This is a genomic window from Spirosoma terrae, from assembly GCF_010435915.1.
Lineage (GTDB): Bacteria > Bacteroidota > Bacteroidia > Cytophagales > Spirosomataceae > Spirosoma > Spirosoma terrae.
Genome location: NZ_JAAFZH010000011.1, coordinates 57,672 through 115,342, shown reverse-complemented (window position 1 = coordinate 115,342; position 57,671 = coordinate 57,672). Strand labels below are relative to the sequence as shown.

General features: G+C 47.7%; 45 protein-coding genes. 18 read left to right on the top strand and 27 right to left on the bottom strand.

Translation table 11 applies throughout. The features are described 5' to 3' along the window. Positions 1-26: 26 nt before the first annotated feature. From arsB to GK108_RS21290, 5 genes are all read right to left on the bottom strand, one after another. Positions 27-1,076: an ACR3 family arsenite efflux transporter gene (gene arsB / locus GK108_RS21310; protein ID WP_163952890.1), complete on the bottom strand. Its 1,050-nt coding sequence runs from the start codon at positions 1,074-1,076 to the stop codon at positions 27-29. Further along, positions 1,073-1,522 carry an arsenic resistance N-acetyltransferase ArsN2 gene (arsN2, locus tag GK108_RS21305; RefSeq protein ID WP_163952888.1) on the bottom strand — a complete coding sequence of 150 codons (450 nt, stop codon included), beginning with the start codon at positions 1,520-1,522 and terminating at the stop codon, positions 1,073-1,075. Before arsN2 ends, arsB begins: the two co-directional genes overlap by 4 nt. 2 nt (positions 1,523-1,524) lie before the next feature. Then, positions 1,525-1,965 carry an arsenate reductase ArsC gene (locus GK108_RS21300; protein ID WP_163952886.1) on the bottom strand — a complete coding sequence of 147 codons (441 nt, stop codon included), beginning with the start codon at positions 1,963-1,965 and terminating at the stop codon, positions 1,525-1,527. A 24-nt stretch (positions 1,966-1,989) separates the two neighbouring features. Next, a complete protein-coding gene (locus tag GK108_RS21295) occupies positions 1,990-2,880 on the bottom strand; it encodes an arsenite methyltransferase (RefSeq protein ID WP_163952884.1) in 891 nt (296 codons plus the stop codon). A 61-nt stretch (positions 2,881-2,941) separates the two neighbouring features. Beyond that, the gene (locus tag GK108_RS21290) at positions 2,942-3,271 is read right to left on the bottom strand and encodes an ArsR/SmtB family transcription factor (RefSeq protein WP_163952882.1); all 330 of its coding nucleotides are present in this window, start codon (positions 3,269-3,271) and stop codon (positions 2,942-2,944) included. Positions 3,272-3,503: 232 nt separating this feature from the next. Between GK108_RS21290 and GK108_RS21285 the strand changes: the two genes are divergently transcribed. The 3 genes from GK108_RS21285 to GK108_RS21275 all read left to right on the top strand — a co-directional run bounded on the left by GK108_RS21285 (position 3,504) and on the right by GK108_RS21275 (position 6,871). Beyond that, a complete protein-coding gene (locus GK108_RS21285) occupies positions 3,504-3,977 on the top strand; it encodes a Dps family protein (RefSeq protein WP_163952880.1) in 474 nt (157 codons plus the stop codon). Between the two features lie 45 nt (positions 3,978-4,022). Continuing rightward, positions 4,023-5,753: a thiamine pyrophosphate-dependent enzyme gene (locus GK108_RS21280; RefSeq protein ID WP_163952878.1), complete on the top strand. Its 1,731-nt coding sequence runs from the start codon at positions 4,023-4,025 to the stop codon at positions 5,751-5,753. A gap of 146 nt (positions 5,754-5,899) precedes the next feature. Then, complete coding sequence (locus GK108_RS21275) at positions 5,900-6,871, top strand: quinone oxidoreductase family protein (RefSeq protein ID WP_163952876.1); 972 nt, start codon at positions 5,900-5,902, stop codon at positions 6,869-6,871. Between the two features lie 34 nt (positions 6,872-6,905). Here the strand turns inward: GK108_RS21275 and GK108_RS21270 are convergent, their stop codons facing one another. Then, the gene (locus GK108_RS21270; RefSeq protein ID WP_163952874.1) at positions 6,906-7,091 is read right to left on the bottom strand and encodes a hypothetical protein; all 186 of its coding nucleotides are present in this window, start codon (positions 7,089-7,091) and stop codon (positions 6,906-6,908) included. 55 nt (positions 7,092-7,146) lie between these two features. Here GK108_RS21270 and GK108_RS21265 point away from each other — a divergent pair, with 55 nt between their 5' ends. Further along, a complete protein-coding gene (locus tag GK108_RS21265) occupies positions 7,147-9,438 on the top strand; it encodes a tetratricopeptide repeat-containing sensor histidine kinase (RefSeq protein WP_163952872.1) in 2,292 nt (763 codons plus the stop codon). 22 nt (positions 9,439-9,460) lie between these two features. Here the strand turns inward: GK108_RS21265 and GK108_RS21260 are convergent, their stop codons facing one another. Together GK108_RS21260 and GK108_RS21255 are read right to left on the bottom strand one after the other, a co-directional pair. After that, the gene (locus GK108_RS21260; RefSeq protein ID WP_163952870.1) at positions 9,461-10,210 is read right to left on the bottom strand and encodes a DUF3891 family protein; all 750 of its coding nucleotides are present in this window, start codon (positions 10,208-10,210) and stop codon (positions 9,461-9,463) included. A gap of 30 nt (positions 10,211-10,240) precedes the next feature. After that, positions 10,241-11,995 carry an FAD/NAD(P)-binding protein gene (locus GK108_RS21255; RefSeq protein ID WP_163952868.1) on the bottom strand — a complete coding sequence of 585 codons (1,755 nt, stop codon included), beginning with the start codon at positions 11,993-11,995 and terminating at the stop codon, positions 10,241-10,243. 249 nt (positions 11,996-12,244) lie between these two features. On the opposite strand from GK108_RS21255, the gene GK108_RS21250 reads away from it, so the two are divergent. Further along, on the top strand, positions 12,245-13,612 hold the full coding sequence (locus tag GK108_RS21250; protein WP_246225052.1) for an MFS transporter: 1,368 nt from the start codon (positions 12,245-12,247) through the stop codon (positions 13,610-13,612). A 141-nt stretch (positions 13,613-13,753) separates the two neighbouring features. Here GK108_RS21250 and GK108_RS21245 read toward each other — a convergent pair whose 3' ends face one another. Beyond that, complete coding sequence (locus GK108_RS21245) at positions 13,754-14,188, bottom strand: response regulator (protein ID WP_163952867.1); 435 nt, start codon at positions 14,186-14,188, stop codon at positions 13,754-13,756. Between the two features lie 121 nt (positions 14,189-14,309). On the opposite strand from GK108_RS21245, the gene GK108_RS21240 reads away from it, so the two are divergent. From GK108_RS21240 to GK108_RS21220, 5 genes are all read left to right on the top strand, one after another. Beyond that, complete coding sequence (locus GK108_RS21240; RefSeq protein ID WP_163952865.1) at positions 14,310-14,756, top strand: response regulator; 447 nt, start codon at positions 14,310-14,312, stop codon at positions 14,754-14,756. 78 nt (positions 14,757-14,834) lie between these two features. After that, positions 14,835-17,204, top strand: coding sequence for a TonB-dependent receptor (locus GK108_RS21235; RefSeq protein WP_163952863.1), 2,370 nt, complete (start codon positions 14,835-14,837; stop codon positions 17,202-17,204). A gap of 157 nt (positions 17,205-17,361) precedes the next feature. After that, positions 17,362-18,342, top strand: a complete 981-nt coding sequence (locus tag GK108_RS21230; RefSeq protein ID WP_163952861.1) for a ThuA domain-containing protein — start codon at positions 17,362-17,364, stop codon at positions 18,340-18,342. A gap of 818 nt (positions 18,343-19,160) precedes the next feature. Then, positions 19,161-19,679 carry a hypothetical protein gene (locus GK108_RS21225; RefSeq protein ID WP_163952859.1) on the top strand — a complete coding sequence of 173 codons (519 nt, stop codon included), beginning with the start codon at positions 19,161-19,163 and terminating at the stop codon, positions 19,677-19,679. 98 nt (positions 19,680-19,777) lie between these two features. Continuing rightward, a complete protein-coding gene (locus GK108_RS21220) occupies positions 19,778-20,326 on the top strand; it encodes a DUF4468 domain-containing protein (RefSeq protein ID WP_163952857.1) in 549 nt (182 codons plus the stop codon). 10 nt (positions 20,327-20,336) lie between these two features. On the opposite strand, the gene GK108_RS21215 is transcribed toward GK108_RS21220, so the two are convergent. Both GK108_RS21215 and GK108_RS21210 read right to left on the bottom strand, forming a co-directional pair. Further along, positions 20,337-20,999 (bottom strand): endonuclease III domain-containing protein, encoded by a 663-nt coding sequence (locus GK108_RS21215; protein ID WP_163952855.1) that lies wholly within the window; start codon positions 20,997-20,999, stop codon positions 20,337-20,339. Positions 21,000-21,082: 83 nt separating this feature from the next. Further along, the gene (locus GK108_RS21210; RefSeq protein ID WP_163952853.1) at positions 21,083-22,387 is read right to left on the bottom strand and encodes an OmpA family protein; all 1,305 of its coding nucleotides are present in this window, start codon (positions 22,385-22,387) and stop codon (positions 21,083-21,085) included. A 306-nt stretch (positions 22,388-22,693) separates the two neighbouring features. On the opposite strand from GK108_RS21210, the gene GK108_RS21205 reads away from it, so the two are divergent. Beyond that, positions 22,694-25,789, top strand: coding sequence for a SusC/RagA family TonB-linked outer membrane protein (locus tag GK108_RS21205; protein WP_163952851.1), 3,096 nt, complete (start codon positions 22,694-22,696; stop codon positions 25,787-25,789). Positions 25,790-25,830: 41 nt separating this feature from the next. Then, on the top strand, positions 25,831-27,180 hold the full coding sequence (locus GK108_RS21200; RefSeq protein WP_163952849.1) for a RagB/SusD family nutrient uptake outer membrane protein: 1,350 nt from the start codon (positions 25,831-25,833) through the stop codon (positions 27,178-27,180). A 155-nt stretch (positions 27,181-27,335) separates the two neighbouring features. Here the strand turns inward: GK108_RS21200 and GK108_RS21195 are convergent, their stop codons facing one another. From GK108_RS21195 to GK108_RS21140, 12 genes are all read right to left on the bottom strand, one after another. Further along, on the bottom strand, positions 27,336-29,609 hold the full coding sequence (locus tag GK108_RS21195; RefSeq protein WP_246225050.1) for a M43 family zinc metalloprotease: 2,274 nt from the start codon (positions 29,607-29,609) through the stop codon (positions 27,336-27,338). 100 nt (positions 29,610-29,709) lie between these two features. Then, positions 29,710-30,201: a hypothetical protein gene (locus GK108_RS21190; RefSeq protein WP_163952845.1), complete on the bottom strand. Its 492-nt coding sequence runs from the start codon at positions 30,199-30,201 to the stop codon at positions 29,710-29,712. A 21-nt stretch (positions 30,202-30,222) separates the two neighbouring features. Continuing rightward, positions 30,223-31,104, bottom strand: a complete 882-nt coding sequence (locus tag GK108_RS21185; protein WP_163952843.1) for a DUF4843 domain-containing protein — start codon at positions 31,102-31,104, stop codon at positions 30,223-30,225. A 30-nt stretch (positions 31,105-31,134) separates the two neighbouring features. After that, positions 31,135-32,526 (bottom strand): RagB/SusD family nutrient uptake outer membrane protein, encoded by a 1,392-nt coding sequence (locus GK108_RS21180; RefSeq protein WP_163952840.1) that lies wholly within the window; start codon positions 32,524-32,526, stop codon positions 31,135-31,137. A 35-nt stretch (positions 32,527-32,561) separates the two neighbouring features. After that, the gene (locus tag GK108_RS21175; protein ID WP_163952838.1) at positions 32,562-35,603 is read right to left on the bottom strand and encodes a SusC/RagA family TonB-linked outer membrane protein; all 3,042 of its coding nucleotides are present in this window, start codon (positions 35,601-35,603) and stop codon (positions 32,562-32,564) included. Positions 35,604-35,970: 367 nt separating this feature from the next. Then, positions 35,971-37,653, bottom strand: a complete 1,683-nt coding sequence (locus tag GK108_RS21170; RefSeq protein ID WP_163952836.1) for a RagB/SusD family nutrient uptake outer membrane protein — start codon at positions 37,651-37,653, stop codon at positions 35,971-35,973. A gap of 28 nt (positions 37,654-37,681) precedes the next feature. Next, the gene (locus GK108_RS21165; RefSeq protein WP_163952833.1) at positions 37,682-40,939 is read right to left on the bottom strand and encodes a SusC/RagA family TonB-linked outer membrane protein; all 3,258 of its coding nucleotides are present in this window, start codon (positions 40,937-40,939) and stop codon (positions 37,682-37,684) included. Positions 40,940-41,316: 377 nt separating this feature from the next. Next, positions 41,317-41,856 carry a hypothetical protein gene (locus GK108_RS21160; protein WP_246225048.1) on the bottom strand — a complete coding sequence of 180 codons (540 nt, stop codon included), beginning with the start codon at positions 41,854-41,856 and terminating at the stop codon, positions 41,317-41,319. Positions 41,857-41,932: 76 nt separating this feature from the next. Next, complete coding sequence (locus GK108_RS21155; RefSeq protein ID WP_163952831.1) at positions 41,933-43,579, bottom strand: SusD/RagB family nutrient-binding outer membrane lipoprotein; 1,647 nt, start codon at positions 43,577-43,579, stop codon at positions 41,933-41,935. A gap of 47 nt (positions 43,580-43,626) precedes the next feature. Then, positions 43,627-46,860 (bottom strand): SusC/RagA family TonB-linked outer membrane protein, encoded by a 3,234-nt coding sequence (locus GK108_RS21150; protein ID WP_163952829.1) that lies wholly within the window; start codon positions 46,858-46,860, stop codon positions 43,627-43,629. Positions 46,861-47,167: 307 nt separating this feature from the next. Further along, positions 47,168-47,947, bottom strand: coding sequence for a patatin-like phospholipase family protein (locus tag GK108_RS21145; RefSeq protein WP_163952827.1), 780 nt, complete (start codon positions 47,945-47,947; stop codon positions 47,168-47,170). A 99-nt stretch (positions 47,948-48,046) separates the two neighbouring features. Beyond that, complete coding sequence (locus GK108_RS21140; RefSeq protein ID WP_163952825.1) at positions 48,047-48,883, bottom strand: MBL fold metallo-hydrolase; 837 nt, start codon at positions 48,881-48,883, stop codon at positions 48,047-48,049. A 156-nt stretch (positions 48,884-49,039) separates the two neighbouring features. Here GK108_RS21140 and GK108_RS21135 point away from each other — a divergent pair, with 156 nt between their 5' ends. The 4 genes from GK108_RS21135 (at position 49,040) to GK108_RS21120 (ending at position 52,230) form a co-directional block, all read left to right on the top strand. Further along, positions 49,040-49,900 (top strand): AraC family transcriptional regulator, encoded by an 861-nt coding sequence (locus GK108_RS21135; protein WP_163952823.1) that lies wholly within the window; start codon positions 49,040-49,042, stop codon positions 49,898-49,900. 93 nt (positions 49,901-49,993) lie between these two features. Then, entirely contained in the window at positions 49,994-50,593 is a 600-nt protein-coding gene (locus GK108_RS21130; protein WP_163952821.1) for a peroxiredoxin-like family protein, read from the top strand. A 75-nt stretch (positions 50,594-50,668) separates the two neighbouring features. After that, complete coding sequence (locus GK108_RS21125) at positions 50,669-51,418, top strand: cytochrome b/b6 domain-containing protein (protein WP_163952819.1); 750 nt, start codon at positions 50,669-50,671, stop codon at positions 51,416-51,418. After that, entirely contained in the window at positions 51,415-52,230 is an 816-nt protein-coding gene (locus GK108_RS21120) for a molybdopterin-dependent oxidoreductase (protein ID WP_163952817.1), read from the top strand. Before GK108_RS21125 ends, GK108_RS21120 begins: the two co-directional genes overlap by 4 nt. A gap of 74 nt (positions 52,231-52,304) precedes the next feature. Here GK108_RS21120 and GK108_RS21115 read toward each other — a convergent pair whose 3' ends face one another. Together GK108_RS21115 and GK108_RS21110 are read right to left on the bottom strand one after the other, a co-directional pair. Further along, a complete protein-coding gene (locus GK108_RS21115; protein ID WP_317166556.1) occupies positions 52,305-52,712 on the bottom strand; it encodes a DMT family transporter in 408 nt (135 codons plus the stop codon). 89 nt (positions 52,713-52,801) lie between these two features. Then, positions 52,802-53,161 (bottom strand): hypothetical protein, encoded by a 360-nt coding sequence (locus GK108_RS21110; protein WP_163952815.1) that lies wholly within the window; start codon positions 53,159-53,161, stop codon positions 52,802-52,804. Between the two features lie 324 nt (positions 53,162-53,485). Here GK108_RS21110 and GK108_RS31330 point away from each other — a divergent pair, with 324 nt between their 5' ends. Both GK108_RS31330 and GK108_RS21105 read left to right on the top strand, forming a co-directional pair. Further along, a complete protein-coding gene (locus tag GK108_RS31330; protein WP_246225046.1) occupies positions 53,486-54,340 on the top strand; it encodes a hypothetical protein in 855 nt (284 codons plus the stop codon). Further along, complete coding sequence (locus GK108_RS21105) at positions 54,291-56,234, top strand: vWA domain-containing protein (protein ID WP_246225044.1); 1,944 nt, start codon at positions 54,291-54,293, stop codon at positions 56,232-56,234. Before GK108_RS31330 ends, GK108_RS21105 begins: the two co-directional genes overlap by 50 nt. Before the next feature lie 3 nt (positions 56,235-56,237). Here GK108_RS21105 and GK108_RS21100 read toward each other — a convergent pair whose 3' ends face one another. Together GK108_RS21100 and GK108_RS21095 are read right to left on the bottom strand one after the other, a co-directional pair. Further along, a complete protein-coding gene (locus tag GK108_RS21100; protein ID WP_163952813.1) occupies positions 56,238-57,023 on the bottom strand; it encodes an FkbM family methyltransferase in 786 nt (261 codons plus the stop codon). 172 nt (positions 57,024-57,195) lie between these two features. Next, on the bottom strand, positions 57,196-57,660 hold the full coding sequence (locus tag GK108_RS21095; RefSeq protein ID WP_163952811.1) for a DUF3592 domain-containing protein: 465 nt from the start codon (positions 57,658-57,660) through the stop codon (positions 57,196-57,198). Positions 57,661-57,671 lie beyond the last annotated feature (11 nt).

The window sequence follows — 57,671 nt, the reverse complement described above, 5'->3', positions numbered from 1 at the left end:
CAGATTTCCCATCACAAGAGGTAGACCTACTGCTCGAAATTTCTCTGCTGTTTTCGCGCAAAATTGACCAACAGAATCAGTACTGGCACTTCGATAAGCGGACCGATGACAGCGGCAAAAGCCACCCCTGAGTTGATGCCGAATACGGCAATAGCTACTGCAATACCTAACTCGAAGTTATTACCCGCTGCCGTAAAGGCAAGAGACGTAGCTTTCCCATAGTTAGCCCCGGCTCGCTTCGATAAGTAGAAAGCCGAAAAAAACATGATGGCAAAATAGATCGAAAGCGGAATAGCAATGCGCAGTACATCGAGCGGAATAGAAACAATCAGCTGACCTTTCAGGCTGAACATAACCACAATCGTAAATAGGAGAGCTATAAGCGTAATGGGACTAATAGCCGGTAAAAACTTCTGTTCATACCAGTGGCGACTGATTAAGCGCGTAAGCATTATCTGGGATACAAGACCAGCCAAAAAAGGTATGCCTAAATAAATGAAAACACTTCCAGCCACCTGACCAATGGTAATACTATCCGCTAAATGGCTCTGTTCATAACCAGGCATGCCAAACAATGGTGGTAGTACCGTAATGAATAACCACGCATAGACCGAATAGAACAGTACTTGAAAGATGCTGTTAAAAGCCACTAAGCCAGCAGCATAAAGTCGATCACCACCCGCTAAATCATTCCAGACAATCACCATAGCAATACAGCGGGCAATACCGATCATAATTAAACCCGTCATGTAATCGGGCCTATCGGAAAGAAAAAGCACGGCAAGGCCAAACATCAACAATGGTCCGATAATCCAGTTTTGCAGCAGCGAAAGCACCAATATTTTCGTATTGGCGAATACTTTTGGCAGCTCTTCATACCTTACTTTGGCCAAAGGTGGATACATCATTAGGATCAGGCCAATAGCCAACGGTACGTTGGTAGATCCCGAAGTGAAACGATTGAAGAACGCCTGCGACTGCGGGAAAAAGTAGCCTAAGCCTACACCGATCAGCATAGCCAGGAAAATCCATACAGTCAGAAAGCGATCGAGAAACGATAAACGGGGGGTACTCATGGAACAGGGGTTAAAATACTGCGTTTCATAACAATCGCCGATGATGGGCAAAGGCCGCTAAATTGCGGAGTTAGCCGGATAACTTCGGGCACCGTTTCCCGGCTAACTGAAACGAAACCATATCGGGTAAAATATCCTTCGGCGGTGTTGGTAATCAGATAAACCTCCTGCAGATGCGATGCATCGGCAAGCGCTAATAATTGGTTGATTAGTTGAGCTCCTATTCCCTTATTCCAGTAGGTACGATCAATGGCTACTGAACGTAGTAACCCTACTGACTCAAACGATTCCAGACCAGCAACACCCACGGAAGTCCCCTCATCTCTGGCAATGAGGAAATCAGGCAGGCCCGCTGGCAGATCCTCGACGGGCAACTTGTTTTGCCTTAGCAAAGCCAGCACAGCTTCTATCTCATCTGGCCGGGCTCTTTCGATGTGAATAGCCATGGTTATTTCAAGATAGGCTCACCTATGTGACTGTCAATAAATGACAAGCTATATGCCTTAATCAGGTCGCGCACTTGACGAAACGAAGATAGCGCGTCGATATTGGGGTGATCATCCGGCGAAGCAATGCCCGGATCAGGAAAGCTATGATGAATCTTTTCAGCACTTGACGGAAAAAGCGGGCATTGCTCGCGGGCATTATCACACACCGTAATGACATAATCAAATGGGATGGCGATATACTCATCTACATGATTCGAGGTGTGATGCGAAATATCAATCCCATCTTCGGCCATTACCTGAATGGACAACGGGTTAACACCGTGGGGAGCCACACCGGCGCTAAGAACTTCGGCGCGGTTACCGGCAAATGTCTGCAAATAGCCTTCGGCCATCTGCGAGCGGGCAGAATTACCCGTGCAAAGAACTAGAATTCGTTTCATAGCAATAGAGACTTTATGGATTGACTAATTACCGCCGTAGGTCGTAGCGGCCGGGTTCATATCAGTAAATCGAATAGGTTTGCGAGCGAAGATGGTTACACTGTAGATGCCTCGGTCTGGCTGACGATACGTAGCGATTTCCTCGGCCGACAAGTAATTTTGCAGCACCGAGTCGGGTACGTTGATTTCCCGCTCATTCTGCACCTGAATGTCGGTAAAGCCGTTCTCATTAACGAGCTGTATATAGGCTTCCTTCTGAATCGCACCCGATACGCAGCCCACATACAGTTCAACATTTTGCTGCAAGCCAGCAGGCAAATCTCCCTTCAACACAATATCGGAAATACTAAAATGCCCTCCTGGCTTTAGAATACGAAAGGTTTCAGCAAAGGCTTTTTGCTTGTTGGGTACCAGATTCATCACACAATTACTTACCACAACATCGGCCAAATTTTCCGGCAAGGGCATGTCCTCAATATCGCCATACACAAATTCAACATTGGTAAAGTCCAAAGCTTTGGCATTCCGGCGAGCACGATCGATCATAGCTGGAGTCATATCCAGACCAATAACACGACCCGTTTCACCGGTTTGAGCACGGGCCACAAAACAATCATTACCAGCTCCTGAACCCAGGTCCACCACCGTATCCCCTGTTTTGATCTGCGCAAGTTGAGTAGGCAGTCCACAGCCTAACCCTAAATCAGCCTCGGACACATAACCGTTCAGCTCGTGGTAATCCTGAGCCATCACAATCGGCACATTCTCACCAATCTCGGCTCCCGGCCTGGATTGGTCGCAACAGGAAGTAGGCCCACAGCAACTACTGCTCCCCACTGAATTAACGTCCACTTGTTGAGCAATTGCACCATATTTCAGGCGTACGTTTTCCTTAATCTGTTCGGCAGTTTCCATAAGTACCTCTATTGGTTTAATGTAATATTACGATTAATATAAATAAAAAAAAGCCGCTGATTTAACAACAGGCAGCGGCCTTTACATATATGTCAAACAGCGAGCCAAAGGCCTGGCGGGCTTCTTCCCACACGGGTTCATTGATGCAATAGCAGACGCGGGGCGGATTGATTTCTCCCTGAATAATGCCGATGCGTTTCAGTTCCTTCAAATGCTGGGAAACGGTTGCCTGAGCCAATGGTAACTCGTCTACTAAGTCGCCACAAACGCAGGCTTTCTTCTGTGCCAGCAATTGTAAAATGGCCACACGTGCCGGATGCGCAAAGGCTTTAGCCAAATCAGCGATGCGGTTTTGCTCCTCAGTAAATATTTCGGTCTTCGTTACACCCATGCGGCAAAGGTACTAGAAAAAATCAAATCGCAATATTACGATAATCCTTTTTTATCCTAGTATTCGTTGCTTTTCAGATAGATCCAATAAGAAGCCATACAGATAGTAGCTACCAGCAGGAAAAACGTCAGTTATTACCGCATTTTCCGGGATTTCTACCGCTGTTAAGAAATCATCCCCCGCCAATTTTGTCCAGATATAAGTACATCCCCCGCTAATTAAAACCCATATTATGCAAACTATCATTGGCATCTCACCTGAAAACCGCGAAGTTGTCGCCCACGAATTGTCCAAACTGCTGGCCGACGAATTCGTACTCTACACCAAAACACTGAATGCACACTGGAATCTGGAAGGCATGGATTTTCATTCCGTCCACGTCTATTTTGAGGAACTGTATAACCAATCCGCTGAGATTGTCGATGGCGTCGCCGAACGGATTCGGCAACTGGATCATTACGCTCCGGCAACACTGAAAAATTTTCTCCAGCTCACCCATCTGACTGAGCAAAACGAGGGTGGCAATGATAGTCGTAGCCTGATAAAACAATTATTGAGCGATCACGAAAGCATTATCGAATTTATCCGGGGAACCATTAGCGAATTTCAGGATGCCCACAAAGACGCCGGTACAAGCGACTACGTAACGGGCCTGATGGAAACGCATGAAAAAATAGCCTGGATGCTACGTGCCCACCTAAAGTAAAGAATCCTGACCTTCATCGGTGTAGAACGAAACAAACCTGTTAGTATGAAAGTAGCGGATCAGTTAGTACAAATGCTGGTGCAGAACGGCGTAAAACGAATTTATGCCGTAGCAGGCGATAGCCTCAACGAACTGAACGACGCCATCCGGCGCAATGGTCAGATCCGGTGGATTCATGTACGGCATGAAGAAGTGGGCGCTTATGCCGCAGCAGCCGAGGCCGAACTGGAAGGGCTGGCCGTTTGCGCTGGAAGTTGTGGCCCCGGACACGTCCATTTAATCAATGGGCTCTACGATGCACACCGGTCTGGGGTACCCGTTCTGGCGATTGCGTCAACTATTGATACACCAGAGTTCGGTTCTGACTATTTTCAATCGACTAACACCATCCGGCTGTTCGACGACTGCAGCAGCTACAATCAGATAGCCACAACACCCGTTCAGGCGACTCGTATGATGCAGATGGCGATACAACACGCTATTCATACAAAAGACGTGGCCGTATTGGGGTTGCCGGGTGACGTAGCAGCGATGACAGCCGAAAAAGGTCCGGGAGCTAGCCACAACTACCGCAACACAGTGGTGATGCGTCCCAGCGACCCAGATCTGGAACAGCTAGCCACTCTCCTGAATGCAGGGCAGAAAATTACGATCTACTGCGGAATTGGGGCCACTGAAGCCCACGACGACGTTGTTGAGCTAGCCCAGCGCCTGCAGGCTCCCGTTGGCTATTCATTTAGGGCCAAAATGGGTATCCAATACAACAATCCTAACGAAGTAGGCATGACCGGCCTGCTTGGTTTACCGTCGGCCTATCACAGTATGCATGAAGCCGACGTCGTTCTCTTGTTAGGGACAGATTTCCCCTACACTCCGTTTCTACCTACCAAAAACAAAATTATCCAGATTGACGAAAAGCCGGAACGACTGGGGCGCCGTGCCAAACTGGACTTAGGACTTTGTGGTAAAATCGGTGATACGTTACAAGCTCTGTTACCGCTGATTAAACAAAAAACGGATAGCAGCTTTCTAAACGCCCAGTTAAGTCTGTACGAAACAGTAAAAAAACATTTACATACCTACGTGCAGGACCCTGGTAGTACGGATCGGCTCAGTCCGGAGTTTGTAGCCGCTACCATTGATACGTTAGCCGACCAGGACGCGATTTTTACGGTCGACACGGGGATGTGCTGCGTATGGGGTGCCCGCTATATACAGGCAACGGGCCAGCGCCGGATGCTGGGATCGTTTAATCACGGCTCGATGGCAAATGCTATGCCTATGGCCATTGGCGCTTCGCTCTGCTATCCGAAACGCCAGGTAGTTGCGTTCTGTGGCGATGGTGGTCTTTCTATGCTGTTGGGCGACCTCGCCACCATTCAGCAGTACAAATTGCCCATTAAACTGATTGTATTCAATAACCGGGCTCTAGGTATGGTAAAGTTGGAAATGGACGTACAGGGCCTCCCCGATAACGAAACTGACATGGTAAATCCCGATTTTGCCCTAGTTGCCCAGGCAATGGGCTTCCGGGGTCTGACGGTGCGGGAACCTCACGAACTACAATCAGCGCTTACGGATGCCTTTACTCACGATGGGCCAGTACTGGTCAATGTCTTTACCAATCCAGCCTCTTTAGCCATGCCACCCCGCATAGAATGGAACCAGGTTAAAGGGTACACATTAACCATGAGCAAAATGATTTTGGGAGGACGGATGGACGACGTACTGGAAACCGTGAAAGCTAATTACAAGCATTTATCAGATATACTCTAAACAGCGCCAACAACTAAACTAGAATACCCTTCATTGGTCAACACATTGCCAACATCAGCTGCCTCCTGACCAATGACACCGCTCAACGTTTCCAAAACCTCGCAAATCGTGGTAGTTTCGGGGTATAACTACTAAACAGAATCTGTATGAAAGCTGCCGTCTTACATCAACTGGGGGAAGTACCCCGCTTTGAAGAATTCCCCGATCCAGTTCCACAAGAAGGCCAGCTTCTGATTCATGTAAAGGCTGCAGCGATCAAAAATCTCGACAAAATTCGGGCCAGTGGCCGACACTATGCCAGTCATGAACAACTGCCAACCGTTGTCGGTATCGACGGTGTTGGTCAGTTAGAAGATGGCAGGCGGGTATACACAACAGGTATTACGGGTATGGTGGCCGAAAAAGCACTGGTTTTACCGGCCAATCTCGTACCCATTCCCGACGGTCTGTCCGACGTAACGGCAGCCGCGCTACCCAATGCGGTCATGGGCGCGGCCCTTGCCCTGCTCCACCGTGCCCAGTTGAAAGCTGGAATGGTCGTACTGATTAACGGAGCTACCGGCGTAACGGGCCAACTAGCCGTTCAACTGGCTCGCTATTACGGAGCCAGCCGGATTATTGTTACGGGACGTAATGCAGAGTCGCTGGAAAAGTTGAAAACGCTGGGAGCCGATGCTATTATTTCACTCCGCCAAGACGACGAAACTATTGGTAAACAACTGAAAGCAGTTCACGCATCCACGCCCATCGACGTAGTGATTGATTACCTATGGGGGCACCCCATAGAAATAATACTAAAGGCGCTGATGGGCGGTGGCATTGGCCGGTTTACCCACCCAGTCCGGATTGTGACTGTTGGCAGTATGGCTGGCGAAACCATCAGCCTCTCGTCGGGAAGCCTGCGTAGTTCGGCCATTGAAATACTGGGATCGGGCCTGGGAAGCTTACCAGCAACTGCATATCAGCAGATGAACTCAGATATTCTGCCCGAACTGTTTCGACTGGCGGCAGCGGGATCGCTGAAATTAGAAACCGAAGCTAGACCATTATCGGATGTATCTGCCGCCTGGCAACAGGAAATCGCTCCTGGTAAGCGGCTAGTAATCACGATGTCCTAGCTACTACCCTAGCATTGTAGCAAGCATCCTTATCCTATACCTGAATGCCCGACGTTACGTTCGCTTCAAATTCCAAGAATCGATGAAGCGAACGTAACGTCGGGCATTCCCGCCACAAAGCGATGGGATTCCGTTGATGGTACGATATAAACGTAGTGGTTGACGGACAAACGGTATAAATCGATGATTTTACAGTACGTTGGCCCGTTACTAGCATCAATATGATTTAGCTCTGTTAATTTCAACAGACAAATCGAAACGGTTAAACGTACCTGATGATGCTTACACGCCTTGCTGTACTACTGATCGGTCTGTTTATTATACAGGCGACCGTGCACGGAGAGCCATTATATCCGTTACTCCGTTCAAAATCGGTCGATAGCCTACAGACATCCCTTACGCACACTCAACCCGACAGGAACCGAATCAATACGTTACTCGCCTTAAGTAGTGATTTGATTACGCGTCACGAAGAATTAGACACCGATTTAGGGAAAGCCTACGCCTATTGCAAACAAGCTGAACTGCTGAGCTCTAACCTACATGTCAGAGACGGCCAAATTCGGAGCCAATGTCTGTTGGGCCGCATTGAAGGAATTAAGGGAAACCGAAAGCAGGCAGAAACGCAGCTACGTAACGTATTGGCGTATTACACAGAGCAAAACAATCTGACGGAGCAGGCAGCAATCTGTTATTTTTTGGGCAATCTGTACAAGCAAACACCGGATGAGCTGCCAAAAAAAATCAGCTGCTATCAGCAAGCCATGCGTTTGTTTCAACAAATTGGCCGCGTAGACAAGCAAGCCTACATGCTCAAAGCGGTTGCTGATATGCACGCCCAGCAGGGAAACTGGTCGCTGGCCGAAAAGGAATTGTTTCAGGTTTTAGCCTTGTATCGCTCTATTCACTACCGGCAACTCCAATACACCTACGATCTGCTCAGTTCAATTCACCACGGGCTCGCCAATTACGACCAGGCCCTGAAGTATGAATTAGTAACGCTGGAAATTGCTACGGCGAACCAGGATAGTGTCTATCTGGGTAGTTTTCATTTCAATCTGGGAATCCTCTACGACGAACTAAAGCAGTGGCAGACGGCCATCATTCACTATCAAAAAGCCATTCCCCTGTTTGCTAAAGTCGGAGCCCTCCCAATCGTTCATTTCATCGCAAATAATCTGTGCGGACTTCTAATTACCCATGCCAATCCAGCTAAAGCACTGGCGTTTTATTCGCAGATTTTGCGGCAGTATCCACTACGTACCAATTCTGATCACTTTGCAACCTATGCTACGTTAGCCGAATGTCATCTGGCGCTGAAGCACTATTCAATAGCTGAAACCTACTACAAAAAGTTAGTAGCCCTACAGGCCGGAAAACCCGTAAGTCAGCCGGTAATAGCGACTTATATAAAAATCGGCACCTTTTACGGAATTGTGCAACAATACGATAAGGCCCGTAGCTACCTCAATCAGGCGCTGAGCCTGCTCCAGCAAATTGGCTACAAACGGGGAACTCCCAGCGTTCATTTGCAGCTGTTTAAGATCGATTCCGCTCAACATCGGTATCCGTCAGCCATCGTGCACTATCAAAAATTCAAAGCCTTAAGCGACTCGATCTTTAGCGAGAAAAAGGGCAAACAGATTGCAGCACTGGAAATTCAGTATAACACCCGAAAAAAGGAGCAGGATATTGCGCTCCTGACTCGTCAAAATCAGCTTCAGCAGGCTCGTATCCGGGAGAAAGACTTACAACGAAATGGCAGTATTGCCGGAACAATGCTGCTGGCTGGGCTATTGGGGGTCAGCTATAATCGTTACCGGCTTAAACAACGTAACAACCAATTACTGGAAGCCAAACAACTGGAAATCAATCGAAAAAACGACTCTCTCGTACAAATCCTGGACGAGAAAGAAAATTTGCTGGTAGAAAAAGAATGGATGCTGAAGGAGATTCATCACCGGGTAAAAAACAACCTCCAGATCATTTCCAGCCTGCTCAATGCCCAGTCCGATTTGCTGCAGGACCCCAACGCACTAATGGCCATAAAAGATAGCCAGAACCGCGTGCATGCAATGGCTCTGATTCACCAGAAACTATATCAGTCGGATTCGCTGGCCCGAATCAACATGGCCGAATTTATCGAAGAGATCGTCGATTATCTACTTGAATCCTTTACGCAGCAGACCTCCGTTCGGGCCGCCTACAAACTGGCTCCTGGTCAGCTAGACGTAGCACAGGCAATCCCCATCGGCCTGATTATCAACGAAGCAGTAACCAACTCGTTGAAATATGCCTTTCCGCAACAACGCTCAGGCACAATTACAGTACTGTTCCACCCGATTGACCTCCACACCTACCAGCTAACCATTACCGATGACGGAGTAGGGCTACCCGTTGGATTCGATATTCACCGCAACGATACGCTGGGGATGACCATGATGCGTGGCCTATGCCAGCAGATAGGTGGTCAGCTAACCATCAGTCAGACTATAGGCGTGCAGATCCAGATAGTCTTCCAGCCAATTCTCAATGTGAAGAGATCCATCGAACAGTCCGTCGGTTAACTAGATTCAGGACGGCAGGACCTCATCGGTCGGCTCGCTCTACTGTCCATTGTTTTTGGATAACATCAGCTTGCTGGATCGCATCATACAACGCACGATCGCTTTCGAACGAAAGCTGTCTTACTTCAAAAGCCTCTACGTTCACCGTAAACGAGTCAATCTCGTAGGGCCAGGGGTCAACACGTAACACGCCGTCTGGCTGCTGAAATACGTAATACGATATTTTGTCCGGCCCACGGCTTATTTCCAGTCGGCGGCCATCTGGTGGCACCAGATCCTGACATAAGATTAAGGAAAAGGCATCACACCATTGGATAAAGTCGTAGGCATAGTCGGCCTGTTGCCGCTTCATCTTCAGCATACGTAGCCAATCGCGCTGGTTTTTCTGCTGCTGATCCAGAAATTCAGTCATTTCTTTTTGCTGGTGCCCCACCGGATGGTGCCGCACTGGCTCATACAGAAACGACGCATGCATCGACACCATCAAGGCGTTCCAGCGGCTTTTTTCCAGCGCAATTTCGATCATTCGCCGGGCCTGCGCCACTGAATACGACTGAATGTTAAAGTCCATAGGTGCGCCTGCTTGGGTCAGATGGTGCCGATCCTCCCAGGCATCCTGTCCATCGTCGTGCTCGGTGAGCGCCACCAGGGTTTCAATCCAGTTGACAGGCCGTTTCTCAATCTGCCAGTTTATGCCGAGGTGAAGCGCTAACAGGCCGTGAGCCTGCTGGTGGATCACTTCCCAGCCAAAGTCTTTACTTGTAACAATCATTTTATCGACTAATGTATTCTAAAGGCTCAATCAGAACTGGAGTAGCAGGCCAGCAGCCGTAGGATTATCGCTAAACAATCGTTGACTGATCCGTGCCGAAGCCGTTTCGCAGAAGTCAAGCCCCGAATAATCAGGATTATAGCCTCCCATATGCGGAACGGCCATCATATATAAACGAGGATTACCCTGACCTTCTTCGTTTACCAGTTGAAAATCATCGTTGATGGCGACGCCCGGTACTCGTAAATAATAGTTCCCATCCGATAACTGCTCCACATCGTCATTACCTTGCTCCCTAGCGGCCTGTCCTTCCTGATTAGACTGGTAACGTAATCGGGCGGGGCTAACGGTTTTATCAATACGTAGACTCGTAAATGGGAAATCGTCAAAATCGAGATGAGGCTGACCAATACAATCGACAAAGGCCGGGTAGTAGACCCGATGCGATTGGCCATCCTCGTCGGTATACTCATAAATAGCTCCTCCGCTGGGCTGCGGAATTACCTCACTATCCTGCCCTACCGACTGAATTGTTAGCAGCCCGGCCTGATGTAGCGCCAACAGCTCCCGTGCCGAACTCTGTGGGACAAAGGCAATGACCAGCGAAATCAGAGGCATGAGTACTTTTTTCAGCCGTTCCATATCCTCAGCCGAAAAATATTTAGCCGGGTAGTTAAGAGCAAAACTCAAAACCGCCAGCATCTCTTTCCAGTATATCGACTCGTGCTTTTTTATTGACTCTTCTGCCTGCTTGTATTCGGCTGCGAATAACTGAAACGCGTCCTCCTTTTCTCGCTGACTCATCATTGTCTCCACAAACTCTTCCAGACTCATGGCTTTTATTCGCTCATAGAAAACTGGGGCCTTCCGTCGGATAGCCCGCTTAAAAGCTTGATCAAAAACAAAATCCAGCGATAAAAAACCATCATTTTGAGCCCGATTATCCGCGACCAGGTCGGGACTCAGCAAATCTTCGGCCGAAATCAGGGGCTCTTCGAGGTGGAATCGAATAGCTGGTAACAGGCCCTCCCGGGAATGCATCACGAGCCGGAAGTCGGGACTTTGAGGAGATAACTGAAAGCGAAGGCGACCATCCGGGCCAGTATCAAAATGGCCATTATGCCGGGCTAACGTACGAATAGCATCAATAGCCGTCAACGATGCCCCCCGAATAGCCACGGCATGATTTAGCGTCAACTTTAACTTAGCAGGTGGATAAGGCGACGAAAAATAGAGCGGTATTTTGCCTTCGTGTTTCGTTGGCCATTGGTGTCCAGTACAGATGATGGCTACGTCGAAGGGCATTTTCCCCATCGTGTCCGTCTCAACCCAAACCTGATTCGTCTCAGGGTCATCAACTATATCCAGAATCTGAGAGTTAAGGTGAACATGCGTAATCAACCCCTGGCAGGCGGCCTGCTCGCGTAAAAGATCAAACTGAGCCGCCAGATATTGACCAAACAATATACGAGGTACCACCCGATAGTCACTGACCTGTGTAGCCTCCAGTTGAAATGGCTCGAGTACTTCCGCTGGCTGCTGCTGAATCCACTCGGTGAGTGACGTAACAAGTGGTGGTATCTCATTAGCGGATACGTTCGTTACGTGTTCTCGATTGGCACCGGCGGAGCCATAAGGCATACCAGCCCCGAGCTGGCTGGATCGGTCAAATAAGGACACGTCCCAATCGGACCGCTTAGACTCTACCAGATGTTTGTAAAAAAATAAACCACTGGGACCAGCCCCGAGAATAGCAATTCGTTTTTTTTGTTCGTTAACGACCATCAATTTTGACCTATTGCGATAGGTATAAAAAGGCTAAAAGCTCCAGATAGTAAGAGAATAAAAACCTGTCGCCTGGCGGCAGACCGACCGACCAACCAGACGACAACATACGGATGTATTTCACTGTCTGATCTGGCCCCTGATGTAAGTAGATGAATAAGCAAATTGTTTTCTTGCCCCCAGGAAGTTAAGCCAATGACACAGTTTATTATATGAACGTATTCAGGGTAAAACATTAGTCATAAACAAATGGTCCTACCAACCAATTGTTTGGTGTTACTGGTTCTGGCTATGTCGACTATTCGTTCAGCTTCTGCTTTCCCGTTGATATTATCCCAAAGCCGCCCCTTACGCTACGTCGTTTTCTTTTATTTATACCTGATGCAGGGACTACCGGCGGGCTTTTCACTGACCGCTATAGCCAACTTTTTAACGGCCGAGCACGTAGCACCGTCGAGAGTTGGGTCGTTTGCCGCCGTAGTAGGCTTACCCTGGGCTTTTCAGTTTATCTGGGGGCCTTTCATTGATCGGTATCAGCAATCAGCAATGGGACGCCGAAAACCCTGGGTACTTGGCGCACAACTCCTGGCATTGCTAGCCTCATTCGGTTTGCTCTCTATTCGCAATCCTACCAACGAGGTACATACACTAGGCATCATTTTTATGATCCACAGTATCTTTGCCTCTGTTCAGGATGCCAGCGTCGATGCGATGGCTATTACCGTTATCCCTTCCCACGAACGCGGGCGACTCAATGCGTTTATGCGGGCGGGCTTTTTAGTAGGTACCGGTGTAGGAGCCGCTGCCTTTTCACAGCTTCTTCGCCAGTATAGCTTTCGGGATGCGGCTCTAACTCAAAGCGTTTGTCTACTGACGCTAACACTTATAACATTTTTCATAAAAGAACAGCCCAACGATCGGCTTTTGCCCTTTCTGAAGCGTCAAGCGCCTGTTTTATCATTGCCCACCGACCAAAATCAAGGGTCAGATTATTCATTCAAGTGGCTGTTTGCGGAGCTGATCAGGGGAATTTTCGCCAGAAGAAACATCCTGTTAGTTGCTGCGATTATAGTAGCCTATGTTAGTATCAGCCTGTTTCTGCGATCCTACAATTACCACCTGATTCAGAAGCTCGGCTGGGCCGACACTTCCCTCTCCCTATTAACGGGTACGTTTGGCATGGTGGTCGCCACGGTGGTCGCCCTCATAAGCGGTTATCTGGCCGACCGTATTGGCCCACCCCGCTTATTGATAATCATTTTATTAGTGATGGTCGCGTATCTGGTTGGCTTCAATCTCCTCGAAGCCACCTGGCAGAATCGTACTGTTGCGCAGACGGGCCTGGTAGCGCTGTATTTTATGGACCCAAGTCTTAGTGCCGCAGCCATGCCCTTGCTCATGGCTATCTGCCGACCCGGCGTAGAAGGTTCCCAGTTTACAACCTATATGGCCTTCGTTAATTTATCGGACATTGCTGGATCATACCTGACAGGGCATGCGTTGGCTTACACACAAGCGCCAACCATTGGTTTAGTAGCGGGAGCTTTGGCGGGCCTCTCCCTGATCGTTATCTGGCTGGTACTACGTCGTTATACCGACTTGTCAGCAATCCGATAAATTGATCACATCATTCCATTTACCAGCAAGGCAAACGTAGTTTCATCTCCATTGTTAGCGAAAAGAGAGCAGAAAGAAACAAACATTATCGTCAGGTTCTTTCTGCTCTCCTATCCAGACCGATATCACTATTTCCCCTAATTATTCATCATCCTTAAATCGATTGGGATGTAAGCAATTGACCCAATAATCTACGATAGCCTGTAGCTGCGTTTGCATAGCCGACAAGTTGCTTTTCTTTTCAAAAAAACCCTGAATTGTTAATTCATACGCTTCTTCAACCATCGATTTGTGAATAGGATGCGTCAGAAAAATAAAAGGAATAGCACGTCTTCGCAAAACAGGATCTTTTTCAATTTCCCGTCGAAGTTCCAGCCCGTTAAGCTCCTGCATATATACTTCTGAAATAATCAAAAAAGCACGCTCGTCGCTACTTTTCAGGAAATCTAAGGCTTTCTGTCCGCTCTCGAAGAAAATAATTTCCCGTTGAGGGGTAATTTGCTCCAGAAGCGGCTTAAATAATGCCTGATCGTCGGGATCATCGTCAATAAAGATGATTGGGCCATTGTCTATCATTGTCGTTGAGTAAATAGTAAGCAAATAAAAAAAAGAACGTATGTGCTCTCTTAATGTTTTAATATAACAAATCTGAACTGTTTATATATTTATAAACGTTCATACAAAAGTTGTATATGGGATGAGGAAAAAGACAATATTGTTGGTGGACGATGAAGAAGAAATTGCGGAAGTACTGAACCGGGCGGCTGCCAGTGTGTTTCCAGAAGTAACTTTCGTTCACGTAAATAGCTTCACGCAAGCTGTCATCTATTTAAACGGACTTAATGGAATGGGGCCCAATCTAATTCTACTGGATCTTGACCTGAAGTCTGATTTGAGCGGTTTCGATTTTCTGGATCGTATACGACAGCACCCTCAGGGCCGTCTTATCCCAACCATCATGCTTACCAGCAATCGGACCGAAGCTACGGCTCAGGAAGCCTATGCACGGGGGGCCAACGCCTTTACGCCAAAGCCTTTTACCTATGCAGAATGGAAATTGTATGTCCGACAGATTCGTGATTTCTGGTTTCAGACGGCAACCATTCCGTGGCTTTATTTTGATCCGTCCGATCAACTTTCCTGATAGCCAACGCCGAAATCCGATTACATTTGAGACGCTGATAGAGCAGTAAAAATTTAATTTGATTGCCTCTCATTGTCTATGAAGAAGTTTATCTGGGCCTTGTGTATAGTGCTCATCCAGTATAGTCCAGTCGCCAACAGCCAAACGTTCACTAGTTTTTCCGGTACTGTTGCTGATCACCAATCGCTGGGCATTGCCGGCGCTTACGTATATCTTTTAAATACCAATCTGGGTGCTCTAACCGATAACCAGGGGAAATTCATCATCCCCAATGTGCCACCTGGCCAGTATACAGTAAATACCAGTGCCCTGGGCTTTGCTACGTCTAATCGACCGTTTACAATAACCGCCGATAAGCCAACCCTAACGATCCAGCTCACAGAATCCAGCCAGCGACTAGATGAAGTGACGGTGTCGGCTCAGAAAGTGGAAGAAGATCCTCAAAAACTCCCTTTCAGCGTATCGACGCTCTCGTCAAAACAGGTTCTGGATTATCGCTTATGGACCAGCAAAGACTTAACGGCCCTGATTCCCAATTTATACTCGGCCAACCCTGGCGATGGACGTAACGTTACGTCTATTCGGGGAATTGCCACTACGTCCTACGATCCAACGGTAGCAACGTATATTGACGGCGTCAATCAATTTAGCCTGGATACCTATGTAGCTCAACTACTCGATATTGAACGCATTGAAGTGTTACGGGGTCCGCAGGGAACACTCTATGGACGTAACGCCATGGGTGGCGTGATTAACATTGTCACGAAACAGCCGGATAACAAAACACGAGGATTTGTCGAACTGAACTATGGTAATTACGGCCAGCAGCGGTATAGTGCAGGCATACGGACCCCGCTGGTAAAGAATCGGCTATTTCTGGGCATTTCGGCGCTATATGGGCAGCAGGATGGCTTTTATCGGAATAATTTCGACCAATCGAGATTCGACCGGGCCAACTACGTCATGGGGAATTATTACCTGAAATTTCTGGCTAGTTCGCGCTGGGCGCTAACGCTTAATGTGAAGCACAATACCAACCAAAATGATGGATCGTTCCCACTGGCCGCCAGCCCGCAGGATGCTTTTGAGGCTCCTTTCACGGTAAATCAGAATGCCGTTGGCCGACTGATGGATTATGTCTTCAACACCTCGCTGTCGGCCAGCTACGTTGGAAACCACTTTACGTTTACGTCGCAATCGGCCTATCAGTCTAATTACCGATATTATGCCCAACCCGTTGACGGCGATTTTTCGCCCATCGACGGCGTAACCATCGTTAACAATTACGGCAAAAAGTGGAATAACGTACAGGTTGGCACTCAGGAGTTTCGGTTCACCTCGCCGGCCAGTTCGCCATCGCGCTTTAGCTGGATTGCCGGTACGTATGGGTTTTATCAGCACAATCCTACGCGACTGGGGACTCATTTTGGAAATGATGCGGCTTTAGTTGGCTCCCCCTTCCCCAATTTTACCAGTATTAACACAAACACAGGCATTAGCGCCGGTCTGGCAGTTTACGGGCAGGGTACGTATGCCATTAACCCCAGGCTAAAACTAACATTGGGCTTACGGTACGATTACGAACACAAAAAGCAGTCGGTGCTTGGCGAATTCCAGATGGATGGCGATCAGACGGCAACCATTACGCAGCCCGATACGTCGGCCACAGCCAGGTTTTCTGCCATTTCGCCCAAAGCTAGTCTGGCCTATTTTTTTACCGACAATCATCAGCTCTACGCTACGTATAGCCGCGGCTACCGGGCGGGGGGCATCACGCAGCTCTCCTCAGACCCTTCGCAGCCGCCCCTCTACGCCTACAAGCCCGAGTACAGCAACAATCTTGAAATAGGCCTAAAAAACACCTTTTGGAACAATCAGCTACGGCTAAACGTAGCCGCCTTTTATACCCAGGTGCAGGATGCCCAGGTACCTACGTTGATTTTACCGGACGCTATCACCATTACCAAAAATGCGGGCCAACTAACGAGTAAAGGGCTGGAACTGGAATTACAGGCAACTCCCACCAAAGGGCTGGACGTAACGTATCAGGTTGGCTATACAAAAGCGACTTACTCATCGCTCAATCTGGCCACTGACGGCGAAAGTGTCAATCTGAAAGGGAATCGCCAGATTTTTACGCCAGATGTTACGTCGTTGCTGGCCGTGCAGTATAGCTATGGATTAGGCGGTAAGCAACAGTATCGATTGGTTGCCCGTGGCGAATGGAGTTATCTGGGTAAACAGTATTTCGACCTGGCTAATCAGATTTCACAAAATGCCTATAGCCTGCTGAATGCTCGCATTGGTATTTCCTCGCAACGAGCCGAACTCTTTTTCTGGGGACGTAATTTGGGCGACGCTACGTTCATCGACTACGCATATAATTTCGGAGCGGCTCATTTGGGTAATCCAAGAAATTACGGCGCTACGTTACGACTTAATTTCTAAACGTTAGTCAGACGAACGCTACGTCTGACCAGCTATAAAAACAGGGTAATGGTACGAGCGCTAAAGTAGATTCAACCGCTTAACTGATTTGAAATCTATAGTGCCCTTAATAGACCACATTGGTATTTACTACGTCCTGTCAGCTAACGCTACTTTTATGAAATCATTCTATGCTTTTCTAATGCTGATTGCTGTGATCAGCTACCAGGCGGATGCCCAGTCAACGCCAAAGGGTAAGGCTAAAGTTATCCGGACACTCATTGTGGATGGGCAGAACAACCACGAACAATGGCCAAAAATTACTTTTATGATGAAGCGCTACCTCGAAGAAACTGGTAAGTTTTCGGTCGATGTAAAGCGGACCTATTATACCTGGAATGGCAACGATCTGGTCGATAAATATAAAATTGCCGGTGTCGAAGGTACCAAAGCCTTACCCAAAGCCAGAGCCGATTCCAGCTTCCACCCCGACTTTTCAAAATATGACCTCGTTATCAGCAATTTTGGCTGGAATGCGGCTCCGTGGTCCGATGAAACCCAGGCCGATTTCGAAAACTTCATGAAAAAAGGCGGTGGTCTGGTGGTTGTTCATGCCGCCGATAACTCATTTCCTCTCTGGCCCGCCTATAACAAAATGATTGGCCTCGGTGGCTGGGGCGACCGCACGGAAAAAGATGGCCCTTACGTGTATTATGACAAAGACGGTAAACTAATCAGAGACCCGCAACCTGGGCGGGCCGGATCACACGGAGCGCAGCAAGAATTCCTGATAACCGTTCGCGATGCCAACCATCCTATCACGAAAGGCATGCCTCTCAACTGGATGCATACCAAGGACGAAATGTATGATCGATTGCGCGGACCTGCCGAGAATATGACGGTACTGGCAACGGCTTTCTCATCGACAGAGAACAAAGGTACCGGTCGACATGAGCCCATGCTGATGACCATCAACTACGGTAAAGGTCGAATTTTCCATACGCCCCTGGGCCACGTCGACTATTCTGTTGAATGCGTTGGCTTTATTACGTGCCTGCAACGAGGAGCCCAGTGGGCCGCCACTGGCAAAGTAGATATTCCTGTTCCCGCTGATTTCCCAACTCCAACCGCTACCAGTAAACGTGCATTTACTGAATAAGACTGTAGGTCTGTGTTGATATAGTTTTTCGGCTTCCGCTAACATCAAACGAGTGATCGTTCAGGATTGGTCTATGCTCCTCCCAAAGGTCACTTGTTACGTATCTGAATCAATTCCTTCCAATAGCGTCTGTTCTTCTCCCAACAAAACGTCTTACGTAAGATCACAGGCGGCCTCTTATAAAATGGTCAAAGTCTTGGGACGGTCGTCCTGCAAGCTACTATGTCTACATGGGCATACTCCAGCTTTAGCAGTCGCACTGCTTCCTAAAGCCGGATTTTGTACAAAATTTTACGGTTAGTGAGGAGGCTATGAAAATTGGCATGGCTTATTTATCAGGTTTGACGCTCCATCAACGAGAAGCCTTAAAGCCGCATGTTACTATGATTTCTATATAGCAAAGCAAAAATGTCTTTTTGCAAAAAGCAGTAAAATACCCTTGTATACCGAACTGCAAAAAAGAGTTTCAAGAGCTAGACTTTATTGGATGAAATAGTAATAAAGTCAATTTGGTACGGAATTTGATACCACCGATTTTCAGGGGATTGAGTAAAATCAAGGCTATACGAAGTAGGTTAGGTATTGGCTGAAAAGTGCCGCAAACTGTTCAGAATACTGGTTTTCAGCTAAAACCTACTATCCTACTTAGCCATTTTAGCTCACTAAATATGTAAATATGTCCGAAACTATTACTCTATTTACCGCTCCAATTAGATCATTTATGGAGTTAACAATACTTTAAGTTATTATTTTTGCCTAATCCTATTAACGAAATGCCTCTTTTTCGTGAAACACTAACCCACGATCCAAACTACCGAATGAAAACACGAACTACAGGTTTAACAGCCCAGGAGTTGGCTCGTTATCTAGGCGGCCCGGTAGTTGTAGTCGCCGATGGACCAGATGCCCAACCCCGCAATGCGAAGCTGGTAGCCGTAGATATTACGCAGGAAGAAGTAAAAGTTTGTTTCGACGGAAGTAGGATTGAATACGAATTATCTCCAGAAGCCATTCGGCCCGTGCTACGAAAATTAACAACCATTACTACCGAAGAAGCGAATACGTGTTGCAAACTGGCTTATGGCTGGGCAGACGATACGCTGGTTAACACGACTATTACACGCGGCAACGATTACATCGAACTATATACCGAGCCTTTCACGCTCATTATTACAGCCAAAGGGGTTATATCGTCGAGTAAGGATAGCGGCTACCGGGTTAGCCCGGCTCGCGTAAATGCCCGTGCCCTACTCATGTATTTAGAATCAAAAGGCTTTGATCTGGATAGCCTGCTCGATACAGGGTTTTCGGTTGAAGATGAGTCATCAACCGACTAAGATCCACTAAGCATTTCTTCATCGGAACGGTTTAATAAGGCATCCCAAGGTTTAGCCTGTATCTTTGCATGTTTTCATACAAGGCTATTGTCACTCCTATGAAGGTCCTATTGCCATTCTTCTTATTGCTCTCGGTTCAGCTTTTAGCGCAAGTAACGTTGCCCACTAACGAACTCGGGCAGGTTCAGTACCAGGAAATTGTTCGTTTGCCCGATGCCACCCGACCAACTCGCCAGGTTGCCACTCAACTACGGTCGTGGGTCGATCAGCAATACCCAAATGAAGGCGATGCTGAAAAGCACTACGATCAGGAAAATAACGTCGTATTTGCGAAGTCAGTTTTTTTGATCGACGGTCAGACGGTACGTTATACGCTAACCCTCGAAGCGAAATTTGGCCGGTATCGGGTAACCCTAACCGATCTCATTACTGAAGCGAAGGGCCTTTCATTGCCTGTTCAGGCAACAAGTCCCACAGCCGACGAAATGAGCCGGATGGCCGACAATAAAACGAAAAGCACAAACGTGATTCAACAAGCCGTCAAACAGCAGGAGGACTTATATCGTCAATTGAATAAAGAATGCCGTGCTACGTTGGCGAACCTTAAAGAATACATGATCTCATTGGCGGAGAAAAAATCGAACTAAAACCAATCCATCAACGGTGGTGCTCCACACCAACCTGCTCGCACCAGGCAAGCACCGGACAGGTCGAGCAGCGAGGTAGTGTTCCCGTACAGATATGCTTACCAAAAGGCATCAGCAAGCGATTGATAGCCACCCACTGTTCGCGGGGGACCTGTTTCTCCAGTAGTTTCAACGTCTGTTCAGGCTGCTTCGTTTTTACGTAGCCCCATCGATTAACCACGCGATGGACATGCACATCGACGCTAATGGCCGCTTGCCCGCTAGCAACGCCCAAAGCCAGATTAGCGCATTTTGGCCCGACTCCTTTGAACGACGTAAGCGTTTCGTAGTCAGCGGGCAGTACGCCATTAAAATTGCTGACGATACGTTCCGCAATTCCTTTCATGGTGTACGCCTTCTGGTCCGGATACGTAGTACCGTATAGGAGTTGCGTTAGCGTGGGTATATCGAGTTTTAGAAACTGTTCGGGGGTTCGGGCAACCTCAAATAAACGTAGTGAGACAGGAATCGTGGTTTCATCGAGCGTACGAATGGATACAATACACGAAATCAACTGTTCAAACAGCGTATTGTAGCCTCGCTCAGCCAAATCAAACATGGCTGCTTTGGGATACGGACGGATAGCCTCTTCAATCCGGCCTAAAACAACGTTGAGATCAAAATCAGGTTTCATGGGCTACGTTGAGATTCATAGTTTGCAACTAGCTGTATTACCAACCAGTATCAACCTACAAACCTCAAACGTAGCAACTAGTTTTAGACCTTCACAATAACCATCTCAACGCGCCGGTTTTCGGGTCGTTCTTTCAGACTTTTGTTCGTATTGATTGGTCGCGATGGACCATAGCCAACCGTGTCGATCCGACCTTCATCAATACCTTTAGCCACCAGATATCGTTTCACTTCATTCACCCGATTACGCGACAATTCAACGTTGGCGTCAAATTCGCCGACGGTGTCCGTATGCCCTTCCAGTCGAATGGTCATGGTTGGATTGGTTTGCATCAGACCAGCCAACCGGTCCAGCTCAGGATACGACTCCGGTTTAAGATCAAATTCTGATACGTTGAAATAAATATTCTTGAGCGTAATGGTTGCCCCGGCTTCGATAGGTACTAAATCGAAGTCCCGGTTCAGGCTAACGCGGTTTGTCGCTAACGTATCGCTCTGGCTAAAATAGCCTGTAGCCGAAGCCGTCACTACATAAACCCCACGCTTGCCAATCGGAATAGAATACGTACCGGTTTGGCCGTTGCTACGTACTGAATCCGCTAAACCGGTACCCGCCGATTCGGCACCCGACAGAAGCTGATACGTCACAACGGCACCAATCGTTTTTTTCGTTTTCGCATTACGCGTCACCCCATTGATGGCAACCGCAGCCACAGCCGTTTCCGATTTGGGCGCCACTACAGGCGGAGTTACGTCCGGAGTGCCAACGCCCGGAGTTGTTTTGGGCTGATAGCGGGGTGGCTGTTGTCTGGGTGTGGTCGGAGAATTAGGGGTGGCCCGTGGTTTAGTCGGTGTTCGCTGCGAGTACGTCTTTTTAGCCGGATTAATAATATGAACCCCCCAGAAATTGAAGCATATATACCCTTTACCATCTCTACATTCGTAGAGATCGAACGTAGCATATCCTGGATCAATACGTTCGAAATAAGCGACAAAATCAACCCGCTCCCCTGGTTCAACACGACGCCGACGTTCCAGTGGAATATTCTCTGCCCGGATAAACTTATACGAACGTTCTCCCTGATTTACATACAATCTTGCAGTAGGCTCAAATTTAATAGTATTGTAGGTTTCATTGGGATCGGGGCCCATTCTTCCCCCTCCCCTTGGCATTGGAATAGAGAAAGGCCAACCACGATTTTGCGTTCTTTGCTCATCCGCCTGGAACTTCATATAAATAATTGTGTACTCAGCCGTTAGCTCAACGCGCTGAATCACTACGTCGGTATCGTTGACATCATCGACACGGGGCGATTCGGTCGTATATTGTACCTGAGCCCGCAGCCCCGTAGCCGTCAGAAATAGAAAAAGGAGAAATAGACGATTCATGGCCGTTGTTTACAGAGACTTACTCTTATAAACGTTTGACCATACTACGTAGTTTATGGTTTAATAAAGCATTTATACCAGATCTGAAAATAGATTTTTATTCTTTATAAATAGAAATAAAACAATAAAATGTAACTCTACTTAAACTAATCAACTTAAATAGTATTTTATTCTCTATCTGTATTTGTTTTTAGCGCTTTCTTCTGATTTTCCTAGTTTAATCCTCCCTTTGTTGTGTCTGTTTCTTTTTAAAACTTATCGTTGCGTTGTACTTTTACAACTCTTACAACTTTCTAACTTAAAAATATGAGAAAACTCTTACTATTTAACTTCCTATTTCTGGCTGTAGCGCTGAGTAGCTATGCACAGAACCAGGTAATTTCGGGTAAGGTGACATCCTCTGATGACGGCGCAGGGTTACCCGGCGTTTCGGTCAGTGTAAAAGGCAAAAATCAGGGAACGTTAACCGATGCAACCGGTGGCTACAGACTTTCCGTCGACGGCGACGTAACGCTTGTGTACAGCTTCATTGGTTTTATATCGGTTGAAGAGCCAGCTAACGGTCGCTCAATCATCAACGTACAACTAAAGACCGACGTACGAAATCTGAACGAAGTTGTTGTTACGGGATATGGTCAGCAAATTAAACGCGACCTTACCGGCAATATCGCTAAAGTAAAAGCTGCCGATATTCAGGATCAGCCCGTCACTACGTTCGACCAGGCACTTCAGGGTAAAGCAGCGGGGGTTCAGATCAATGCGGGCTCAGGTAAACTTGGCCAGGGCATTCAGGTTCGCGTTCGGGGCCAGTCTTCCGTATCGGCCTCAAACCAGCCTCTATACATTGTCGATGGCACACCTGTTACAACGGATAACTTAAGCTTTAACAGTGCTTCAACAAACCCACTTGCCGACATCAACCCACAAGATATTGAATCGGTCGATATCCTGAAAGACGCATCTGCTGGCGCTATCTATGGGGCACGGGCCGCAAACGGTGTGGTTTTGATTACGACCAAGCGTGGTAAAGCAGGACGTACCAACATTACATTTGGTGCCCAATATGGTTCCAGTAAACCAACCAAAAAACTTCAGTTTCTGAATACGGAACAGTACGTTAATTTCTATAATCGGGCAGCAGCCAACTCGGACCGCATTGAGGGTATTGATCCGGCTGATCCAGATTCGTACTCATCGTATATGAAGGGCTTTTATGAAACGCAGGGCCTTGGTACGTATGGCACTCCGAATCAGGCAAGCACAAACTGGGGGGATCTGGCTTATCAGGATGCACCCTATCAGCAGTACGACTTCAATATGAACGGCGGCAATGAGAAGACAACGTTCTATTTATCAGGTCAGTTACTCGATCAAAAAGGAATTCTGATCGGCAATGCGTTAAAACGCTACGCTGGACGTATCAATCTGGACCATCAGGTATCGAGCCGTTTTCGAGCTGGTTTCAACATGGGTTTGACTCGCACCTATAACCAACGGCTCTCAGCTGATAACCAGTTCGATAACCCCATGCAGATGGTAGCTCTGCCGCCAATGACCCCTGCCACTGATCCTGTTACGGGCCTGCCAGTTGGTACTCCTCCCGGCGACATCAGCATTCCACTGTATTATAACCCGCTGATTAACGCAGGCAATGCGTACTTTAACACAACCGTATACCGCAACATCAGTAATGTATATGGCCAGTTAGAAATAGCAAAAGGTCTGGCGTTCCGTAGTGAGTTTGGTCTGGACGTACTGAATCAGCAGGAAGAATTGTATTACAACAGTAAAACGCAGCGTAATTTCAGCGCCCCACTGGGTATTGGCCAAAACCGTTTCGTTCGGGTTGAGAACTATAATACCAACAACTTCTTCACCTACACAACAGCATTCGGACGTAGTCACCTCGACGCAACGGTGGGTATGTCGTTTCAACAATCGCAACAAAAAACCAACTTCACAGAAGGTCGCGATTTTCCCTCTGACGCCTATCGCCAGATTGCCAGTGCAGCCCGTAAAACAGATGGTAGCTCAACCCAATCTGATTTCCGCTTCCTGTCTTATTTCGCCCGTGCCAACTATAAATTCGCGGATCGTTACCTGCTAGGCGCAAGCGCCCGTATCGATGGTTCATCGCGTTTCGGACGTAATAGCCGGTATGGCTTCTTCCCGGCTGTTTCCGTTGGATGGGTGCTATCGGAAGAGGAGTTCCTGAAAAATAACAACACCATTACGTTCCTGAAACTTCGCTCCAGCTACGGTCGAACGGGTAACGCCGATATTCAAACAGCTGGTAACGTATCGCTGCAAAACTTCCCACAACTGGGTCTGTTTATAGGCGATGCCAGCTACGGAGCGCTACCAGGCCAGCGTCCTTTTCAATTGGCAAACCCTGATCTGAAATGGGAGACAACCAACCAATTTGATATTGGTATCGACTTCGGCATTCTGAATAATCGTATTAATGGGGAAATCGATTATTATAACAAACAAACATCAGGTCTGCTACTGAACGTAAACGTACCGGGAACCACCGGATTTGCTACGCAGTTCCGCAACGTAGGTAGTCTGGAAAATAAGGGTTTTGAATTTGTTATCAACTCGGAAAACCTGACAGGTGCTTTCCGCTGGTCGACCAGCTTTAACGCGGCCACGAACCGAAACAAAATCACGAATCTGCAGGGCCAGATCATCGAGGGTGGTATCAATGCTATGAGCCGCGCCGTTGAAGGCCAGCCACTAGGCACATTCTTTACGCAGGAATATGCTGGTGTTGACCCCGCCAATGGTGATGCATTGTGGTACAAGAATACTACGAATCCCGACGGAACCGTTGATCGTTCAACAACCAATGTATATAGTCAGGCGCAACGCGTCGTATTTGGTAGCCCACTACCAAAATGGACAGCCGGTATCACCAATACATTTAGCTACAAAGGCTTCACCCTAAGCGTTCTGTTCAACGGTGTTTTTGGTAATAAAATCAACTTCTATGGTGTAGGACGCTACTCGGCGGCTAACGGCCGTTTCGAAGACAACCAGACGGTTGATCAGTTGGCCGCCTGGACCCCCGAGAACACAAATACAAACGTACCGGAAGCTCGTTTGTATTATAACAATGGTGCCCAGTCGTCCAGCCGTTTTATTCTCGACGGATCGTTTGTACGCTTACGTACTGCTACGTTATCCTACAACTTACCTAAAACACTAATCAGCAAAGCCAAACTGACCAACGTTCGTTTGTTTGTGACAGGCCAGAACCTGCTCACTTTCACCAATTACAAAGGATGGGACCCGGAAGTAAACGCCGACTACATTGTGTCGAACATTGCACAGGGCTATGACTTCTATACGGCTCCGCAAGCACGTACCATTACGGGCGGTATCAACATCGGTTTCTAATCCAGACTTGTTAAGCTGATTTTCAAACGAATTTTTCTATTATGAATTCATCCATAAAACATTGGTTATACATCGGATCGGTTGGCTTTCTGCTCTCAAGCTGTGCCGATCGACTGAACGTTGTGCCAACCCAGACTATTGAACAGAGTCAGGCGCTCAACACGGAGCAAGACGTACAGATTACGCTAACAGGTGCTTACGATGGTTTGAGTGACCGGGAAGTATATGGCGGGGCTATTCAGTTTATTGGCGATCTGGTTGGCGACAACCGTGATGTCCTTTTTGGTGGTACGTATGCTACAATAGACGAGATCTGGCGCAAAGCAGTTACCCCCTCCAACACCGTCAATCGTGATACGTGGCTCGATAGTTACAACGCCATCAACCGAGCGAACAACGTACTATCGGCCCTGGATAAAGTTGGCGAAAGCAGTCGTGGTGCTATAGAAGGGCAGGCACTGTTTATCAGAGGAGCCCTGTACTTCGAGTTGGTAAAAATTTACGGAAAAAGCTGGAATGATGGTACACCTTCATCCAACCCCGGTGTTCCACTCGTATTGACTCCTACTACGTCAATTACGGATGCTGATTACCGCGCCCGCAATACGGTAGCAGAAGTGTATACCCAGGTACTGGCAGATCTGACCAAAGCTGAGTCATTGTTGCCCACTGAACCCGATCGGGGTATGGGCTTTGCCTCAAAAGGTGCAGCCGCTGCCATACTAGCTCGCGTTTACCTGCAACAGCAGAATTTCGCGGCCGCACGCGATGCTGCGAACCGGGTTATTACATCGGGGGTATATAGTCTGGAACCGACATTCGCTGACGTATTTAGCGATGCCACAAATGAATCTGAAATCATTTTCAAGATTATCGTAACGGATCAGGATGGCGTCAATGACATGAATACGTTCTATGCATCGGCCTTAAATCAGGGACGTGGTGACGTGCGTGTACAAACTAAGTTCCGTCAGCTCTATGCCGCTGGTGATGCACGGGGTACGTTCTTTAATACAGCCGGTCAGAATACATTCACCAGCAAATTCAACGATCAGTATGGCGACGTACCCGTTGTTCGTCTGGCAGAAATGTATCTGGTTCGGGCCGAAACCAATCTACGGTTGAACACATCTGTTGGCGCAACGCCACTAGCCGATGTAAATCTGATTCGGGCGCGGGCTAATGCTACCCCATTAACTGCGGTCGATCTGGCTGCAATCCTGCTGGAACGGCGTTTAGAACTAGCTTTCGAAGGTCAGCAATTAGCCGACATCAAACGGACAGCGGGTACAGTTGGTACGACACCTTACAATGCTAACAACCTCGTTCTGCCCATTCCCCAGCGGGAAATTGATACCAACAAACAACTGGTTCAGAACCCTGGTTACTAATCGCAAGTAGTTCAACAATAAAAAAGGCGAATCAATGATTGATTCGCTTTTTTTATTAGCCTGTTTAAACTTTTGTTTTACTAGCGTTTTTGTCATTCCGCCGAAGGCGGAATGACAAAAACGCTAGTAAAACAAAAGTTTAAACAGCTTTCATGCTAATTCTTAACGACCCGTTTCCTGAATACCTGATCGCCTATCCTGATTTCGACAAAATAGATTCCGCTCGCACTGGATTGCAGATTCAGCGTTTGCTCAAAGGTTTCGGTCGATTTCTGGTGATTCTGCCGGACAATCTCTACGCCGTTTAGATTCCGAACGGCCAGCGTTAACGCCCCCCGTAATTGACTGCTGAACGATACCTTCATTTGCCCGTCACTTGGATTAGGTGTTACGGCCAAAGCCAGATCGGCCAATGGCTCATTAGCCGTTACCGTTCCTCCTCGTACATATACCTGTATAACCGCATTGGCCGTACACAGATCAACGCCCGAGCCCGACACCGTATAGGAAGTAGTTTGGGTAGGACTGGCGATAACCTGTGGTCCTAACGTAGCGTTCAGCCCCGTACCTGCCCAGTTGAATACACTGGCTCCTGTTGCGTTTAACGTAACGGCCTGCCCAGCGTCAATAAATAACGAAGACGCCTGAACCTGCACCGATGGCTTCATACCAATTCGTCCGATAATATCGTGCGATACGTTTATACCTAAGCTATCGGCATACCGAAGCCAGTCGCCCTGCCGATTTTGCCGCCAGGCCGTCGCAAACAACGATTCACCATTGCTCGACGTAACGAGTGCTACGGTATCACCCGAAGCATACGGTAACGTAATACCGATATGATAAGGCAAACCAAATAACGGTACGTTCTTATCGAACGTAACAGACGTTGGTCGATTGTTGGCTACATCCTGAAGAATAACCCGTAGTGGTACATCCTTCTGTCCCAGAATAGCACCCGGACCGTTCTGAAAACCGCGGCCGTTCCAGACCGTTACGGTCACAACCGATTCAGTGCCGGTACCCTGAGCGGCTTTGGCCACGCCAAATTTCAGGGTTGCGCCAGCCAGATTGGTATACCCCAACGAATTGTCGAAAAACTCCGATACGGCCTGTGTTCGCTTGCTGTTCTGACCGGCCAGATAGCCAGTGCCTCCTGGTTCTCGGATCACGGTTTGTGTACCACTAAAGTTGGTCACTTCCGCGCAAAGACCCTGATTCAGCACTTCCACATATTCAGTACGTTCCAGCGGGTCGGACTGGCCAACGGCGTTCGACGTAACGAGCGTTACTTTAAACTTACCGGGTTGGTTATACATAACAGTCGGATTTTGTTCAGTAGACGTAGCGGGGGTACCACCTTCAAAAGTCCACTCCCAGCGGGTAGGGAAATTAGCTGACAAGTCGTTAAAACGAACCTGACCGCCTAACAGCACCCGACGCGTATTAGCCTGAAAATTGGATGTAGGACGAGTAGCTACCTGCGTTCCACAAACGTTCGAACTAATCAGCGTGCTACGTCTTGGGCTAATTTCCATAACCGCCCGAATCCGTGCCTTCTGACCAAGCGTAAAAATATTCATACAGGCATCGTCGGAGTAATCCATATAGTTCTGTACCATATTGGCTCCTCCGCAACTAACCCGTCCGGTTGGGCACCCACGGCTTTCGGATGCCTGGGGTGGCGTATCGGCACAAAAATCGTCGCCACAGTTGGCATCTCCCCAGATATGCCGTAAACCCAGCCAGTGCCCAGTTTCGTGCGTCAACGTACGACCCAGATTGTAGGTGGGCCGCATGGTTGGGAAGGTACCCTTGCTGGCATTGCCAAACGACCGATAATCGATCACAACACCATCTGTACTGGCCGGGCTACTGGTCGGAATCCCCGGCAGATTCGATTGGCTGGGGAACTGCGCATAACCCAGTACGCTTCCTCCACCCGGAACGGGCTCGTTTAAGTCGACCACCCAGATGTTGTAATATTTATCGGGATTCCAGTACGTACTTGGTTTCAGGACACCTTCAATATTATCGCGGCTCCAATCGGTGCGGTTACCATTGTACCGGTCGATGCCAGGCTCCGCCATAGTACGGCCTTGTGGGTCCAGGATAGCCGAACAGAATTCGATTTCAATATCAGCGCCGACTGGATTGTTGTTATAGCCCGGCGTATTTACTTTCCGGCGAAAATCGTCATTCAGCGTTTCGAGCTGAGCCTTAACCTGAGCAGCACTTATGTTACGTCCGGTGCCAACCGACTCACCATTGTGAACCACATGGACCACAACCGGTATAGTCACTACGGTTGCCGTTTGCCGACTGGCAGCCATCCGCTTTTTTATTTCAACCATTTTTAGTTGAAGGTCCCGTTCAAAATCGTTGAGTGTTCCCAACTGCGGAAACCTTGCCCGGAGTGCGCTATCCATCTCCATCGTAGCACACTGGCCTTTTACTGGCGCTTGTGCTCGTAGGGTCTGTATAAAAAGTACAAGAAATGACAGGCAAATTAATGATCGTACCATACGCCTATTGAGAAACAGGGTTAAACGTGAACCGGTAACTGGCGTTTATATCCTGAAAATACAACTCTACCGTAAATGAATTAGCCGTCAGGGTTTTAAGCGTCGTTACGTATTTACCATCCAGTACGGGTATATAAAACGTCAGCGAAGCGGTTGCATTAACAAGGTCCCAGCTATCAGTTAAATAAATATCGGGAGCGTTACTAGTGCATTTGGATGGCCCTTCGCTAGCCTCCAGCTTATGTTCAGAATCAGCATAGAAAGTCACATAATCGTCGTAAATGCATCGATCTACACCACTCTGCGAAATAGGAGTCACCGGCGAAGCGTCACCGTCATCAATGACTTGAAAAGACACTGCCCGCCATGTTTTCTTGGTCGTTCCGGTCAGCAACTGGCTGTAGGTTGTTGGTTTCGGTTCGATTTTTTCAGAACACCCACCCAGCAGCCACCCAATCGCTCCAGGAATCAGCAGTAAACGTATAAGTTGTCGCATGAAACTATCTAAATCAAAGCCTTATTGGGGCGTATAAGTTTGAGTGAACGCAAAAGTTGTATCACGAGCCGGATTCGTTAATGCTACTTTTATTCGTAGGTTCAGCGTGATTTTTCGGTCGCGTGGATTCCAGGCTCCTGTCCCACTCAACGTATCGGTTGATCCCAGATTGGTACTCGCCTGAGCGGGTATAGTCAGCGAATTATCCCCATTATCAATAAACGTTAACGGGGCCTTAATGGCATTGAACGTAAGTAAACCCGTGTTCCAGTTGCTCAATAAATAATTTTTGCAGTCGGTACTGGTTATTGCTACGTCGGATATAGTAGCCGTTTGCTGATTAACCGTCAGACTTCCCGTATATAAGCCGCCAAACAGACAATCGTCCTGAATGGTCAGCGTAAATGCCTTCCCGATTGGCACTTCACCCGTACCGAAGCCAACCTGCAAGGAAGTGGGCTCTACGCTAGTCAGGTTGAAGGTTAGCGACTGCGACTCCAGAATGTTGTTGGCATTATTGATCAGCTTCACCGAAATCTCCCCGAAACTCTTGTTAGCCGGAATGACCACCGTTCCCTTTGTTCCTACGATTGTATAATCTTTACCTTCTCGGGCGGTTCCGCTGACAGTATATTTTATAGTAATCGGCTGGTTCAGAATGGGGCCGGCATTATGGACTCGAATAGCAATAGGTTTTGAATAGCTTTCTTTGTAAGCCAGCGACGAGTCAGTAAACCGGACAAAATACGGCCCCTGAAAGGTTCGATCAACATCTTCTTCCAGACAGGCTCCGGCTATCAATCCAACGGCCAGCACCGTCACCAGTGTCAGCAGCCAACGACGGATCGGCTGTTTCTGGTCTGGCCAATCGGCGCTTTGATAGGTAGTTTGATTCTTTTTCATATTGTGGGTTTCCACTAAATCGATAAACGACTAATAACCAGGATTCTGAGTAAGATTAGGATTTTGCTGGATCTCCCGTTGCGGAATAGGCCAGCGTTCATATCGAACATTCCAGTTGGGCGTATAGGCTGACATAACGGCCTGTGCCCGGCCCGTACGGACCAGATCGTACCACCGCTGCCCCTCAAAAGCCAATTCGTAGACCCGCTCCCGTTCCACAGCCAGCAGTACATCAGCCTGAGCCGTTACTGACACAGCGGGGGCTTTGGCGCGTGTCCGCAATACGTTCAGGTCAGCGATAGCGCCACTGGTTCCGGTCAGTTTTCCCTGCTGGGCACGGGCCTCGGCCCGTATCAGATACATTTCGGCCAATCGCATCAACACAATATTATTGTTATCTTCCGAAGCCGTCCCATATTTAAGAACCGTCCAGCCGTTATCGGAACCGCGCAGATTTTGCACATTAAATCCAATCGTAGCACTACGTGTACCTGACTCAGCCGACGTAAGAGCAGCCACTACCTGATTGGACGGAATCACTTCCCGGCGGCTGACAAACAGGTTATTCAACCCCACTCCGTTAGTTACAGGGTCATTAGACGTACCGGGATCATCCGTCAAATTGTAACCGACTTCCAGGATTGACTCGGCGGTAAAATCTTTTAGTACTACGTCTGAATAATTGGTTTGCAGCGTATAAACTCCCGAACTAATAACCACGGTGGCCAGTCGTTCAGCATCAACCCAATTTTTCATATATAGGTTATAGCGGGCCATAGCAGCCTGACAGCTAATTTTATTCAGATACGTAGCATTAGTCGTTACGTCTGTTGAGCCAGATGCTACTGATGGCAGATCGGTCAGTGCAGCCTGATAATCGGCTAGTACCGAGGCCAGAATATCAGCTTTAGGAGTCCGAACAATAGCCCGGTTTGTTGCCTGATCAGTCGAAGTGACTTTAGGTATGTCACCATACGTTTGGGTAGCGATAAAATTTGCCCATCCTCGGATAAAACGAGCTTCAGCGATTACCTGCTTACGCGTATTTTCAGAAACGCCACTAACCTGCGGGAGTTTTTCCAGAATAAAATTCGCTACATAAATAGCTCTGTACAAACCTACCCATAAGGAATTTACGGCACCGTTTGCGGCCGTAATCTGCTTCGTCCCCAATTCTCGAAAATCGGTAAACGTACCATTATGGACCAGGTAGTCGGCCGTAAAATCGCCCGCAATCATATTGGGGGCCGCTGTGCTCCGTAATGCGCTATACAACCCAATTCGAACGGGCTGCACATCATTAGGTTCATTCAATACTAAATCGTCAGCCAGCAATGCTACTGGCTTGGGTTCCAGCACTTGCTCGCAGGAAGCCAGCATAAAAACTATACTGAGTAAGCTATATTGTAGGAAGCGAATCATATCAAACCGTTACGCTAAATGTCGAGTTAGTGCGCTTAAAAACTAAGTGAAAGGCCAACCAATACCGTTTTCACCTGCGGGAACGTAAAGAAATCAATACCTTGAGCGGTGGTTGAACCATCCAGCGTGCTCACTTCCGGATCGGCTCCCGAATAACGCGTCCAGGTCAGCAGATTCGTTGCCGACGCATATACTCTGGCATTGCCAACTTTGTATTTATTGATCCATGCCTTGGGGAAATTATAGCCAATCGATACGTTCTTCAGACGCAGATAAGAACCATCTTCTATAAAGCGGCTGCTCAGGAAGTTATTGTAGGTATCCTGATAAACGTATTTGGGAACGCTCGTAATATCTCCTTCTTTCTGCCACCGTTTTAATGCTTTCCGCGATTGATTATTCTGAATGTCGGCTCCCGTGTTGACCAAGGCGGTTGCATCGGAGAAATTCAGAATACTGTTTCCGTACGAAAACTGAAGAAAAGCACTCACATCGATCCCTTTCCAGGATACGCGGTTCGTTAAACCGCCATATAGTTTTGCCTGTGCGTTGCCAATAACCTGACCGTCGGCTGGCGTGATACGTCCATCGCCATTTTTATCGTCATAGATGGCATTGCCCGTTGCCGGATCAACACCCAAAAATTTCAGCCCCCAGAACGTACCGAGTGGTTGCCCCTGCAGCAGAACATTTGTTCTATCGACACCATTTCCCGTGTAGCCCCGAAACAAGGGGACATCGCTGGCCAGTTCAACAATTTTGTTATCGTTATGCGATAAGTTCAGATCGGTTGTCCAGCGAACCGCTTTCGCTACGTTTACAGTACTAATGGTTAGTTCCGCACCCCGGTTACCGACTTTACCAATATTGCCCTGGAAGGTCGTAAAACCCGATGTTCCTGGAATGGGCTGAGCAAAAAGAAGCCGGTCGGTCAGGTTGTCGTACGCATCAATTGTTACGTTCAATCGACCACTAAAGAACGATGCGTCCAGACCAACATTGGCCTCACGGGTGCGTTCCCATTGCAAAGCCGGGTTGGCCAGAGCCGCCGGACCAACACCCGTTGCGCCACTATACGTAACAGACGCCCATGTACCAAGAAACTGAAAATCACCAATACGTTCGTTTCCGGTAAAGCCAAAGCTGGCCCGCAACTTCAGATCGCTAAGGAAATGGCTGTATTTTTCCATGAATTTTTCACTGGAAATACGCCAGGCTAATGATGCCGATGGAAAAGCGCCAAAACGACGAGCCTGCCCAAACCGCGACGAGCCATCATAGCGAGCCGTAATGGTAGCCAGGTATTTTTGGTCGTAGTCGTAACGCACTTCACCAAAGGTTGATACCAGGCCACTATTCGTCAGGTTTGAGGTCCCCTGATCAACAATACCTGCCGAGGTAATGTATGTAAAGTCATCACTCGGAAACAAACGTCCCTGTACGTTACCTCCGCGTTCGGTGCGTTGTAAGACTTCAAAGCCCGCCATCGCATTGAAGCGGTGCTTTTCGTTTAATAGAAAATCGTACCGTAACGTGTTCGTATTGATGAGCGTAGCCAGCGTATTATTACTAAAATCACCGTAACCCTGACCGCCAACGCTGGCTAAAAAACCGCCAATGGCCGTTGTGGAAGGTTCAAAATTATCTTCCGTTACGTTGTTGTAATCAACACTGACTTTAGAGCGAAAGCGTAGATTATCAATAATTTCGTATTCAGCGTAGACGCCCGCCAGTGCCTTTACGGCATACGTATTGAAACGTGGCAACAACGACTGCGCCAACGGGTTAAAATTGGGGAAGCCCGGATAATCAGGATCGTTCGGAACCGTCAACTTACCCTGATCATTATACGGCGAATAGTAGGGTAAACTCTTTATGGCTCCTGAATAGACGCCGTCCAGAAAGTTATCGCCTTTGACCCGTTTATTGAACGACCGCGACAACGTCAGGTTCATACCAAACGAAAGTCGATCGGTTGCTTTATGATCAAACTTAAACTGGCCAGTGTACCGCGTAAATCGGTTATTGATCTGTACGCCCTCTTCATCGCGATAGCTGCCGCTCAGATAGAACTGAGTCCGATCATTACCGCCCTGCGTCGACAGTTGGTATTGCTGATAGACCCCTTTCCGTAATACGGCGTCAATCCAGTCGGTATTGATTCCGTCCGTAACGCCTTTAATCAGGCCAAGCTTATCGGGATCAAGTCCGGCATTGGTAACGGCTTCGCGCTGCAAGTCCAGCAATTCGGATGAATTGAGCAGATCAGGCCGACGCACTACGTCGGTCAGGCCACGCTGCACATCAATAGTAAAGCCGGTTTTTTGATTAGATTTCCCTCGTTTTGTCGTGACCAGTACGACACCATTAGCCGCCCGCGATCCATAGATGGCCTTGGCCGACGCGTCTTTCAGCACTTCGATCGACTCAATGTCATTGGCATTAAACAGCGAGAACGCATTATCCTGCTGCCCACCAAAATCACGGCCGGTCAGCGCGCCATCTTCGACAGGAACGCCATCTACAATAAACAAGGGTCGGTTACTGGCCGAAATAGACGTATTACCCCGGATACGTACTGTCATACCACCACCCGGCGTACCTGACGACTGCTGCACCTGTACGCCAGCCGCCTGGCCCTGCAAAGCCTGATCGAAGCTGGTAACGGGAATATCTTTGAATTTATCGGGCGATACAGAAGCAATAGAACCCGTAATATCTTTCCGCTGCGTGGTATTGTAGCCCGTTACAACAACCTGCGCCAGCTCATTGAGCGCTTCCTGCATCTGCACGTTGATGACAGTTCGGTTGCCTACGGTTATTTCCTGATTGACTAAACCAATAGATGTCAGCACCAGAACCGACGTAGCACCCGGCGCATTGATGCTGTAATTTCCATTGGCATCAGTACTGGCTCCCGTTGTTGTTCCCTTAACCTGAATGTTTACGCCAGGCAACGGAAGCCCATCCTGCGCCGATGTAACTCTGCCTGTTATACGCTGGCCCTGAGCCCACAGCCTTATTGGCAGCATAGCCAGCAAGACTCCGCAAATAATAATACCGTAATAGTTCCTCATGTATAGATTATAATCCAGGCAAAATCTTTTAAGGTTCGAACTCCTTTCGTCAGCCAAACAATGTACTGAAAATCCAGCAGGATGCTACCGCTTTTAACGAAAAAATTACTTCCGTCGTATAAATCTATGGGTTAACAAATTATATACCATTCGCTTTTTTATCAAAATATAGGAACGATGGTAACTGACTGACGTTACGCCCCTATTTTACGAGTTTGTAGGTATATTGGTCATCACTTGCCCAGTACGTTTTTAGTGACTAACGATTCTATTTAAAGCCAACGATTAACACTATACGGTTACTTATAAACAGAGAAGGCCCATCCGCAGATGAGCCTTCCTGATCTATTGGTCTATCTAATATTGGTTAAAAATTAGGGTTCTTAACCACCCCATCAGCCGCAGTCGGGTTCAACACAGACTCATCGGCCGGTACGTCCCAGAAATCCATGAAGTTATAGCTGATTGTCGCGTTCGTATAAATCTTTCCGGTACGATCCACGACTACGTTACCATAGCTACCACCGCCTTTGGAAACGTCATACGTCCATCCCCACCGGCGTGCGTTATAGTAGTTCAACCCGCGATTGAATAGAGATACCCGACTTTCTTTGGTCAGCTCAGTCATGGCTTGTGCCGCCGACAGTCCTTTACCAGCTACTTTAGCTACGCCCGCTCCCTGATACGTACGCACCGCGTCAATCAGTGTTAAAGCAGCTTCCGTATTGCCTTGACGGATATTAGCCTCGGCTTGTAGCAGAGCATTTTCTTCGTAGCTACCCGCAATGATCAATTCATACGAACCGGCCACTTTGGAGCCAAACTTCTCGACACCCGCAGCAACCGTCGATCCATCGACCATATCGTAACGGGATGAGTAGATATAATCGTCGCCATACAGCGGGCTACTTAGCGTAAAGTTCGCTGTAAGACGTGCATCACCCGTATTGAAGTTTTGAATAAACCGTTCGGTAATCTTATACGTAGTATTGGCGTTTTTACCCACAGTCAGTGCGCCCACCGTACCGCCCGATGGCGAGAAAATATAGTTTACAGCCGCCGACCGGGCCGTAAATACGTAATCGCCCTGTTTCACTCCATTGGTGGTCAGCGTCGATACCTGCTGCCAGTCGGCCGTAATCAGAGCAGTTGTCGATGACTTGGAAATGGTAGCATTCAGATTACCGTTTATGAATGGCGCCAGTTTAGGAGCCACAATATTCCGCGCCAGCAACGTATTGATATTCCGAAGCCACATATCCGTTGTGGGGACCTGACCCAGCCCTACTCTGCTAGGTGCCGGAATCAGTTGTCCCAACATAGAACTATAGTCGCTGGCCGACGTAACGGCTTTAAGTGCCGTAATGGCAGCATTATAGTTCTTGTTCGACTCCGCAATTATTGAACTGCTTGGTACATAACTATTGTTGGTAGCACCTGGCGTGTCGATAATCAGACCAGAGATATACATGGAGCCAATCGACGCATAGGCAAATCCCTTCCAGAAATACGCCCAGGCTTTCATGGTGTTTTTCTTGGAAGCCGCATCGCCACTATAGGTTAAGCCATCTACTTTACTCAATACGATATTCATCGCATTGTTCAGGGCATACATGTTGGTCCACTGATAATAGATGGCGTTATTTCCCGCTCCCGTAGCCGACCGGGTATTATAGGTACGAATAATACCTACCTGCGGTGACGTATTGGTCCGTTTCGATCCGTCGTCCAGCAATACATAGTCGGGTACCCCCATTGTACTGACCTGATTGTTGGATGCCTGCGCCGATACGTGATCGGCCATAACTTCATGATAACCCAACGGCAACGAGAAATAACTGTCGCCTAACCAGTTATCGGCTCCATTGGCGGCAAATCCGTTTTCAAAAACGCCCCCCTGCGCAAAGGCGATCAGGCCCATTTCGGTGTTGACGTTTCCGCCGAGAGTGGGTGCGTTAGGGTTACCTACATCCAATTGGCTTTTACAGCCTGCTCCCAGCAACAGAGCAGCTGTAATGGCCATCGTACTAAAAAATATATTACGTTTCATCGTATTTTCCTTGAAGAATGAAGAATGGTTAGAGCCCAATGTTGATACCGATCTGGTAGGATTTGAGGTTCGGTAAGGTACTGTGATCAACGCCCCGGTCGAACGCCGAACCAGCCTGCCCTGACGAAATCTCAGGATCGAAGCCCGAATATTTGGTAACGGTCAGTAGGTTTCGGCCAGTTAGCACCAGTTGCGCCCGATTCAGAACCGGCACTTTAAACACTTTTGCCAGATCAAGCCCAATGGAAATGTTACGTAAGCGGAGGAACGAGGCATCTTCTACGAAAAAATCTTTCGTTGCGTTGTTACCCGCCCCGCGCAGACTGCCCCACAAACCATAGTAAGCACTGGACCAGTAAGCGGAATAGGCTCCGGTGTTGCCGGCGATGTTCACCGATTTGCTGAAGTCGCCACTGATGCCATCCCGATACATCCATTCCTTCGTCTGGTTGTACAACTTATTACCATACACCCAGTCGAACTGGAAGTTAAGCGTCAGGAAGTCTTTAAAGGTGAAACCATTGGTAAACGACATATTGAACTTTGGGTTCGGGTTCATCAATGGATAGGTTTCATCCGTAAACTGAATCTGGTAGGTGCGTTTATCAACAACCCGCCCATCTACAATTGTATAGTTGCCTTCGTCGCTGGCCTGAATGTAGCGCTGTCCCTCCTGGTTTTTATAGTCAAGGCTGGTCATCGCTTTGTACCCGTAAATCTGCCCGATCGGCTGACCAGGTGTCAGTACCAGCGCCGTACTACCGGCAGCTGATGTCAACACAATATCCGCTCCGCCCGAGATCGACGTGACTTTCGATATCTGGTGTCCGAACCGAACGCCAAGGTCCCATTTCAGAGCCCGCGAAGTCAACACGGGAATATCCAGTGAGAACTGATAGCCATTCGATCCCATGCCAATGGCATTCGTCAACAGATTGGTTGATCCCGTCGACGGGGCCACTGGTGCCTGATAAATAGCCCCATCGGTTTTACGGGTCCAGTACGTAAAGCCGCCATTGATGGTCCGGAACCAGCTCCGACTGCCCAGATTGAGCCCAAAGTCTATCCCAACTTCCGTTTCCGTCGAGACTTCTACATTAAGATTAGGGTTGTTGCTCGTTTGCTGAACACTGTACGTCTGGAAGGCTCCAATACTATTGTTGTCCAGTACAGGGAAACGGTTAAACGGCCCAGGTTGAATACCAGCCTGCCCGTAAGCCGCCCGAACTTTCAGATAAGGCAGATAGTTCTGCAGGCCAGACGATTTGAAAAGCGACAGTGGGTTGATATATGCACTGGCGTGGGGGAAGGTGAACGGTTTGGAACCACCACCGAATGCCGACGACCAGTCACTACGGAAACCAGCTACGAAGCCCCCAAAATCACCGATGTCTACCTTCTGATCGATCAGATAGCCATACGTAATGAATGGTTGCCGATAGTCCAGGACTACGCTTTTATTATTAGCGGCCAGGATGCTGAATGGCGGAGCTAGCCCAATACCCGTTCCATACGTATCGATTTCCTTATACTGCTGGTTGCGATAGTCGAATCGAGCCAGTGTGTTAGTCTGAATGGGTAAATTCCAGCCAAAATCCTTCTGAAAATCTGTTTTAAAATTAACCGTTGCCAGCAGATTCTGATTGGTATTGTTGTACTGGTAATTGTCAATTTCTCCCGTATTGTCCTGACCATAGTTACTGGCCCAGACATTGTACTGGTTGCTAGTAATATTCTGCGACTGGTTATAGTACGTCCAGCGTGCATTTTCGATCCGGGCATTCACGCCGTAATTGACGTTAACATCCAGAAACTTGTTGAGTTTATAATCGGCAGCTATACTCTGCACGATCTCGACTTTATTATCCAGTCCGTCTGTGTACTGCTGACGATAGAATGGATTGGCGGCATTGATACTAACGAAGTTTGCCCGCTGATAATAAGGTGAATTCCCATCTGCCGTTTTGTAGGTCAAATCAAAGAAAGGCGACGTATTCAGAAAGCCGTATACGTTGCCTATAGAACCGGCACTGTTGCCCAGACCGAAGTACGTTCCGCCGGGGCCTCCCAGACCTGGCTTCATCGTATTTTTGGTGTAGATTAATTGCGTAGCCGACCGGATGGTTAATCCTTTGGCAAGCTCAAAACCTAAATTGACCGATACGTTCGTCCGATCGAGATAGCCATTTTTCAGAATAGCCGTAACGGTATGGTTGTTGGCGATAGCAATGTTATAATCACTTTTTTCGCCAGCACCCGATAAATTAAGCGACGCATTCGTGGTGCTTCCCGTTTGAAAAACCTGCTTGAAATGGTCGTAATATTTCAGGTTACCAACGTAAGGCTTGTTGGCGTTATTCCGAATATCCTGAATGGCGTAGCGAGTTGCCCCTCCATATTGATACGAAATATCGGGCAGGCTACCGTACTGATCGATGGCAATAACGTTTCCTTTGCTATCAGTCAGATTGCCAGTGGCGTCAGTCAGATACGGGTGCAATTCGGCTTTGTGTACATTACCTATGTTCAAAAACTGATTCTCGGCATAGCTGGCAGAGAAATTAATCTGGGCTTTTCCTTTTTTACCACGCTTGGTAAAAATCTGGATTACGCCATTAGCGCCCTGTGCGCCGTAGAGAGAGGCCGATGCAGCTCCCTGTACCACTTCTACCCGATCAACGTTGGTCAGATCCAGTGAGTTAATATCCGTAGCCGCCACCTGAACCCCATCGACCATAATCAGTGGCCGCGTGCCATTCTGTACCGTATTAATGCCTCGTAAAACAATATTGACGGGATCGCCAGGATTTCCACTAATACTCGAAATCTGAGCACCGGCAATTTTACCAACCAACGCCTGGTCAATCGAAGCCGATGGAGCCTGGGGCAGATTTTTGGCAGTAATACTTTCAACCGCCATACCTAGCTTAGCCTTACTGGTTTCAACTCCGGTTCCTGTTACCACTACTTCGGTCAGGATGCGGGAGTCCGACGCCATGCTAATATTTAATTCACTCTGGTTGCCGACGGGTATCTCCTGGGTTCTAAAACCAACGAAGCTAAATACCAACACAGCACCTTTGCCCGCAGGAACAGCAATCGAATACGTTCCTTCTGCATCGGTTGATGTACCTCTATTAATTCCTTTCAGGACAACAGATACACCGGGTAAGGGAGACCCATCATCGGCCGACGTTATCTTGCCGACAATTCTACGCTCCTGAGCCCAGGCAGCTGTCCAAATTGAGCATACTAAGAGTAAGCCCAAACAGAGAATTTTCCTCATACAGTTTTTAGTTATAGGTTAAAAAAACGAGCTGTTTTCCGGCAAATCTAAGTACCGCAAACAGACAGTACAATATATCATCAATATCGGATTTGCATAATTATAAATTTTATCCAATAGAAATCTTGTAAAATATTATTCTGATAATTAAAATTCCATTAAAGTATATGGTGCAAAAAAAACCTATTAAAAGTTCATTAAAATAGCACCATATACTTAAGTATTTATACTTAATTACCATCTACAACCTACTCGCTATAACGTCGTACTATTGTGTACACTATTACGTATCAGTACATACAAAAAAAGCAAGCCTCCCCAGTTGGGAAGGCTTGCTTTTAACAAGGTAATCTGTACGTCTCCGGAATGGATTATCGCTAATTCACTACGTTCAGCCGATAGAAGAACGGCGAACTATAATACGCCCCGCCTGTAATATTGGCTCCCGTATTAGCCGCCGAGAATGATTTTCCGTTCGTTAACTTCATCGTGCCGTTTATTTCAAAACGATCCCCACTGGCAATATCGGCAGCTGTCAGCTTGGTAGCCGTCAAGGCTTCTGCCCCCGTAACAGAGATCGTAGCCCGTGGATAGCCGGTTGTCGCATCTTTCGCGAACGAAGAAGCCGGAATCGACTTCAGGGTTACCACCGTCGACGGAGTTGTTCCATTTGCCGGAGTCGCGTCCACGAATTTGATGGTCAGATCATACGATGCCAATAAAGCACCGTAATTAGTCGTAACGGCTTCGGCTACAAACTCCATTTTGGTGCCGCTCATATTGGCCTTGCTAACACTAAACGTAGTATTACCAACCGGATAAGGCGAAACGGTACGTACAAATCCTCCATTGTCCATTTCCGATTCTTTGATCCGCTCGATCATATCGGTTTTACATGCCATGGCGAGTACGCTCATCAAGGCAAGAAATAAGCAATTTTTTATCATGAATTGTATGTTGAAATAGTTCATGTTTCTACGAAATAGCGTTGGCCTATTTTAATAGCCCGGCAGGATTGTTATCCCAGAAAACTGGCGTCGTTAGATTTGACTTTTGCTTAGCCTTCGAATTACGCGTAATGTAGGTTGCAGGATAATAGTACGTACGCGGGAAATTTCCAGGATTAGCATCGAGCGCAGGCTGTTGATTCGAGGGTTTTCCGGTACGGCGATACAGGTTATACGATTCAATCCCATTGCCGTACAGAGCCAGCCAGTATTCCTTGGCAATAATGTTCAGTCTGGCATCGTCGGACGTAGCAGCATCGTAGTCAGCCAGTACTTTGGTGACGTATTTAGCGACCTCGTCGGCCCATACGTAATTTTTAGAGGCTTCGAACGTACTGATTTTAGCGCTCTCGATGGTACCCAATGCCTGTGCCCGTACGTCGGCCATCGATTTTTCAATCGCCGATTTCAGTAAGTCTTTTGCCGTACCGGTTGTACCCAGTGTCAACGCCGATTCAGCCAGCATGAAATCAACAAATGATCGCATCATGATCGGATGGATGCCCACTCCGCCAGCACCAGCCCCCAGCGATACAGGTACACCAGCGTCATTGTCGTACAAACCACCAGCCGGATAAACGCCCCACGCCGTTCTTAATAAACCATCGGGTGGAATACCTTCGTTGCTTAGGTGGTCGCGGCCCCAGTAACCAATGCTCGTTGGTAAACAGAACACGTCAGCATCCGTGTAGTGAGCAGGCTTGGCTACGGTAATGCAACGTAATACGTTCACGTCGGTTGGATTCCGAACCGTCTGACGATAGAAATAGAAACGAATACGTGGGTCTGGAAATCCTTTCGACGAATACAACGTACCCATATACGAGTTGGACTGATAGTCGCCACCGCCCGTTGGGGAATATTGACCAGCGTAGCGCGGATGACGCGTATCGGGATTGGTCAGGTTCGATCCGAATTTGAACGTAAAGTTCTGCGTAGCGGCAGATACCAGTTTACCACCGGCAATCAGCGCGTTAATCGCTGATGTTGACCCGGCTTTATCTACCAATCGACGGTTCAGATAGGCCTTCAGTTTCAACGAATTGGCGGCTCGTATCCAGTTATCGGTATTGCCGTTATAGATCAGATCGCCGGTAGCACCCGCTTTCGACGTAGCACCGAAATTCGCGATGGCTTTATCCAGCTCGGCCAGCGCAACCGTATAAATACTTTCACCCGTGTCGGTACCTGGATTAAAATTAGCCGGATCAATAGCCTGTGTGTATGGAACATCGCCAAAGGCATCAACCAGATTAAGCAGTGCCGATGCACGTAGCGTCCGCGCAATACCCGCATGAACAAATAGCTCGCCTGACTCGGCCAGCGGAATCAGTGTTTTTACGTCGGTCATCAGACCTGCATAAGCCGTATTCCAGGCTCCATCGAAGTTACCGGGCGAAACGGCATTGTCATAAATGGCCGCTCCCTGGTTCAGCATACGGGTCAGCCGCATACCAGGATCGCTCATCTGGTTAAAGTGATCCTTATAACCCAACTCAACGGAATTGAGCAGGTAGTTAATATCTGTGTTATTGGCCGTTACTGCATTTGGATTGTCGAGCAAATCCAGCTTACAGGAACTAACAACGACCACACACAGCATTAATACAAGTGTGCTTAGTTTCTTAATCATTGGAAACAGATTTGAAAAATGATTGTGTATCTACCTCTGTCTTCTGGTTAGAATGTGATCTTCAGCGTGCCACCTAACCGCTTGGTGCTAGGACCGGTCAGGAATTCGAAGCCGAGTCCATTACCGACGCCCAATCCTAAGTTATCCGTGTCGAAGTTCAGACCCGTCGGAAAATGTAAGGCTTTGTACCACAAATTATTACCAAACAGCGAAATCGATGCCCCTTTGATTTTCAGCTTACTCAGGAATGGTTTGGGGATTTGATAGCCCAACGATACTTCCTGCAGGCGAATAGTCGATCCGTCGTAGATACGGCCTTCGTCGCCAAAGAAGTAGTAGTTGTTGAAATAGAAATCAGAGTTGGTAATCTGAATATCGTTTGGCGTACCATCCGAATTTTTCACCCCTGGAATAATCAGCGTTTGTTGACGATCAATCCCTCCGTCGCGCCCATTATCGGTATTAACCAAACCCCGACCCAGCAGCGCGCCAGCAGTGGTAGAGTACATAGCGCCACCATGCCGATATGCCAGCATAAAGCTCAGCGAAAAGCCTTTGTAGTTAAACTCATTGATCAGACTCGACGTGAAAGCAGGGTTCGGATTGCCCAGAATCACGGGCGAAGTCGTCTGAATCAGATACCCCTGACCATCGATGAGATACTGGCCCTGATCGTTACGGCGGTAGCCCGTTCCTTTGATGACGTTAAAAGGCTGACCAACAATAGCGTAGTTACCCAATGATCCGCCAAATCCGGAAACCTGTACTTCCTGAAGCGTTCCGCCCAAATCCAGCACTTTCGGTACGTTACGAGAGAAAACACCCGTCACATCCCACGAGAAACCTCCCCGTTTGATTGGTGATCCCGACACACTGATTTCAACCCCTGCATTCTGAATTTTACCGATGTTGATAGTCGTGGCCGTATACCCTGTCGATGCATCGAGTGGCGTGTTGGTGATCAGATCACGGGTGGTACGCTGATAAGCCGTAATATCGAAGTTAACCCGGTTGTTCAGCAGGCGACCTTCAACCCCAAATTCAACTTCTGTATGCAGCTCAGGCTTCAGATTTGGGTTTCCTAATACGTTATCCACCGAGTGTGTCTGCACAGTTGCGCCCGATGCGTTCAGCCAGGCTCTGGCGTTCTGGTTCAGGACGCTACGTGTGCTGTACGGGTTCGGGAAACCGGCCGACGTACCAATGCCTGCTCTGAGCTTAAGGAAGTTCAGCACACTGCTCCCCTGCAATGCGCCAAAGGCGGATGTTGGCACGAAGGAAATACTACCTGATGGATAGAAAATCTGGCGGTTTGCTACCTCTACGGTCGACGTCCAGTCGTTACGGGCTGCTACGTTCAGGAACAGATAGTCATTGATATCGGCCGTAATTTCACCAAACACCCCAATCCGGGTTTGTTCTACCGTACCATCAATAGCCTGGTTGTCGATGAAGTTGTTATGCCGGAACAAGTTACGAGCGAGCTGGTTCTGACTCACTACGTATTGATAGCGGGTTTTGTCATTCCGCATGTTGCCCCCCAAACGAGCCGATAGAGTGAATCGGTCGCTAACGGGTTTGTTGTAGGACACAATCAAGCTATTATCCCAGATCGTGTTATTCACATCGTAGGTATTGTAGAAACCATTCACAAAATCAACACCGCCTTTGTTGAATTTATACTCCTGATTCTCCGAATACGTATCCAGACCGACCTTGTACAACAGCACGAGATCCTTGGCAATATCGTAGGTTAGATTCGTTGTCGTGAAGAAGCGGTTAACAACGCCCGTTGTCTTGTAGTTGGCCAGAATCCAGCGTGGGTTAGGAATATCGTTACCCGACCGGAAATATACCGTACCACCATCGACCGGACTTTCGTAGGGCCAGCCCATCAAATCCACCTGACGCGGGGTAAACATAACGTTGGCCAACACCGACGGGAAACCTCCCAGCGTGTTGTTTCCCTGACCTGCACTGAGTGGCGGAGAGAACTGATCGGTGTTCGCGTAATTGAAGGACGTATTGATGCTGAACTTTTTACTCAGCTGCGCCCGGATACCCGATCCAATGTTCAGGCGAGTCAATCCATTATCAGGAATATAGCCTTGTTCTTTATTATAACCGACCGACAGATTATAACCTACTTTTTCGCTACCCCCCGACAGGTTCAGCGAGGTATTGGAAATAATACCCGTCCGGAAAAAATCCTTCACATTATCGGGGTAAACCTGCATCTTATAAGCACCCAGCGAAGCCACGTACGGAGCCATAGCCGAACGTAGTGCCGAATTGGTCAGAAACGCATACGGATGCTGCGTCAGAGCCGTGTTTGTATTCTGCGAGGGATAGGCTAAGGCTTCCGCCAGCGTTGGACCGAAATTACTGAAGAAGTAACCCAGGTTTTGCTGGAAACCACCCACGTAATCATTCTGATAACGAGGCAAGTGCGCTGAGTTCGCAAAAACAGATTGCGTTAACGTTACTTCTGTTGGGCGCGCTTTTTTGCTGCCGTTTTTGGTCGTTACCAGAATGACGCCGTTACGTCCCTGATCGCCATACGTAACGGTAGCCGCCAACCCTTTCAGGACGCTGATATTTTCGATATTGTTCGGATCAAGATCCAGAAAACGGCTGGAAGCCGACTGACTTCCCCCCTGAAAGCCGGTACCCGAAGCCCCAGTTAAACCACCGCGTGAGTTAGTGCTTGAGTTGAACGGTACGCCATCGACCACGAAAAGTGGCTGAGTAGAGCCGGTGATCGACGAAAACCCGCGAATGTTGATACTCGTACCCGTACCCGACACCCCCGACGTAGCGGTGATGTTAACGCCCGGAATTTTACCCTGTAGAATACGGCCCACATCAGCCTGCGGGCGATCTTCAATGGATTTGTTTTCCAGCGTAGTAACGGCATACCCCAGGGCTTTCTTCTCCCGAACAATCCCCTGTGCTGTTACGACTACTTCCTGAAGACTTTTGGCATCAGAAACCAGCTTAACATCGATTTTTGACCGGTTTCCGATTTCAATTTCCTGCGTAGCCGTACCAACAAAACTAATTACCAGCACCTTAGCTCCGCCAGAAACCGCAATGGAGTAGTTACCATCGGCATCGGTGTTCGCTCCTCTCGATGTACCTTTCAGCACGATCGACGCTCCAGGTATAGGAGAGCCATCTTCAGCGGCTGTCACTTTACCCGTAATCGTCCTATCCTGGGCCCAGGCAGGCACCCAGAGTGAGCATAGCAACAGCACACTCACTAGTAGATTTTTCATCATAAAGCTAGATTAAGTTTAGATTAAAAAATAAGTATTAGCCGCAAATATAGCAAAATACATTACCGATCATATTCATAGAATTTAACACGTACTAATATTTTATTCGCATATACTAAATAATAATAGAATTTAATTCCGGTTATTTTCCATTTATAGAGTAACAAAACTTTATCAATAAAGTACAATTATTATTATTTATTAAGTATTTTTACTATATGTAATATACGCTACTCATTTAAACCATTACTTAAACCAAAAACGCCGGATCAAATGACCCGGCGTTTGCTGTTATTATACTATTATTGACTTAGGAGTTTGCCTGCATGGCGCAGTTAAGCGCCTTATCTATATCCGTAGCCATCAACCGCGTGTGCTGATAGCCGATCCGAAACAATTCTCTCGCTTTACTGATATCGGTGGTACCGTATTCGGCCAGTTGGGGCGGCTCGATTAATACGTTGCATTTGGTAAACCGTTCTTTCGTTTTGGTCTGCACCGCCAGCACCAGACTTCGCTCAATAACCCCGCGCATCGAACGGATCGGCTTGCGAGGGCCCAGCACATTACAATGCGACCCAATCAGACAATCGACTTTGTCTTCCAACGGTTCTACCGGCAAATTGTTCAGCACACCGCCATCTACGTACTGTCGTTTATTGATTTGAAATGGCTCAAAAATGCCCGGCAAACAACAAGAGGCCAATACCGGACGTATTAGTTCGCCCGAGTTAAAAACGACCTGCTCACCAGCGTTCAGATCAACGGCTACTACGTGTAGCGGAATCCGTAAGCCTTCGAACGTATCGTGCGAAATGTATTTCCGATAGATATCGACAATGGTATCCAGACGTAGCAACCCCATCCGATTCCAGGCCGGGCGGATGTGCCGTACAAACGACGACGATTCAATGATTTTCAGGCTCTCATCGGGCGAATAGCCCTGTGCAATAAACGCACCAGCTATAGCCCCGGCACTGGTTCCCGAAATCTGATCGAACCCAATGCCCATTTCCTGAAGTGCCTTGATAACACCCAGATGCGCTATTCCCCGCGCTCCTCCTCCTGATAATACCAAACCAATCTTCATAGTGCCAGTACTATAAGTTCAGGTTGCCCTGACGTAATATAAGCAAAACGTGTCGCCCTGTTGTTGTCAACTAGCTGTTGAACGTAGTGGTTTTCGGGCTCACAACAAATCAATAAGTCGGCCTTTCTCTTTCAGCCGAACACCTTTTTCGGTCATCTCCACGGTAGCGGCTTCGGTTACGGGGTCGTGCTCAAAAAGCAATATCCAATTTTCGTCGGCGGCTTGCTGTAACAGCTTCGCCTTTTCGTCCATCGTTAGCAACGGGCGCACATCGTAACTCATCACATACGGCAACGGAATATGCCCCGACGACGGAATCAGATCGGCCATATACGCCACGCTACGTCCATTTATCTGAAAAACGGGCAACACCATCTTCTCGGTATGCCCATCCACATAGCGTAAATCAATATCGGTGAATGGAAACGGATTTTCCGTTAGGAACTGCAACTGCCCACTTTCCTGCAAGGGCATAATATTCTCACGTAGAAACGACGCTTTTTCACGAGGATTGGGATGAACAGCCCATTGCCAGTGAGCCGGATGAACCCAATACGTAGCGTTCTCAAAAACAGGTGTCAATGTATCGTCGGTACGTTTTACGGCTCCGCCCACATGGTCGAAATGCAGATGCGTCAGCAGTACGTCCGTTACGTCGGTCAGGTCATACCCAGCCGCCCGAATGGAGGAACGTAACGTAGCGTCGCCACTGAGGTCGTAATGACCGAAGAATTTGGCGTCCTGTTTATCACCAATGCCGGTATCAACCAGCAGCAGCCGGTTATTCGCTTCATAGAGCAGGCAACGCATAGCCCAGGTGCACCGATTCAGGTCATCGGCCGGATTTAGTTTTTGCCAGAGCGGTTTAGGCACTACACCAAACATAGCCCCGCCATCGAGTTTAAAAAAACCAGTATCAATCATTTGGAGAGACATAAGCGTGTTTTTGGCAAGTTAAAATTTCTTTCTGACAGGAATAACAAGCGGAACTATGTTTTGGCAGGACAAGCGCTTCTGAAGCAACCTTTTTGACACCAATTGGCGTTACGTCCAGCATCAGGAGCAACCGGTTCTTTTTCGTATTTTGTGAGCATGCAGTATGTTTATCACGATAGCCAAACCGAAGGAATCCTTCACCTAACGTGTCAGGAGCCCACTTTCAGGCAGTCCTTCCGGGAAGATTACAGAAACAGGCTGCTGACCATTGCCTGGAATACGGGCCCCGACCAGATGATTACCATCGACGGAATCAGTTATCTGTTTCCTCAGCAGTCGATATTACCGCTCATGATTAATCAGTCGTACGTGTTTGAGGAACCGGAGTTGGTGGTAGCCTGGCAATTCAACCGGGAGTTTTACTGCATTGTTGATCATGACAAAGAAGTTTCCTGCGTTGGCTTTCTGTTTTACGGGGCCACCATTCCGATGTTTATTGCACTTGATCAGTTGGAACGAACCAAATTCGACGCGTTGTTACGGGTATTCTACGATGAATTTTCTATTCAGGACACTATCCAGGGAGAAATGCTAAGAATGCTACTCAAACGACTGATTATCAAAATGACACGTTTGGCAAAAGAGCAATTCTTACACCAACATTTCAGCGAGAAAGACCTCGATCTGGTCCGGCGATTCAACCTGCTGGTAGAAATAAATTTCCGTACCCTTCACAACGTAAAATCCTACGCCGATTTACTCAATCGATCCTCCAAAACGCTTTCAAATCTGTTTGCTCAGTATAATCAACCCAGTCCACTACAAATCATCCATAAACGTATCGTACTGGAAGCCAAACGTTTAATCCTGTACACAAACAAATCGATCAAAGAAATCACGTTTGAGTTAGGCTTCGAAGCTATTCCGCATTTCAGCCGATTTTTTAAAAACCAGATTGGCGTATCGCCATCCGAATTTAAAGAACGTAATACAACCCTGCCCATCAGGAAAAATTGATAACAGAATGGGCAGAGTAGTCATTTCTTCGGATTAGTGAACGTAGCAACTTTGTCGCTATCACTCATCTATTGGCTTCATGCCGAAAATCACATGAAATACCTTACATTTATTTGCCTATTGTTCGTATCAATGGCTTTTCGTGCTTCCGTAGAAATTCCGCAGAAACCAGAGGATATCAGCCCTTTACTGGTTGGCGAAACAATTCCGAGCTCTAAAGTTCAAACAATTGATGGTCAATCAGTTTCTCTACTTGATATAGTATCGAAAAAGCCAACCGTACTAATTTTTTATCGGGGTGGCTGGTGTCCTTTTTGTAATCGTCAGCTTTCAGAACTACGTACGTTGGAGCCTGACCTTAGCAAATTAGGCTACCAAATACTGGCGGTAAGCACCGATAGCCCGGAAAATTTAAAAAATACGCTCGATAAATCTGAACTCACCTACACGCTTCTTTCCGATGCAGACGTAACGGCTGCCCGCGCTTTTGGTCTGGCATTTAAAGCACCGGCGGCTTATAGTGCAACCCTGGAAAAAGGAAGTAATGGTAAGAACACCGATAAACTTTTGCCCGTACCGGCCGTTTTCTTACTGAATCAGCAGGGCGTTATCAAGTTTGAATACATCAATCCTAACTTCAAAGAGCGAATGCCCGCTAAGTTGCTCAAAGCAGCCGCCGAATCTGTTCTCTAATTACCCGAACTGAACAATTGATCGCCTAAAAGGTCTTTAGTTTGTATTTTTAGGGCAAACCAGCCTACCCTTCCCATGAAACGTATCGTTCACAAGCATCCGCTGGCCATTCGGTGGTTTCACTGGATCAACTTTCCGGTGTTATTCGTCATGATCTGGAGCGGACTGTTGATTTATTGGGCGTATGATCCGTACAAAATCCAGATCGGCGACTACGTACTGGTGTCGTTCTTTCCCGACGGATTTTACAAAGCGCTCGGCGTGCCGCGTCGACTGGCCGAAGGTATGGCGTGGCACTTTGTGTTTATGTGGATTTTTCTGCTGAACGGGCTGTTCTACGTCGGTTATACGTTTCTTTCGGGCGAATGGCGGCACCTGGTTCCGAATCGTAACTCATTCCGGGAAGCCATCGACGTAACGCTTTACGATTTGGGCTTGCGAAAAACGCAGCCGCCGTTTATTAAATACAACGGTGCACAAAAAATAGCCTATTCGGCCATTCTGCTCATGGGCGTCGGCTCTATTCTGACGGGCTACGCCATCTATAAACCCACCCAGTTTTCGTGGCTTACTACGCTGCTTGGCGGCTACAAAGCGGCTCGAATGGAGCATTTTATACTAACACTGGGTTACGTTATTTTCTTCGTTATTCACATCATACAGGTGATTCGGGCGGGTTGGCAAAATTTCCAGTCGATGGTTACGGGGTTTGAAATTGTGAATAAACACGACCCAGACCGGCCAATTGTAGATAACCCCGTTGATAAGCTACCCGATGCCCCCGTAGAGCCCATTGAACCAGTGGTTAAACCTAGTTTGTCATGAATCAAGCCGAAAATCAGAAAGCTACGGAGCCCAACTTGCCCGAAGAAAACCTTCCCGAATCAGTGGTTCGTCGGCGTATGTTACAATCGTTCGGCTGGTTTGCGCTGGCGTCGGCGGTTCCGGTAGGCGTTTATCAATGGATCAAAAAAAGCCCCGGTGCGCAGGGCATCAAGCGGCCGCTACGTAACGTACTGAACACGAACGAGACAATTGCCCGTACTTATTTCAGCGACACGCATCTGGTGACTACATTTCCGGTGGAGGAAGCGGCTAAAAATGCGCGTGTAAATGGTTACGACGGCCTTAAAACACCTATCCCGGAAGATTGGAAATTACAGATCGAAAGTCCCGGCAAACAGCCGTTTGATCTCACTATCGATGCGATTAAAGCCCTACCCAAACACGAGATCGTTTACGAATTCAAGTGCATCGAAGGCTGGAGTCAGGTGCAGCATTGGGGAGGAGCGCTATTATCAGACTTTTTAGAGAAATACAAGCTGGGAACACGTAGCGGTAATGCCCCTAATCCTGACAAAACCGACGATTTGTTCCGCTACGTTGGTCTGGAAACCCCCGACAAAGGTTACTACGTCGGTATCGATATGGAAAGTGCTCTACACCCGCAAACGATACTGGCTTATGAGCTAAACGGTGAGCCGATTAACGCTCCACACGGTGCTCCGCTACGTCTGATTATTCCGGTCAAATACGGCGTTAAAAACCTGAAACGTATTGGTCGCCTATTCTTCTCCGACGAAAAACCCCGTGATTTCTGGGCCGAACGCGGCTATGATTACTACGTTGGATTGTGATTGACGGCCCCTCTTGTTTTAGGAGGGGCCGGGCCAGCGCACTGGTTGGGGGTGGTGAAATTAGTCACTACCCCTCAATTCGGCGCCGACAATTTCATCAAGACAATACCGGCCAGAATCAATAAAGCCGCTACGATACGTAGCAAACTAACCCCTTCGCCCAACCAGATAATACCGACCACAAAAGCGCCTACTGCACCAATACCCGTCCAGATGGTATAGGCTGAACCGAGCGGCAAGGTGCGCATGGCAACCGATAACAGACCAAAACTGGCCAGCATGGCCACCAACGTAATAAGGGAAGGAATAAGTCGGGTGAAGCCTTCCGACTGTTTCATGGAATCGGCCCAAACGACCTCTAAGATTCCGGCTAGTGTCAAAAATACCCAGGCCATAACGTCCTTTCTTGGGTGTAGTCGGGTCGTCCCAACGTTATTCCCAATACGGGGGAGGTCGTCCTCCAACATCATTCCCGTTTCCATGGAATGACGACGCAAAAATAAGACTTCACTGCTAGGGTACCTAATTTAGCCTTAGCGGCCCCGGCTTTACTACGTCACCCAGTAACTTTTTACGGCTCGTTAATTACCTCCTTTATTCCTTCACACATGGCCTTAATACGTCGGTAAGATGTTTCGGAGTTATCTTCTTTATCGAGTTTGATCCGCACTTTTCCGGGATACTCTTCCAGCTCAAAGCGAGTCTTGTCGTCCAGTGTAGCAGTGATATCAACATTATCACCCGTGACCTTACCACTAGGCGCCATTTTGACATTTATATAATCCTGCACACGCTGACTTTTCTTCCTGTCATACTTGGCATAAAACTCATACGTATCGTCAGAGTCGGTTACGGCGATTTTTTCATCATGTCCATCTGAACACGCAATCAGAGCGATCAATAGCAAGCAGCTTACAAGTAGATGTTTCATAGCAGTATTGTTTTACAAGGAACTATGCAATGTATAGTAGTGGCTTGAGCAAAATCGGAGATATTACACCAGCGGTAATTAGCCCGGATAAATGATACATAGCCAAGCACTTACAATCTCTGCATTCGCGTTGCTTATAACTGACTCAAAAGCAACCGGTTGTTAAGTAACCTTACCGTTCTTACGTAAACGTCGCCTATTTTTGGTTTTACTGCGTCAAACCTGTCATATAACGGATTAATGACTCAAGTATGGAGCAGTAAAGAGAATTAGCCGAACCAAACTCCAACACCACTTCGGTATTCCAGACTAATCCGGGAGACCATGCAACCATTCTTACGACTCTTCTGCTTATTGTTCCTACCCAGTATAGTAGTGGCTGGTAATATAGTTCAAACCTCCCCGCAGCAATCCTTAAATGCGCATGTTGCTTTTATGAATCATTCGGTCGATGAGCTGATGCATCGTTTCCAAATGATCCAAACGTATTATAACGATGTGCAACGGTACCGACAAACTAAAAACGGCCCTCTTCGAATCTCATCATCAGGGCCATTAGACGACTACTATTTTCAGAAAGCAATGGCTGGAGTTGGCCTGACTGCGGCCGAAAAGCAAGCGCTGAATGCTGGCTCAACCTCTCTATGGCAACTGCTAACTACGATCGATCAGACAAGCAAAGCGCTGGAAACCTATGTTCGCCTGAACGACTACCAACGCGATAACCTGAAGCAGTCAGACGTGTTACTAGCAGAATTAGAGCGCCTGTTTACCCAGTTCAGACTCGTCAAGGGCACACTATATAAACAAATACAACAGATATACAGACACTATCAGCCTTATGCTCCGAACGAAGCGTATCTGTATACCGAACGGGACATGGAGCAAATCCTGCAGAATCAGACAAAACTGCTCGATACGTTAACCTATTATCTAAACGAAAATAGCCCCGCCAACTGGCCAGTGGAGCTGGTTCAGCAAAGCATGATGGCCGATGCCCAAAGCCTGGTGGAATTCGGCAAAAAACGCGCCACTATCAGCTATCCGGTAAACGATATGGTTTCATCCTTTAAAGCAGCCATTCGCAGCATTCAGGATGTAAAAGCACGCGGAATCAACGACAATACGTTTGCGGCTCGTCAAGATTCATGGCAATGCATTTTATCTATCGCTCATTAACTATTACAACAATGATCTACTAAGCTGGCAGCAGTTATTTGTGAACAATAGCCAACCCAGGAAACAGCTCCTCGCCTACCCTAAATTCAGTCCCGTTTTCGCGTTTGAAGGAATCCATTCCGTCAACCCAACGATAGTAAAAACGGCTTTTTTTAAGGATGTCCCAGCGATTTCCTTTACCACACAACCGGCTCAAGCACCTGCCGAGCCTGCTACGTTTGCGGCCCTGAATGCTTATATCGATTTCATCAACGAGTCGCTGCGACAGATGAATCGGCTACAAGTTCTGTTGCGGAATTATCAACCATCGGCAGAATATTACCGCACCAGTAATCCAAACAGCCGACGTAGCGGCCTTTCCTATGCTCACGAGGAATTTAAGGTACCTGTTTCAGAACATCAACTCCTGATCAACGATAGTCAACATATTCCGCAGCCGTATCGTCATTCCATAAACAGCCAGGCCGACGTATTACTAAGCATGCTGAAGGAAATGGATGGGTTGAGCATTGAATTGATCGATTATACCCGCCAAAAACGATACGAACAGGATCATCTTCAGCGGTCAGACGCTATTCTGGATCGCTACGCTTACCTTTTCGATACGTTTGATCAGAAAAAAGAACGGCTGTATGAGGATGTTCGGCGAATTCATGAACGTTATCCACTCAAGAACCCATCCGATTCCTGGCAGGTGGCGGGCAGAGCCTTACAAAAAAACCTGGACGAGAATAAAGCCCTTTTGTTTGGCATTAAAGCGTATTTGAAAGGCGAAGCCAGTCAATTGCCACCAACCGATAAGCTCCAGGCCAATGCTCGTCAGTTGATTCAGGATGAATACCAGAACCTAAAGGGATTAAAACGGCTTGGCCCTAACAATGGTGGCTGCCCCTATACGCCTTACGAGTATATGGCAGAGAACTCGTTAAAAATGGCGGAGAGATCACAAAAAGTGAAAATCACTACGTCTGCTGATGGCAGACATCCGTACGAAGAATTTTATTATTTCTTCAACAATCAGTTGGTTTACGAATATAATAAATTCAGTGATCTGGCCCGACTTGGGGTGTTAAAATCCGTCAATCAACCCAACTACGTCGAGTTTCGTCGATCAGCCTCCTCTACACCAGCTTTGCCTACGGAACCAATCAGGTCCTCAACCACCCCATCGCCCACAGTTAGTCCGACAGAAAACACTACGTCGACCAGCCCGACGTTACGTACTCCCGTCGGCCAACCCATTGATCGATCGTCTACTCAGCACGACACAATTTATGTTGACCGTACTAAAGTGGATACGGTATATATTGATCGCACCGCCCGGCAGGATTACACCAACTCGCTGCAAGGATATGCCGCCAATAACATGGTGTTATTACTCGACGTTTCGGCTTCCATGGACTCGCCTTACAAGATGCCGTTGCTAAAACAATCCATTAAATCGCTGCTGGCGCTACTCCGGCCCGAAGACAAAATTTCGATTATTGTCTATTCCGAAAAGGCACGTATTGCCTTGAAACCAACTTCCGGCGCCAATGCCGACAAGATTGCACAGGTTATTGATGAGCTTCGTTCCGATGGCGATACAGACGGTAACGGAGGTATTCGGCTTGCCTACAAAGTAGCCAACAAAGAATATATCCGGGCGGGCAACAATCGTATTATTCTGGCAACCGATGGCGAATTCCCGATAAGCCATGAGACGTACCAGCTAGCTCAGGAATCAGCCAGTCAGGATGTATTCTTAACGGTATTTACGTTCGGACGTAATGAGATTAAAGGCGATTCACTAAAAAAGCTCGCTCGTTCCGGCAAAGGAGCCTATACACACGTAACACAGGCTAATGCAACAGGCCAGCTAATTATTGAAGCGCAGGCAAAGAAAATACCGTAAATGCTATGCATTTCCGTTCAGGCGCTCATAAACATCTTTCCGAACAAACGTGCGTTTCATGCTTTCGCTGGAATGCACCAATACGTATCCCGCTTTTTTGAGCTTATTACAGGCATTTTTTATCCGAAAATGAAAACGCTTGTCCGATGCGTTATGGACTTCATCAAACTCAACCAGAATTACTTTAACATCCACTTTATCATCGACAATCGTATCGATAACCGTGTATTCTGCACCTTCAATTTCCAGCTTGAGCAGATCGATATGCGAATGTCCCAGCGTCTGCATTAAACTACTCAGGCGATCAACGGGCGCTTCTATGTACGTCTTGGAATCAGTAAATAAATAGACCGAATGTGAAGCATAACCTTCCCGTTCAGGATCGTAGAACTTCAAGGTGGTTTTACTGTCCCAGACACCGATGTCAACAAAAGTAACTTTATCCAATTGCTCCCTGGAAATTCGGTAAGTAAACGACGAACCACGGGTTATGGTCAGTGGCTGGCCAGCTTCCGTGTATTCCCGTAGTTTTTTAAAATGATTGATACCTTCGGGCGTTGGATCAAAAATAAAAACCTGCGATCCATAAAGTACGTTCAGTTCAGTATCGAATGATACGTCTTCTCCAGCACCAACGCAGTAACAGACTGACGACTCGTTTAAAAAATTCGCGGGTATACAATAGCCATGAACTTCAGAGCCAACATGGATTAAATTGTGTAGGGGCCTAACTCCCTGTTGCGAATGGATTCCTAATACTTTTTTTGCTAAGGTTACCGCTTTTGTCATATTCTCTTTAATCAAGTCAATGAGTTGCCTTGACTAATTTAGACAACATTCAGACGACAAAAGTAACCGATACCCCATCGATAAACTTTACATGATTACGGCTTTACAATAACCACGAGAGCTTATATACCTAACAAGCCATTTTGTTACAATTCACTCAGGGAAGTTAATTTCAAAATACGTCGTTGACGCTTAACCATTCCTGAATACCGCCTATTGTTAAAAATAAAATCAGCAGCATACCCAGTGCCATTAGGCCAATTCCAAACACACCACGCACTTCCCAATTGGAGCGGGAGCCAGGCATGGGCTCGTCAAGTTCATCAGGCACATACGTCAGTTGGGTGGTAGCTCCTTCGCGTACCTGATACCATAGGCTGGAATTCATATAGACATCTACCTCATGAGCCTCGCCCGAACTATCATAAAACTGACACTGAGCGTAATAGCTCTGCAAGAGGCCGCGCACCCCCTGGTCGGCTTTCTGAAATTTTTTCAGGATGGTTGCCGTAACCGTCAGTCCATTACTACGCAGATCGCGTCCGTCGTACCAGAAATACCAGCCAATAAACAGGAATAACGCGCCAAAGAATAGGCCACCAAAGGCAATTAATAGCGGAAGAATTGTTGTATCCATCGTGGTAAAAA

Coding starts and splice junctions, on each gene's coding strand:
- GK108_RS21255 (WP_163952868.1), bottom strand. CDS start 11,995: ATGGTCGTTAACGAACAAAAAAAACGAATTGCTATTCTCGGGGCTGGT.
- GK108_RS21140 (WP_163952825.1), bottom strand. CDS start 48,883: ATGTCTCTCCAAATGATTGATACTGGTTTTTTTAAACTCGATGGCGGG.
- GK108_RS21110 (WP_163952815.1), bottom strand. CDS start 53,161: ATGAAACATCTACTTGTAAGCTGCTTGCTATTGATCGCTCTGATTGCG.
- GK108_RS21115 (WP_317166556.1), bottom strand. CDS start 52,712: ATGGAAACGGGAATGATGTTGGAGGACGACCTCCCCCGTATTGGGAAT.
- GK108_RS31330 (WP_246225046.1), top strand. CDS start 53,486: ATGCAACCATTCTTACGACTCTTCTGCTTATTGTTCCTACCCAGTATA.
- GK108_RS21195 (WP_246225050.1), bottom strand. CDS start 29,609: ATGGATAGCGCACTCCGGGCAAGGTTTCCGCAGTTGGGAACACTCAAC.
- GK108_RS21130 (WP_163952821.1), top strand. CDS start 49,994: ATGAAATACCTTACATTTATTTGCCTATTGTTCGTATCAATGGCTTTT.
- GK108_RS21220 (WP_163952857.1), top strand. CDS start 19,778: ATGAAGGTCCTATTGCCATTCTTCTTATTGCTCTCGGTTCAGCTTTTA.
- GK108_RS21170 (WP_163952836.1), bottom strand. CDS start 37,653: ATGAAACGTAATATATTTTTTAGTACGATGGCCATTACAGCTGCTCTG.
- GK108_RS21225 (WP_163952859.1), top strand. CDS start 19,161: ATGAAAACACGAACTACAGGTTTAACAGCCCAGGAGTTGGCTCGTTAT.
- GK108_RS21200 (WP_163952849.1), top strand. CDS start 25,831: ATGAATTCATCCATAAAACATTGGTTATACATCGGATCGGTTGGCTTT.
- GK108_RS21280 (WP_163952878.1), top strand. CDS start 4,023: ATGAAAGTAGCGGATCAGTTAGTACAAATGCTGGTGCAGAACGGCGTA.
- GK108_RS21230 (WP_163952861.1), top strand. CDS start 17,362: ATGAAATCATTCTATGCTTTTCTAATGCTGATTGCTGTGATCAGCTAC.
- GK108_RS21205 (WP_163952851.1), top strand. CDS start 22,694: ATGAGAAAACTCTTACTATTTAACTTCCTATTTCTGGCTGTAGCGCTG.
- GK108_RS21175 (WP_163952838.1), bottom strand. CDS start 35,603: ATGAGGAACTATTACGGTATTATTATTTGCGGAGTCTTGCTGGCTATG.
- GK108_RS21145 (WP_163952827.1), bottom strand. CDS start 47,947: ATGAAGATTGGTTTGGTATTATCAGGAGGAGGAGCGCGGGGAATAGCG.
- GK108_RS21160 (WP_246225048.1), bottom strand. CDS start 41,856: ATGAGCGTACTCGCCATGGCATGTAAAACCGATATGATCGAGCGGATC.
- GK108_RS21290 (WP_163952882.1), bottom strand. CDS start 3,271: ATGGGTGTAACGAAGACCGAAATATTTACTGAGGAGCAAAACCGCATC.
- GK108_RS21095 (WP_163952811.1), bottom strand. CDS start 57,660: ATGGATACAACAATTCTTCCGCTATTAATTGCCTTTGGTGGCCTATTC.
- GK108_RS21185 (WP_163952843.1), bottom strand. CDS start 31,104: ATGAAAAAGAATCAAACTACCTATCAAAGCGCCGATTGGCCAGACCAG.
- GK108_RS21125 (WP_163952819.1), top strand. CDS start 50,669: ATGAAACGTATCGTTCACAAGCATCCGCTGGCCATTCGGTGGTTTCAC.
- GK108_RS21235 (WP_163952863.1), top strand. CDS start 14,835: ATGAAGAAGTTTATCTGGGCCTTGTGTATAGTGCTCATCCAGTATAGT.
- GK108_RS21265 (WP_163952872.1), top strand. CDS start 7,147: ATGATGCTTACACGCCTTGCTGTACTACTGATCGGTCTGTTTATTATA.
- GK108_RS21275 (WP_163952876.1), top strand. CDS start 5,900: ATGAAAGCTGCCGTCTTACATCAACTGGGGGAAGTACCCCGCTTTGAA.
- GK108_RS21150 (WP_163952829.1), bottom strand. CDS start 46,860: ATGATGAAAAATCTACTAGTGAGTGTGCTGTTGCTATGCTCACTCTGG.
- GK108_RS21215 (WP_163952855.1), bottom strand. CDS start 20,999: ATGAAACCTGATTTTGATCTCAACGTTGTTTTAGGCCGGATTGAAGAG.
- GK108_RS21135 (WP_163952823.1), top strand. CDS start 49,040: ATGCAGTATGTTTATCACGATAGCCAAACCGAAGGAATCCTTCACCTA.
- GK108_RS21285 (WP_163952880.1), top strand. CDS start 3,504: ATGCAAACTATCATTGGCATCTCACCTGAAAACCGCGAAGTTGTCGCC.
- GK108_RS21180 (WP_163952840.1), bottom strand. CDS start 32,526: ATGATTCGCTTCCTACAATATAGCTTACTCAGTATAGTTTTTATGCTG.
- GK108_RS21120 (WP_163952817.1), top strand. CDS start 51,415: ATGAATCAAGCCGAAAATCAGAAAGCTACGGAGCCCAACTTGCCCGAA.
- GK108_RS21100 (WP_163952813.1), bottom strand. CDS start 57,023: ATGACAAAAGCGGTAACCTTAGCAAAAAAAGTATTAGGAATCCATTCG.
- GK108_RS21295 (WP_163952884.1), bottom strand. CDS start 2,880: ATGGAAACTGCCGAACAGATTAAGGAAAACGTACGCCTGAAATATGGT.
- GK108_RS21155 (WP_163952831.1), bottom strand. CDS start 43,579: ATGATTAAGAAACTAAGCACACTTGTATTAATGCTGTGTGTGGTCGTT.
- GK108_RS21250 (WP_246225052.1), top strand. CDS start 12,245: ATGGTCCTACCAACCAATTGTTTGGTGTTACTGGTTCTGGCTATGTCG.
- GK108_RS21300 (WP_163952886.1), bottom strand. CDS start 1,965: ATGAAACGAATTCTAGTTCTTTGCACGGGTAATTCTGCCCGCTCGCAG.
- arsB (WP_163952890.1), bottom strand. CDS start 1,076: ATGAGTACCCCCCGTTTATCGTTTCTCGATCGCTTTCTGACTGTATGG.
- GK108_RS21260 (WP_163952870.1), bottom strand. CDS start 10,210: ATGATTGTTACAAGTAAAGACTTTGGCTGGGAAGTGATCCACCAGCAG.
- GK108_RS21245 (WP_163952867.1), bottom strand. CDS start 14,188: ATGATAGACAATGGCCCAATCATCTTTATTGACGATGATCCCGACGAT.
- GK108_RS21240 (WP_163952865.1), top strand. CDS start 14,310: ATGAGGAAAAAGACAATATTGTTGGTGGACGATGAAGAAGAAATTGCG.
- GK108_RS21190 (WP_163952845.1), bottom strand. CDS start 30,201: ATGCGACAACTTATACGTTTACTGCTGATTCCTGGAGCGATTGGGTGG.
- GK108_RS21210 (WP_163952853.1), bottom strand. CDS start 22,387: ATGAATCGTCTATTTCTCCTTTTTCTATTTCTGACGGCTACGGGGCTG.
- GK108_RS21165 (WP_163952833.1), bottom strand. CDS start 40,939: ATGAGGAAAATTCTCTGTTTGGGCTTACTCTTAGTATGCTCAATTTGG.
- arsN2 (WP_163952888.1), bottom strand. CDS start 1,522: ATGGCTATTCACATCGAAAGAGCCCGGCCAGATGAGATAGAAGCTGTG.